The organism is Azospirillum isscasi (assembly GCF_030849505.1).
Taxonomy (GTDB): domain Bacteria; phylum Pseudomonadota; class Alphaproteobacteria; order Azospirillales; family Azospirillaceae; genus Azospirillum; species Azospirillum isscasi.
On record NZ_JAUJFI010000019.1, the window covers coordinates 1 to 51,447 of the forward strand.

Below are 51,447 nucleotides of genomic sequence, written 5' to 3' on the forward strand. Positions count from 1 at the left end.
GGTAAGCGCGCTCCGCATGGCTTTGGATGAGCCTCACGCGGCGGTGTGCACCTTGCGGTTCTGCTCGCGGGTCTTCACCCTCGGCACGACCGGCGACATCCGCGAGACCGCCGCGGACGCGCGGGTCGTCGGCTATGGCGTCAACATGCTGCCGCTGGCCGTCCGCCCCGCCGCCGGAAGCCCCTTCGGGGCGGAGCTGCGCGCCACCCAGGCGGCGCTGGCCGGAGCGTTGGAGCACGCCCGCCTGCCCTTCGCGCGGCTCTACCACAACTTCTGGGCGGAGCATCCGCAGCACCGCGACCCCGCCCGCTACCCGCTGTTCGACATCGCGGTGACGGAGAATCCGCAGGGCGCACCGGCCACCGGCCCGCTGCGCTTCGTCCGCGCGGACCATGAAGGCTTGGCCTACGAGCGGACCGGCCATTCGCCGGGCCAGGACATGGTGCTGATCCATGAAGGGCTGGCGGACGGCGGGCTGCTGCTGCAATGGCACGTCAACGCCGCCCTCTATGCGAAGGACACGGCGGAGCGCTGGTTCGCGGCGCTGACCGGCTGGGCGCGTTGGCTGGGGGAGGATTCCGCCCGCGCCGACGCCCCGCCGCCCGCCCTGCTTCCGGAAGAGGAAGCGACCCTCGCGGCGTGGGAGCACGGCCCGGCGGCGGAGCGTCCGGCGCTGCCCTTCCACGCGCTGTTCGAGCGGCTGATCGACCGGCCCGGCACCGGCCAGGGCGGACGCCCGGCGGTCATCACCGCCGACCGCGTTCTGACCTACCGCGCGGTGGAGGCGGAGGCCAACGCCATCGCCCACGCCCTGCGGGAGCGCGGGGTGCGGCGCGGGACCGTGGTCGGCGTCCTGACGGGCCGCTCCGCCAACCTGCCCGCCGCCCTGCTGGGCCTGTGGAAGGCGGGGGCCGTCCATCTGCCGCTGGCCGCCGACCTGCCCGCCGAACGGCTGGCCTTCATCGCCGGGGACGCCGGGGCGGCCCTGCTGCTGGTCCTGGACGGCACGGCGGTGCCGGAGGCGCTGTCCGCCCTGCCCGCTCTGCGCCCGGAGGAGCTGTCCGCGGATTTCCGCACAGCCCACGCCCACCGTCCGCCGGTGTCGGGCGGGCCGGAGGACACGGCCTACATCCTCTACACCTCCGGCTCGACCGGCCAGCCCAAGGGCACGCCGGTCAGCCACGGCGCCTATGTGAACATGGTGCTGGGCGCCGTCGAGACTTTCGGCCTGACCGCCGGGGACCGGACGCTGATGTTCGCCTCGCCGTCCTTCGACGTGTCGCTGTCGGACATCGGCGTGCCGCTGGCCGCCGGGGCGGCGCTCTGCGCCGTGCCCTACGAGGTGCTGAGCGCCCCGTCCCGCCTGATCGCCTTCCTGACGGAACAGCGGGTGACCGTCGCCGACCTGACCCCGACCTACCTGCGCCTGTTCGCCGGGGCGGAGCTGCCGACCCTGCGCATCCTGGTGACGGGGGGCGAGGCGCCGCTGGCGGCGGACGTGCGGGCCTATGCCGGGCGGCTAAGCTACTACAACGCCTACGGCCCGACCGAGAACACCATCACCAGCGCCATGGGCCTGCTGAGCGCGGAGGACCGCGGCTTCCTGTCCGTCGGGCGCCCGCTGCCCAACACGTCGGTCCACATCCGCGACGCGGCGGGCCAGCCGGTGCCGCCGGGGGCGGTGGGGGAGATCTGGCTGGGCGGCGCCAACCTCGCCCGCGGCTATCTGAACCGTCCGGAGCAGGAGGCGGCGGCCTTCGTCGGCACGGGGGCCGGGCGGCTCTACCGCTCCGGCGACCTCGGGCGCTGGCGCGCCGCGGGTGAGCTGGAGGTGCTGGGCCGCATCGACGATCAGGTGAAACTGAACGGCATCCGCATCGAGCTTGGCGAGATCGAACAGGCGCTGGCTTGCCATCCGGACGTGGCGCAGGCGGTGGCCCTGGTGCAGGGCAAGGCCGGTACGGCGCAGAGCCTGTGGGCCTTCGTCCGCCCCGTGCCCGGCCAGCCGGCCCCGGCGGAGGAGTCCTGGCGCGGCTGGCTGGCCGGACGGTTGCCCGCGGTGACGATCCCGGCGGGGGTGATCGCGGTGGAGACGGTGCCCGTCACCCCATCGGGCAAGGTGGACCGGGCGTCGCTGCAAGCGCTGATCGCCGGCCACGCCCCGCAGGGCGCGCAGGTGCCGCCGCAAGGCCGCCTTGAGGAAGCCGCCGCCCGCGTCTGGGCCGCGCAGTTGGGCCGCGGCCCGGTCTGGCGCGACGACAATTTCTTCGCGCTCGGCGGGCACAGCCTGCTCGCCATCGCCGTCGCCCACGCGCTGGAGAAGGAGCTGGGACGCCCCGTCTCCGCCCGCGACCTGTTCACCGAACCGACCCTGCGCGGCTTCGCCGCCCGCCTCGCCGCCGCGGCACCGGCGGATGTCTCGCCCCAGGGCGAATCCGACCGCGCGACGGAGGGCCAGCGGGAGTTCTGGGTGGCCGAGCAGGCCGGGCTGGACACCCGCGGCTTCAACATTCCCCTGACCGTGGCGGTGGAGGGGGATTGCCCCGCCGACGAGCGCTGGCGGAGCGCCTGGGCCGCCCTGGCCGACCGTCACGAGGCGCTGCGCACCGGCTTCCGGGAGGACGAGGGCGGTACGCTCCGCCGGGTCGTCCACTCCGCGGCCTCCCATTCCACGGCTACCGGGCTGGAGCTGGAAACGGCCCCCCACCGCGCCGCCGCGCTGGAGCACATCCGGGCGCGCCAGACGGAGCCCTTCGCCATGGCCGCCCCGCCGCTGTGGCGGGCCGGGCTGGTCCGGGTGGCGGACGGCAGTGGCGACCTGTTTTGGCTGACCCTGCACCATTCCATCGGCGACGGCCTGTCCCTCGCCTTGCTGGCCGAGGATCTCGCTCTCCTTCTGCACGGCGGGGCACCGGGTGCCCCCGCCCCCGGCTTCGGACGCTCCGCCGCGCGGGAGGGGGCCTATCTGGCCGGCGAGGCCGCCCGGGAGGATGCGGAGCATTGGCAGCGCCTGCTCGCCGGAATCGACCCCGCCGCCTTCGAGGAATGGCCGCTCGACCTTCCCCGTCCGCCCGTGCGCAGCGCGGAAGCGGCCAAGGGGAGCCATTGCCACCGCGTCCGCCTCGCCCCGGACGTGGCGGAGGCGTTGCGCGCCGTCGCGCGGCGCCACGGCGCCAGCCTGCACGCCCTGATGATGACCCTGATGGCGCGGGAGGTGCGCCGCCGCACGGGCCGGGCGGAGTTCCTGATGGGCACCGCCGCCTCCACCCGCGAGACGGCGGAGGAGGCGGGCGTCGTCGGCTATTACGTCAACATGCTGCCGGTGCCCTTCCGCCTGAGTCTGGCCGATCCGCTGGAACAGGCGGTCAAGGCCACCCAGGGCCGTCTGGCCGAGGCGCTGCGCCATGGCCGCCACCCCTTCGCCCGCATCTACCAGGAGTTCCGCCGCGGCCAGCCGCAGGCGCACCATCCGGCCCGCTACCCGCTGTTCGATCTGGCGGTGACGGAGAATCCGGTTTTGTCCGGCCCACAAGCGGACGGCTTGCGCTTCGCGGGGATCGACGCCATCGACGGCGAGGGCATCCGCTACGAACTGCGCCACAGCGCCCCCGCCCAGGACATCGTTCTGGTCCACGAGGGGCAGGCGGACGGCGGGCTGGTCCTCCAGCTCTACGCCAACGCCGCCCTCTACGAGCGGGAGACCGCCCGCGCCTGGGCCGCGGCGCTGGCCGGCTGGGCGCGCCTGCTGGCCGATCCGGCACGGGGGCCGGGCGAACCGCTGCCCGCCCTTCTGCCGGACGAGGAAACACAGCTCGCGGCGTGGGAGCACGGCCCGGCGATGCGGCACCCCGTCCCCTGCATCCACCACCAGTTCGCGAAACTGGCGTGCTCGCAGCCGGACCGCCCGGCCCTCGTCACCGACGAGGGGGAAACCAGCTATGCCGCGATGAACGCCCGCGCCAACGCGCTGGCCCACGCCCTGTTGGCCCACGGCGTCGGGCGCGGTGAGCCGGTTGGCGTCCTGACGGAACGCTCGCCCGCCCTGCCCGAAGCGGTGCTGGCGATCTGGAAGGCCGGCGCCGCCTACCTGCCGCTGACCCGCGACCTGCCGGCGGACCGGCTGGCCTTCATCGCCCGCGACGCCGGTATCCGCGTCGTGGTGGCGCTGGACGGCCACGCCCTGCCCGGCGCGCTGGAACAGGCCGGTCACGCCGTCCTGCGCCCGGAATCCCTGACCGACGATTTCCGCACCGTTCATTCCCATGAACCGGAGGCCGGAGAGCGCAGCGCGCCCGGCGATCTCGCCTACATCATCCACACCTCCGGCTCCACCGGACAGCCGAAGGGGGTGATGCTGCATCATGGCGGCACGCTGAACCTCGCCCTGTCGATGGCGCGGATGATGGGTGTCCAGCCGGACGAGCGGACGCTCCTCAGCTCCTCCCCCTCCTTCGACGCCTGGATTTCCGACACCGTGATGACCTGGGCGACGGGCGGCGCCGTCGTTCCCATCCGCCGCGCGGAGATGGACGACACCGCCGGGCTGCGCGCCAGGATGGAACGGCTGGGCGTCACCTCGGCCACCCTGCCGCCCTCCTACCTGCGGCTGTTCGAGCAGGCGGACTTCCCGACCCTGCGCATTCTGATGACGGTCGGCGAGCCGCCCAACGCCGCCGACGTCCTGCATTACGCGGCCCGGCTGCGCTACATCAACGGCTACGGCCCGACCGAGAACACCGCCGCGGCCAGCATCGGGATTCTGGCGCCGGACTCGCCGCGGATGACCGCCGGGCGCCCCCTGCCCAACACCGCCATCCACATCCTGGACGAGGACGGGGAGCCGGTGCCCCCCGGCAGCGTCGGCCATGTCTGGCTGAGCGGCATGGGGCTGGCCATCGGCTATCTGAACCGGCCCGACCTGACCGCCGCCGCCTTCGTGGAGACGCCGAAGGGCCGCCGCTACCGCACCGGCGACCTGGGGCGCTGGCTGCCGGACGGGGAGCTTCTGGTCCTCGGACGGTCGGACAGCCAGGTGAAGCTGCGCGGCCAGCGCGTGGAGCTGGGCGAGATCGAACACCGGCTGGAAGCCCACCCCGGCGTCCAGCAGGCGGTGGCCCTGGTGGACACCCCGCCGGGCGGCGCGCAGACCCTGTGGGCCTTCGTCAGCCTCGCCCCCGATGCCGCGGAACCGGCGCAAGCCGCCTGGGCCGCCCATGTGGCGGCAGCGCTTCCCGCCTACATGGTGCCGGCGGCGGTGATCCGGGTGCCCGCGATCCCGGTGACGGTGGCCGGCAAGGTGGACCGCAGGGCGCTGCTGCAGGCGCTGGCCGACCACACCGCCGCCGCCCCGTCCGATGGTGGCGGGGCCGCGTCCGGCGCCTGCACCCCGCCGCGCAACGCGGTGGAGCAGCGGGTGGCCGACCTGTGGGCGGAACAGCTCCAGCGGCCCGTTCCGGGGCGCGAAGCCGGCTTCTTCGAGCTGGGCGGCGACAGCCTGCGGGCCATCGCCGTGGTCAACCGGCTGCGGCGGGAGTTCGCCTGCAAGATCAACGACCTCTACGAAGCGCCGGTGCTTGCCGACTTCGCGCTGCGCCTGCGCCCCCAGCCGGACCATCTGCACCGCGTGATCGCCGCCGTCCGCACCCACTGGCAGGATTATCAGGCGGACCTGCCCGCCTTCGACGCCGCCCGCAACCGGGCGCTGGCCGAACAGCAGCGGGCTTACGAGGCGCGCAACGCCCGCTACGCGGCCTTCGACGGGGTGGAGCGGCGGGACTACGGCGACGTGCTGCTGACCGGGGCCACCGGCTATCTCGGCGCCTATCTGCTGCGGGAGCTTCTGTCCGATCCGGAGCGCCGCGTGACCGCGCTGGTCCGCGGGGGCGACGACAATGCGGCCCGCGCCCGGCTGGGCCGCGTGCTCGCCGGTTATTTCGGGGTGGAGAAGGGGGCCGCGCTGACCGCCGACCCGCGCCTGTCCGTCCGGGCGGGCGACCTGCGCCGCGACGGGCTGGGCCTCGCCCCGGCGGTGCACGGCGCACTGGCCGACGGGGTGCGGGCGGTCTTCCACTGCGCCGCCAACGTCAACCACTTCGGCCACTACGCGGAATTCCACGCCGACAATGTGGAGGCGACGCGCCGCCTTCTCGACCTCGCCGCGCGGCGGCGGAGCGACCCGGCGGACTTCCACCTGATCTCCACCCTGTCGGTCACCGGCAAGGCGCCGGAGGAGGGCTTCCAGCTCGTCACCGAATACGACGCGGTGCCGGAACGGCTGGACGAGAACTACTATGTCCGCAGCAAGCAGGAGGCGGAGCGGCTGGTCACGGCGGCGCGCGGCGACCTGCGCAACGCCAGCATCCACCGCGTCGGCAACGTCGTCTTCGCGGCGGAGGGCGGGCCGTTGCAATTGAACCTGCGGGACAACGCCTTCTTCCGGCAGTTGGCGGCCTTCGTCCGGCTGGGGGTGGTGCCCGACGATTCGCACGTCTGGCTGTGCCATGTCGACCTCGTGGCCCGCGCCGTGGCGCTGCTGGCGGGCGCCGCCGGCCTCGCCAACGAGACGCACCATGTGGAGAACCACCGCCGCGACACGCTGGCCGACTTCGTCACCTCCGCGCGGGGCATGGAAGGCGCGGTGCGGGCGGTCGGCTTCCCCACCCTGCTCGACCGGCTGGAACGCGCCATCGGCGAACCGGAGATGGACGGCGCCCTGGCCCAGACCATGGAGGGCTTCGGCCTCTACGGCGGGCGCTCCCCCCAGGCGCGCGGGCGGCGGCAGGAACTGACCTCCGAGCGGACGCAAGCACTGCTGGGCCGCATGGGCTTCGGCTGGCCGCCGGTTCCCCGCGCCGGGCAGGCCGACATGCTGCGCGCCGCCGCGGATCTCTTCACCCGATGAACGCCTTTGGAGCCACCATGCTGAACCACGTCCGAGACCTGGGCTTCCGCGCCGGGGAATTCACCCTGGACCCGCTGTCCGACGCGGAGACGGGGCGCATCCTGGACGTTCTGGCCGCCCGCCACGGGGCGGCGGCGGACGCCGCCTCCCTCGTCCCGGACGGGCGTGAGGCCGACCTGCGCGGGGAACTGGCGGAGGCCGCCCCCGGCCTGTCCGCCCTGGCCGCGGCGATCCGCGAGCGGCTGGAGACCAGCCACAGCGGCGTGCTGATCCGCCGCGCCCATCTCGGCCACCGTGACCTCGACACCCGGCGCCGCCTGCTCTACGCGCTTGCGGTCGGCATGGGCGCGCCGACCGCGACGGACCGGATCGACCGCAAGGTGGTGTGGGATATCAAGGTCCGGCCCGAAATGGTCCGCACCGGCAGCGCCTCCACCTTCTCCGAGCACGCCGACGAGGCCGACTTCCACACCGACACCCAGTATTTCCCGGCCCCCGAACGCTACATGCTGCTCTATTTCGCCAAGGCGGCGGCCTGCGGCGGCGGGCGGTCCAGCCTGCGCGACGCGCGTTGCGTCCGCGAGGCGCTGTCCGCCAGCGAGGAGGGGCGCTGGGCGCTCGACCTGCTGTCGCGGCAAGCCCTGCCCTTCCGCATCCCGGCCACCTTCACCCACACCGGATCGCGCGACGCCGTGGAGGTCACCTTCGCCACCGTCTTCGGCGAACGGCCCAGCATCCGCTTCCGCACCGACACGCTGCGCCGCGGGCTGGCCGCCTGTCCCGGGCACGACACGCCGGAGGTTCGCCGCGCGCTTGCCATTCTTCAGGCGGAGTTGGACAATCCGGCCCGGCGGCTGGAGACCTTCATGGAGTCCGATTCCCTGTTGGCGATCAACAACCACGAGGCGCTTCATGGACGCGGCGCCTTCGCCGACCCGGAACGCCACGCGCTGCGCATCCGCATCGACGACGGCGCCCCGCAGGATTCCGCACGCCCGTTTGTCCATTCGCAACAGGAAGCGACCATCCAATGACGGTTCCGCCGCGCCGGGGCGCGCGATGAATCTCCTCCGCCTGCTGGGACGGCTGGGACCGGCGCCGCTGCGCCGGCTGGTCCTCTACGCCCTGGGGTCGGCGCTCTCCTCCACGCTGGTGCTCGCCCTGGTCAACCGCGGGGCGGAGGAGATCGCCGCGGAGAAGGCCGACTTCGTCAACGTGCCGCTCGCCGCCGCCTTCGTCGCCAGCGTGATCGTCTATATGCTGCTGGAAGGCCGCATGATCGCCCACCTGTCGGCGGACGTGGAGGAGGTGGTGGACACGCTGCGCATGCGGCTGCTCGACCAGATCCGCCGCGCGGACCTGTGGAAGCTGGAACGCTTCGGCCAGACCCCGCTGTTCGAAAGCGTGACGCAGAACAGCCAGCTCATCTCCCAGAACTCGCAGTTCCTGGCGCAGACGGTGCGGGCGATCCTGCTGACCGGGACGATCCTGCTCTACATCGCCACCGTCTCGCCGGTCGCCTTCCTGCTGATCGGCGCGCTTCTGGGCGTCGGGACGTGGTTCTACATCCGGCTGGGCCGCGCGCTGGAGGAACGCCAGCGCGCCATGATGGCGGAGGAGGCCACCCTGTTCGAAGGCGTGTCGGACCTGTTCGACGGCTTCAAGGAACAGCGGCTGAACAGCGCCCGCAGCCACGACCTGAACGCCAGCTTCGGCACCGTGTCCGACCGCACCACCGTGGCCCGCGGCGAGGTGCATCTGCACACCTGGCAGCAGTTCGTGTTCGGCGAATGCGCCTTCAACCTGATGCTGGGCGTGGTCGTCTTCGTCGTTCCGACCTACTCCAGCGCCATTTCGGCGGAGTTGGTGAAGATCACCGCCGCCATCTTCTTCATGTCGGCCCCGGTCTTCGGGCTGATGCAGGCGCTGGCGGTGATGAGCGCCGCCGAGGCCGCCGCCGGGCGCATGATGGCGCTGGAAGGCCGGCTCGCCGAACTGGCCGAGGCGGGAAGCGACGGCCCCGCCCTTCCGGTGCCCGTCAACTTCGCCGAGGTGAGGCTGGAGGGGGTGGAGTTCGCCTTCCCCGCCCCGCCGGGCGAGCCGCCCTTCGCGGTCGGCCCCTTCGACCTGACCATCCGGCGCGGCGAGGTGATCTTCATCACCGGCGGCAACGGGTCCGGCAAATCGACCTTCATCAAGCTGCTGACCGGCCTCTACCACCCGCTGCGCGGGCGGCTGACGGTGGACGGCGTGCCGGTCGGGCCGCAGCGCGTCGCCGCCTACCGCGAACTGATGGCGACCGTCTTCGCCGACTTCCACCTGTTCGCCCGCCTCTACGGCCAGGACCGCATCAACCTTCTGGAAGCCGCCGACCTGATGCGCTGGATGGACATGGAAAAGGTCACCGCGCTGGAGGGCGACCGCTTCGGGCGCCGCGACCTGTCCGCCGGGCAGCGCAAGCGGCTGGGCCTCGTCGCCGCGATCCTGGAGAAGGCGCCGATCCTGATCCTGGACGAATGGGCCGCCGACCAGGACCCGCATTTCCGCTTCAAGTTCTACCGGGAGGTCGTGCCGGAGCTGAAGCGGCGCGGCCTGACCATCGTGGCGGTGACCCACGACGACCATTACTTCGACGTCGCCGACCGCCGCCTGCACATGGAGGAAGGCCGCCTGACCGAACTGGCCGTCGCGGCGGAGGGCGTGGCATGAGGCTGGCCGCCATCGTCCTGCGCGAGATCCCGGAGAATTTGCGCACGCTCGCCCTGATGAACGTCCTGTCGGCGATCGCGACGGCGGCCCTGCTGTGGCTGGTGGACGCCGCCGCCAAGGACGCCACCAAGGGCATCGTCAGCCCGCGGCTGCTGGTGATGTACGCGGTCACGGTGACGCTGTTCGGGGTGACCCACAATTACGCGCTGATCACCGCGTCCCAGGACGCCGAGCGGCTGATCCACAAGATCCGGCTGCGCCTGTTCGAGCTGGTGCGCCGCGCCGACCTCGTGACCGTGGACCGCATCGGGCGGGCGTCGCTTCATGGCGTGCTGACCCAGGACACCCAGACGCTGGCCCAGACCCTGCCCCTGCTGGCGATCGGCGGGCAGCAGGCGGTGATGCTGGTTTTCCTCGCCATCTATCTGGCCTGGCTGTCGCCGCTGGCCTGCGCGATGGCCTTCACCTTCGCCGGGATCGCGGTGGCGGTGAAGGTCGCGCGGGTGCAGCGCCTGCGCCTCAGCATGAGGGAGGCCGCGGCGGCGGAGGCGCGCGTCTTCGACGGGCTGACCGACCTGCTGCGCGGCTTCAAGGAGGTGCGGATGAACCGCCCGCGCGGCGACGGGCTGATCCGCAACCTCGCCGACGCCTCGTCGCAGGCGCGGGCGGTGAACGTGGACATGAAGGCGCAGTGGGGCCGCAACTTCGCGCTGGTCGAGGCGATGTTCTACACGCTGATCGGCATGATGGTCTTCGTCGTGCCGCTCTTCACCACCGGCTATCACGAGGTGGTGGTGGCGGCGACCACGGCGGCGCTGTTCATCGTCGGGCCGGTCAGCACCGTCTCCTTCGTCACCCCTCTGGTCGCCCAGACCGAAATGGCCCTGTCCAACATCGAGGCGATGGAGGCGCGCCTGCGCGCCGCCGCCGGCAGCGCCCCGGACGAGGCAGCCGACCGCCTGCCCGGCCCGCCCGCCAGCATCGCGCTGACGGACGCCACCTTCGCCTATCACGACGGAGGGGGCACGCCGGTCTTCGCGGTGGGGCCACTGTCGGCGGAGTTCCGGGCGGGGGAGATCACCTTCGTCACCGGGGGCAACGGGTCCGGCAAATCGACCATGCTGCGGCTGCTGACCGGTCTGATGCCGCTGACCGGCGGCCGGCTCCTCGCCGATGGCGAGCCGGTGCCGGCGGAGCGGATGCAGAGCTACCGCGATATGATCTCAGCCATCTTCTCCGATTACCATCTGTCGCGCCGCCTCTACGGCGTGGCCGACCCGGACCCGGCGCGCGTCCGCGCCCTGCTGGAACGGCTGGAGATGCAGGACAAGGTGACGGTCGCGGACGGCTGCTTCAGCACCGTCGCCCTGTCCACCGGCCAGCGCAAGCGCCTCGCCCTGGTGGTCGCGCAGTTGGAGGACAAGCCGGTCATCGTCCTGGACGAATGGGCCGCCGACCAGGACCCGCATTTCCGCCGCGTCTTCTATGAGGAGCTGCTGCCGGAACTGAAGGCGAAGGGCAAGATCGTGATCTGCGTGACCCACGACGAGCGCTGGTTCGGCCTCGCCGACCGCGTCTATCACATGAACGAGGGCCGCATCGAGGAAGGGCACGGCCACCATCACCTCTTCGCGCTGGAGCCGGCGTGATGGCCCCGCCCTCATCCCCCTGGCTGCAAGGCTTCCGCCCGGTGGCCGCCCCGCGCCGGACCCTGGTCTGCTTCCCCTACGCCGGAGCCGGGGCCGCCGTCTTCCGCGACTGGGCGCCGGAGACCGGGCCGGACACGGAGTTGCTGGCCGTGCGCCTGCCGGGACGCGAGAACCGCATCGGCGAGCCGCCGCTGCACCGGGTGGAGGACGCCGTTCCCGCCGTCCTGGCCGCGCTGGAGCCGCTCGGGGAGCGGCCCCTGACCCTGTTCGGCCATTCGCTGGGATCGGCGCTGGCCTACGCCACCGCCCGTGCGCTGGTGGCGGGGGGGGGCCCGCCCGCCCTGCTGGCCGTGTCGGGGCGCCGGGCGCCGCATCTCCCGTCGCGGCGGCCTCCGTCCCGCGGGCTGGACGACGCGGCCTTCCACGCCCGCCTCGCCGCGCTGGGGGGCACCCCGCCGGAGGTTCTGGCCTGCGACGACCTGATGGAGCTGATGCTGCCCATGCTGCGGGCCGACTTCGCCATGTCGGACGCCTTCCTGGAAAGCGATCCCCCGCCGCTGCCCGTGCCGATGCTGGCCTTCGCCGGGGACGGGGACGCAGAGGCCACGGAGGAGGAGGTCGCCGGGTGGGAGCGGTTGGCCGGGGCCGGATTCACGCTGCGCACGCTTCCCGGCGGTCACTTTTTCCTGCACGAGCACCGCGCGGCGATTGTCCGACAATTGATGAAAGGCGTTCTTGCGAATGAATAGGCTGAGACTCGTTCTTTTCGATGGCAATTGCTTTGACGGAAACAACCGGATTCGTTAGCCCATATGACGGTGCCGCCGGCAACCACCGGCGGCGTTTTCGGAGCGGGCCGTCCCTTCGGGGCCGACAGTCGCCGCGGACCATTCCGGTGCGTGGCGTTCATTGCTGATTTTCTCTCGACAACGTCCATTTTTGGAGCACCACAGCATGGTCAGTGAGAAGGAAACCCCGGGCGGCAAGGGCAAGCCGGAAACGGCCTCCGCCCCGGCCCCGGAGGCCGTGAAGGCCGCCCCCGAAACCACCGCCACCGAAACCACCGCCACCGCTTCGGAAACCGCTCCGGAGACCACCGCTTCGGAAACCGCTCCGGAGACCACCGCGTCCGACGCCGCCCCGGCTCCGGTCGCTCCGGTCTCCACGGAGGCCCGCGCGGCGGAGATCATCCGCAAGCATGTGCTGCTGTCCGCCGCGGCGGGCGTCATCCCGCTGAACTTCGTGGACACCGCAGCGCTCGCCGTCGTCCAGCTCCGCCTGCTGAAGGAGCTGTCGGAGCTGCACGGCGTCGATTTCCGCGGTGACATCGGCCGTTCCGCGGTCGGCACTCTGTTCGCCACGGTCGCCCCGACCGCGCTGGCCGGCAGCCTGCTCAGCTCCGCAGCGCTCCACATCGCGCTGCGGTCGGTGCCGGTGATCGGCACGGTCACGCGGCTGGCCACCCAGCCGGCCTTCAACAGCGCCTTCACCTACGCGCTGGGCAAGGTCTTCCAGCAGCACTTCGCGTCGGGCGGCACCTTCCTGACCTTCCAGCCGGAAAAGGTGAAGACCTATTTCCGCGAGAAGTTCGATGAGGCCCGCCGCCGCAAGGGTGCGGCGCCGGAGGCGGCCGCGGCCTGACCGCCGCAGCCACGGGCGGGGGCGCCACCACGCATCCCCGCCCCCGTCCCCCAGCCGCCGCACCCTCCCGCCGTGCTCCCATTCCAAGGCCGGAAGCGCATGCCCCTTATTCTCGTCACGCTCTATCTCCTTGCCTGTCTGGTGTGCGGCATCATGGGCCGCAACACCACGATCGGCTTCATCGGCCATTTCCTGCTGGCCTTCTTCCTGACTCCGCCCGTGAACTTCCTGGTCCAGGCGGTGGGCCGCCCCAGCGCGCGGGAACGTGAGAAGACGCTGACGACGGGACCGCGATGACCACGCTGGACCAGTCCGCCGGGGACGGTGTCGCCCGCGCGCCCTTGCGGCAGCGCGCCCGCCTCTGGCTGAAGCGGCGCAGCGTGTCGATCTACGCGCTGACGCTGACCGTGATTCTGGGCTTCCTCGCCATCGCCCCCGCCGTCTTCGTGGAGGTGCCCTCCGGCCATGTCGGCGTGCTGTGGCTGCGCTTCTTCGGCGGCACGGTCACCGACCGGGTCTACAGCGAAGGCACCCACCTGATCTTCCCGTGGGACCGGGTGACGATGTACGACGTGCGCCTGCGCACCGACACCCGCACCTACGAGGCGGTGGCCGCCAACGGCATGTCGATGACGGTGAACGTGGCGCTGCGCTACCGCGTCAACCCGCCCGCCGCCGGCCTGGTCCACAAGCTGGCCGGGGACGATTACGCCGAAAAGCTGGTGCATCCGGAAATCGCCAGCCTCGTTTATGAATTCGTGTCCAAGCACAACCCGGAGAATTTCTATTCGGTCAACCGCGCGGACATCCAGGGCTTCCTGCTGCGGGAGGCGCGCCAGCAGTTTCCGGCACCGCCGACCGAAATGGGGGTTCTGAAGCTGCCTCCGGGCACGACGGCGGACGATTACGCCTCCGTGATGATCCGGGTGGAGGACGTGCTGGTCGCCGGGGTCAGCTTCCCGCCGCTGGTCCGGCAGGCGATCGACCGCAAGATCGAGCAGCAGCAGATCATGGAGGAATACGACTTCCGCATCGCCCGCGAGATCAAGGAGCGCGACCGCAAGCGGATCGAGGCGGAAGGCGTGCGCGACTTCCAGGACATCGTCGCCCGCAACATCACGCCGGAATATCTGCGCCTGCGCGGCATCGAGGCGACGCGGGCCTTCGCCACCTCGCAGAACGCCAAGACCATCATCATCGGCGGGCGGGACGGGCTGCCGGTCATCCTGAACACCGGCGACGACGCCAAGTCCGGCACGGCGGCCGGCGCCGCCGCCACGCCCCCCCATGAAACCGCCGCCAAGGAGCCGGAGGGGCTGGCCGCGCGGCTGTCCACCCTGGACGCGCCGCCGCCGGAAAACACCGCGCCGGAAGCCCCACCGGACACCGCCGGGCGCTGATGCCCGGCGGTGCTCGATGGAACCATTCAAGCGCCGCCGGGATCAGAAGGCCGGTTCGGCCTCGGCGAGGGTCCGGGCGAAATCGCGCTCCAGTTCGTCCAGCAGCCGGACCACATCCGCCGACGCCCGCTTCATCTCGGCGGCGTGGCGTTCGGCTTCCATGCGGTTGCCGGCCTGGAGGGCGACCAGAGCCTCCCGGCCCGATTCATGGACGGTGCGATGGGGGCTCGCCATGCCCTTGTAGGTGGGCAGGCGCATGGTCTTGGGATCGTTCACGCTGTCGTACCAACGGCCCAGGCGGCAGGAATGGTGGGTGGACAGGTCCGCCGGCAGCAGTGTGCGTTGGCCGTTCACCGCCTCCATGATCTTTTCCACAAAGGCCAGATGGTCCTGCTTCGCCAGACGGACCAGTTCGCCCACCCCGTCGCGGCTCATGCGGTCCACCTCCTCGCGGCTGATCTTCCGCTCGTCGAAGCGGATGTGCAGCCGGTTGTCGTGGCGGGCCACCACCGACCCGCGCAGGGACAGCTTGTAGCTGGGAAGCGACACGGTGACCTGCCCGCCGCTGGGCGGAGTGGCCTTCGCCTCGGCGTAGCAGCCGCATTCGGAGATGTCGCGGATGAGGGCCGGCGTGTGGTCCACGCTGCCTTCCAGCAGAACCGGGCGGCGGCGCGTGTGGCGCCGGTTCGCCAGATCGGAGGAGGTGCGGATGGCCCGCGCCAGCAGGGACGGCAGGGTTTCCAGCGCCTCCTGCATGCGGTTGGCGCTCTCGCCGACCGTGTAGGCGACGGTGGTGGCGCGCTGCGTCTCGCCGCTGACCTCGCTCATGCGGGTGGCGATGCCGCGGAAGATGCCGGCCACCCCGCCGATGCTGCGGGCGATCTCGCGCGAGGCGGAGGACTGCTCCTCCACCGCCGCGGCGATGGACGAGTTGATCTCCTGCATGGTGGTGATGGTGTTGGCCACCCCGTCCATGCCGGTGATGGCCTGCTCCGCCACCGCCTGGATCGCGCCGATCTTGGCGGAGATCTCGTCCGCCGCCTTGGCCGACTGCCCGGCGAGGTTCTTCACCTCCGTGGCGACGACGGCGAAGCCCTTGCCAGCCTCCCCCGCCCGCGCCGCCTCGATCGTGGCGTTCAGCGCCAGCAGGTTGGTCTGCCCGGCGATGGCGCGGATGATGTTCAGGATGCCGCCGATCTCCTGCGCCGCGGTGCTGAGCTGCGCCATGATCTGGCGGGCCTCGCCGCTCTTCTCCACCGCCTCGCCCGCGATGCGCGCCGCGCCGGTGACCTGGACCGAAATCTCTCCCACCGCGGCCTGGAGCTGCTCCGCCCCCGCGGCGACGGTCTGCGCGGCGTCCAGCGCGGATTCCGTGTCGGAGGAGGTGCCGGTGATGCTGTCCTTCACCACCGCGCAGACGCCGTCCAGCTCGCCCACGGTGCGGCGCAGGTCCGCGGTGTAGCTGGCGACGCTGTCCACCACGTCGTTCGCCTCGTGGTCGATGGAATCGACCATGGCGTCCACGGCCTGGAGCCGCTCGTCGATCAGCCGGTCCCAATAGACCGACAGGGCGGAGTCCAGATCCATCAGAACCGCCGACACCACGGCGCGCTGCATGGTCACGATGGAGCTCAGCCGGCTGCCGGTCAGGAGCGTCCCGCCCATGCTCTGCGCCAGGGCGGCCATGATCTCGCCCAGGATGAAGGCGTAGCCGCCGACGTACCAGCTCGGGCTCAGCCCGATGCGGTGATGGGCGATGCCGACGGCGCGCACCGACTCCTTATAGGCGTCGTCGAAACGGCCTTCGAACAGCCGGGTCCAGTGGGCGACCTGGGCCCGCTTGGCCCCTTCGACGTGCGCCGGGCTGGTGAACAGGGCGGCCAGTTCCGGCTGCGCCAGGGTGCGGGCGTAAAAGCGGTCCAGAATCCCCGGCAAGGCTCTGGAAATGATCGGCAGCGCCTGTTGCAGGCTGCCGACCGCCTCCTGTCCCAGGTCAAAATAGGCGGTCTTGGTGACGTCCAGGGCGCGAAGGGATTCCGACATGGCCGATGTTTGTATTCTGTAATGATGGGGCGTCCACCGATAACATTTCCGATACACCAAAGGTATCGCTAAAAGGAAATGGCATGCGGCATCCTGTCCCACATCATGATTAACGGAAGGTTTACTTTGTGCGACGCACAATATGTGGGCAATGAATAAGCCTGAAAATACAGACACTTTCCTAAAAACGGGCAGCTTGCGTTGCCAGAGCGCCTTGACGTTGCATCGCGCCGCCGCCTCCCGAGGTTGATAAAACCATTTGTTACAAATGCACGCCAAAGGCTAACAATGCGTCGCCCCGGGCTTCCGGGGCGGGACGACGGTTATCAGGGAGCCTACGCCGATGAACCCCCTCAGGACGCTGAGTCTTGCTTCAAAGCTGACCATCCTGTGCACGCTCGGACTTGTTGTCCTGTCCGGCGCGCTGACCTACGCGACGGTCGCGAAGGTCACCTCCAGCATCAGCAAGGAAGCGGCGGAGCGGCGGGAGCAGGCGATCACCAACTTCCGGATGCTGCTCGACCAGAAAGGGTCGGAGTTCCGCATCAAGGACGGTGCCCTCTACATCGACGATTTCAAGCTGGACAACGCCAACGACATCGTGGATTCCGTCCGCAGCGTCACCGGCGGCGTCGCCACCATCTTCCGCGGCGACACCCGCGTGGCGACCAACGTCCACAACCCGGACGGCAGCCGGGCGATCGGGACGAAGCTGGCCCGCGGCCCCGTCTACGCCGCGATCTTCGACGCGAAGCAGCCCTTCCGCGGCGAGGCCAACATCCTGGGCGAGGACTATTTCACCGCCTACGACCCGCTGACCGACCAGAACGGCGACGTCATCGGCATCCTGTTCGTCGGCCTGAAGAAGAGCGTCGCCCTGCGCGTCCTGGACGAGGTGGTCGCGAACATCATCCAGGTCGCCGTGGTCATCACCATCGGGGTGGCCGTGGTGATGCTGCTGGTGGTCCGGCGCCAGTTCCGCACCCTGGACCGCATCCGCGCCACCATGTTCCAGCTCGCTGACGAGCGGTACGAGGTGACGGTGCCCGGGCTCGACCGGCAGGACGAGATCGGCGCCATGGCCAAGACCGTCGAGACCTTCCGCCAGAAGGGCATCGACAACCAGCGCCTGCGCGAGGCCCAGGAGCGCGAGCGCCGGGAGGCCGAGGCCGCCAAGATCGCCGCCCTGGAATCGATGGCCCGCACCGTGGAGGAGGAGACCCGCTCCGCCGTGGACCGGGTCGCCGAGCGGTCCGTCTCGATGGACAGCACCGCCCAGGCCATGGCCAGCTCGGCGGAGACCGTCTCCACCAACTCGCAGAGCGTGGCGGTCGCGGCGGAACAGGCCCTGGGCAACGCCCAGGCGGTTGCGGCGGCCACCGACCAGCTTTCGGCCTCCATCGCGGAGATCACCAGCCAGGTCGCCTTCTCCAGCCAGATCTCCCGCCGCGCCGTCGAAAGCGGTCGGAAGACCGAAGAGGTGGTGCTGTCCCTGTCCGAAGCCATCGGCCACATCGGCGAGGTCGCCACCTTCATCCAGGACATCGCCAGCCAGACCAACCTGCTGGCGCTCAACGCCACCATCGAGGCCGCCCGCGCGGGCGAGGCCGGCAAGGGCTTCGCGGTGGTGGCGCAGGAGGTGAAGAACCTCGCCAACCAGACCTCCAAGTCCGCGGAGGAGATCTCCCGCCAGATCACCGACCTGCAGAGCATGACCGCCGGCGCCGTCGAGGCGGTGCAGGACATCGGACGGACCATCACCGAGATCGACGGCGTCGCCAGCAGCATCGCCAGCGCCATGGACGAGCAGGGAGCGGCCACCAGCGAAATTTCCCGCAACGTCGGCCAGACCGCCGCCGCCGCGCAGGAGGTGTCGGCCCGCATCGCCAACGTGTCGGAGGAGGCCGCGGTGACCGGCAACCGCGCCGACGAGGTGCGCCGGGTCGCCTCCGACGTGGCGGGAAGCATCGACCATCTGCGCCAGATGCTGGTCCGCGCCGTCCGCACCGCCACCCCCGAGGTGGACCGCCGCCGCGCCCCGCGTTTCGAGGTCAACCTGCCTTGCACCATCGCCGGAGCGGCAGGGCCGCTGAAGGGCCAACTCACCAACCTGTCGGAAGGCGGCGCCACCATCCGGGGGCTGGAGCGCACCGAGGTGGGCAGCCGCGGCGTGCTGACCATCCCCGGCTGCTCCCTCTCCATCCCCTTCGCCGTGCTGGGGGGCAAGGAACAGGACCTGCACATCCGGTTCGAACCGGCGCCGGACGTGGCCGACCGCTTCGCGGCGGATTTCAAGCGCATCACCGCCGGCCTGCACCCGCTTCCGGCGGTCGCCTGAGGCACCCGCACCGTCGAGGCCCGCACCGTCAAGGCCCATACCGTTAAGGGAAGAAGCGCCACGAAAGAGGCCCGCCGGCATCCACCGGCGGGCCTCTTTCCTTGTCGGCGAACCGGAGCGGCGCCGGCTCAGCTGTTCTTCTTCAGGAACGCGATCAGGTCCTTGCGGGCCTGCTCGTTCTTCACGCCCACGAAAGCCATCTTGTTGGCGGGGACAGCGCCCTTCGGGTCGGTCAGGTACTTGTCCAGGTTCGCCTCGTCCCAGGTGAGCCCGGCGCCCTTCATCGCGTCGGAGTACTTGAAGCTCTCGACGGAGCCCGACGGACGGCCGACGACGCCGTGCAGATTCGGGCCGACGCGGTTCGGACCGCCGGCTTCGATGGTGTGGCAGGCTTTGCACTGGACGAACACCTTCTCGCCCGCGTCGGCGTCCTGCGCCGAAGCGATGCCGGGAACGGCGACGAGCAGGCCAAAGGCCAGCATGGCAACATTACGCTTCATTGCACAATCCTTGATTTGACATGCAGCAGGAAAGGCATATTCACCCGAACCCAAAGACGCCCTGTGTCCGCCGCTTCCCTTCAAGCAATATTCATCGCTTCGGAAACCGGAGGACTCCGGTCCGTTGTTTCAGCCAGATCAGGACAAGCGGGTTGGGGGAACCAGCCGTCACTTCGGCTGGCGTTTTAATCCTCCAGACTTGGCACGCACAACAACGGGCAGGGCCGGGAGGTGCTGCCTGCGACAAAATGACCGCCCTTTTGTGAAAATTCTTCGGGATTAAAAGCCGCGATCACTTCAAGCGGCAATGGACCAGCGTCGTTCCGGTCGTGTTGGCCTTGTCGATGTCGGCATCACGCAGGTCGGCGCCCGACAGGTTGCAGTTGGTCAGGTCGGCCCCGCTCAGCCGCGCGCCCCGCAGGTCGGCGCCGCGGATGTCGCTGTCGGCGAGCTGGGCGTTGCGCAGATTGGTCGGCCACATGCGCCCGGTGGACTGGCCGCTCGCCGACAGAAGCTCGATGGAGCGCATCACCGCGTTGCGCATCATGGCACGGGACAGGTCACAGCCTTCGAAACTGGCTCCGGACAGCTCGGCGTTCTCGAAGCAGGTTTCCCGCATGCGGCAGCCGGGGAACTGGACGATTTGCAGCTTGCTGTCCCGGAAGGTCGCCCGCGTGAAGTCGCAATTGCGGAAGATCGCCCCGCTCAGGTCGCAGCCGTCGAAATCGGTCCCGACGAAGGCGCCGTCCGACACGTCGAACCGCTTGCCCTGCTTGCCGCCGCTGTTGATCCACAGGACGTGGCCGTCCAGCCCTTCCCGGATTTCCGGCGGAAAGGCCGACTGGTCGCGGTGATAGATGGCCCCCGCCATCCGCGCCTCCGCCCAGTCGGCGGTGCCCATGGCGACGTTGCGCAGCTCCGCATCGCGCAGGTCGGCCCCCTGGAAGGTGGCCCCGGCAACGGCGGCGTTGTTCAGGATCGCCCCCTTCAGCTTCGCCATGCTGAAATCCGCGCCGCGCAGATCGGCCCCGCTGAGATTCGCGCCGAACAGGGCGGCGTTGCTGAAATCCGCTCCTTCCAGGCTGGCGCGGGTCAGGTTGGCCCCGGTCAGGTCGGCCTCGGTGAAGTTGGCGCCGACCAGGGCCGCTTCCCGCAGCGCCGCCTCCCGACGGGCCTTGCGCCGGTCCGTCCACAGGACGAGCTGGCCGGGGCGCAGGTCGGCCCGTTCGAACAGGGTGTTGCGCAGGCACGCCTTGGTGAAGTTGGCTCCGCGCATGTCGGCCCCGACCAGCGAGGCTTCCTGCAGATCGGCGGACACGAAGCTGGAACCGAACAGGTCGGCGCCGTCGAAGTTGCAGCGCCGCAGCACGCTGCGCCGGAAGTTCGCCCCGGTCAGGATGGCGTCCGACAGCACCAGACCCGACAGGTCGAAGCCGGTCAGGTCCGCCGCCTTCATCTGAAGGCGCAGGCCATTCGGGCGTGCCGCCAGATAGAGCCGGTGAGCCCTGATGGCCTGCGCCAGATCCTCCAGGCTCGACTCCGCTCCATCGCCCGGCCCGTTTGTCGGGGCAACGCTCATCCAGGTCCCCAGCGCCCATATGGTCGGCTCCACGTCCACTCCCGTGGCGCCTCGGTGGAGGATAGCAAGCATACGCGGGAAACTGTTTACAAAATTATTAAAGAATCGGCACTTTGTTACAGCTTCGTCACGAGGCCTCGTTGCACAACCCAATCCGCGCAGTACAAAAACGAGCATCTATCGTGAATACAACACTATTCCACATCAAAACTAAGGAATAGGCGCGCCGTCTTTCGGAGAGTGCGCGCTCTGTTGGGTATAACCTGTTGGAGGTATTTGACCTTTTCTCCCTTAATTGCCTCATCCCTCCGTGCTACTCGTGCCGGTCAGCCTCGCCGGAATCCGACGCCTCCGCTCGGGTTCCGGCGGCGGGCCGGGCACGGCGCCTCACCGCCGCCGTCCGGGCGCCGCAGCCGGCAAAACGACATGAGGAAAAAGGGATGACCAACCCGATCAACAGGTCACCGCAGGCCGCGACGGAGGGGAATCCGCCCATCGCCGCTCCCGTCCGGGTCCTGGTCGTCGAGGACGAGACGATCGTCGCCATGTACCTGACCGACGTGCTGGAGGAGTTGGCCTATGAAGTCTGCGGCGTCGCGGCCAACGCCGCCGACGCGCTGACGATCGCGGAGCGGGAACGGCCGGCCCTGGCCCTCGTGGACATCGGTCTTGCCGGGCCGCAGGACGGAATCGAGACGGCGCGGGCGCTGCGCGAGCGCTTTGCCGTGGGAAGCATCTTCATGTCCGGGGCCAGCGACCCCGTCCTTCTGGAACGCGCCCGCGCCGCCGCCCCCCACGGATTCATCCAGAAGCCGTATGACGAGCGCCAGTTGAAGAGTCTGCTGGACAGCGCCGCCCCGCGGCTTTAGCCGCCGCCCCGCCCGGGCCACCGTTTTGTGGCTGCGCCGCTCCGGTGCGCGGCCATGCCGGCGTTCCCCCCATCGGGCGCATGGGACGCCGGAACCGCAGAGTTGGGATTCTCTCAGGGACCATCGCGTCATGACGATGACGGACGCTCACGACCGGCTTTCCCCGCAGCTTCTCCTGCGCGCGCTCCGCCAGCTCCGGAAGGGCGACTTCTCCGTGCGCCTGCCGCTGGACCTGGACGGGCTGGACGGCGAGATCGCCGCCGCCTTCAACGACGTGGTGGAGATGAACGAGACCCTGGCCGACGAGATCGGGCGGACCAGCGTCGCCATCGGGAAGGAGGGCCGGATCGCCCAGCGCGTCCGCCTGCCCACGGCGTCGGGCCGCTGGGGCGACTGCGTGGACAGCGTCAACGCCATGGCCGCCGACCTGACCCGGCCGACCCTGGAAATGGCCCGCGTCATCGGCGCGGTCGCCAAGGGCGACCTGTCCCAATCCATCCCGCTGGAAATCGACGGGCACCCGCTCCAGGGCGAATTCCTGCGCACCGCCCGGACGGTCAACCGGATGGTCGAGCAGCTCGTCACCGTGACGGCGGAGCTGACCCGCGTGGCCCGCGAGGTCGGCATCGAAGGCAAGCTGGGCGAGCAAGCCCAGGTGAAGGACGTGGCCGGGACCTGGAAGGATCTCACCGACAACGTCAATTTGATGGCCGCCAACCTGACGGCCCAGGTCCGCAACATCGCCGACGTGACCACCGCCGTGGCGAAGGGCGACCTGTCGCGCAAGATCACCGTGGACGTGAAGGGCGAGATCCGCGAGCTGAAGGACACCATCAACACCATGGTGGACCAGCTCAACAGCTTCGCCAGCGAGGTCACCCGCGTGGCGCGCGAGGTCGGCAGCGAGGGCAAGCTGGGCGGGCAGGCCCAGGTGAAGGGCGTCGCCGGCACCTGGAAGGACCTCACCGACAACGTCAACCTGCTGACCGGAAACCTGACCAATCAGGTGCGCAACATTGCCGACGTGACCACCGCCGTGGCGAACGGCGACCTGTCGCGCAAGATCACCGTGGACGTGAAGGGCGAGATCCGCGAGCTGAAGGACACCATCAACACCATGGTGGACCAGCTCAACAGCTTCGCCTCGGAAGTCACCCGCGTGGCACGCGAGGTCGGCACCGAAGGCAAGCTGGGCGGGCAGGCCCAGGTGAAGGGCGTCGCCGGCACCTGGAAGGATCTCACCGACAACGTCAACGCGATGGCGACCAACCTGACCAGCCAGGTGCGCAACATCGCGGAGGTCACCACCGCCGTGGCGAAGGGCGACCTGTCGCGCAAGATCACCGTGGACGTGCGGGGCGAGATTTTGGAGCTGAAGGACACCATCAACACCATGGTGGACCAGCTCAACAGCTTCGCGTCGGAAGTCACCCGCGTGGCGCGCGAGGTCGGCAGCGAGGGCAAGCTGGGCGGGCAGGCCCAGGTGAAGGGCGTCGCCGGCACTTGGAAGGACCTCACCGACAACGTCAACCTGCTGACCGGCAACCTGACCAATCAGGTGCGCAACATCGCCGACGTGACCACCGCCGTCGCCAACGGCGACCTGTCGCGCAAGATCACCGTGGACGTGAAGGGCGAGATCCTGGAGTTGAAGGACACCATCAACACCATGGTGGACCAGCTCAACAGCTTCGCCAGCGAGGTCACCCGCGTGGCCCGCGAGGTCGGCACCGAAGGCAAGCTCGGCGGGCAGGCCCAGGTGAAGGGCGTCGCCGGCACCTGGAAGGATCTCACCGACAACGTGAACATGATGGCCGCCAACCTGACCGGTCAGGTGCGCGGCATCGCGGAGGTCGTCACGGCGGTCGCCGAGGGCAACCTGAAGCGCAAGCTGACCGTGGCCGCGCGGGGCGAGATCGCGGCGCTGGCCGACACCATCAACGGCGTCATCGAGACGCTGGCCATCTTCGCCGATCAGGTCACCAACGTGGCGCGCGAGGTCGGCATCGAAGGCAAGCTGGGCGGACAGGCCAAGGTGCCCGGCGCCACCGGCGTCTGGGGCGACCTGACCGACAACGTGAACCAGCTCGCCGCCAACCTGACCACCCAGGTCCGCGCCATCGCCGAGGTGGCGACCGCCGTGACCAAGGGCGACCTCACCCGCTCCATCGCGGTGGAGGCGTCGGGCGAGGTGGCCGCCCTGAAGGACAACATCAACGAGATGATCCGCAACCTGCGCGACACGACGCAGAAGAACGCGGAGCAGGACTGGCTGAAGACCAACATCGCCAAATTCACCCGCATGCTTCAGGGCGAACGCGATCTGGTCACCGTCTCCAACATGATCCTGTCGGAAATAGCCCCCCTGGTGAACGCCCAGCACGGCGTCTTCTACGTCACCACCCGCGACGGCGACGAGCCGGTCCTCGATCTGGCCGCCAGCTACGCCCTGAGGGAGCGCAACGGGCTGGGCACCCGCTTCGCGCTGAAGCAGGGGCTGGTCGGCCAGTGCGCCCACGAGAAGAAGCCGATCCTGCTGACCAACGTGCCCAGGGATTACGTGCGCATCAGCTCCGGCCTGGGCGAGGCGCCGCCGCTGAACATCATCGTCCTGCCGGTCCTGTTCGAGAACGAGGTGAACGCCGTGCTGGAACTGGCCTCCTTCGGCCATTTCAGCGAGACGCACCGCTCCTTCCTGGAGCAGTTGACCGAAAGCATCGGCATCGTCCTGAACACCATCGCCACCAACATGCGGACCGAAGGGCTGCTGAAGCAGTCGCAGCGCCTGACCGCCGAGTTGCAGAGCCAGCAGCAGGAGCTGACGACCACCAACGAGCGGCTGGAGCAGCAGGCCGCCTCCCTCCGCCAGTCGGAAGAGCTTCTGATGGCCCAACAGGAGAAGCTGCGCCAGACCAACGAGGCGCTGGAGGAAAAGGCGGAACAGCTTTCCCTCACCTCCAAATACAAGTCGCAGTTCCTGGCGAACATGAGCCACGAGCTGCGCACCCCGCTGAACAGCCTGCTGATCCTGTCGAAACTGCTGTCCGACAACGGCGACCGCAACCTGACCGCCCGGCAGGTGGAGTTCGCCCGCACCATCCACGCCGCCGGGTCCGACCTGCTGAACCTGATCAACGACATCCTGGACCTGTCGAAGATCGAATCCGGCACGGTCACCCTGGAGATCGGCGCGGTGGTTCTGGACGACCTGCGCGGCCATGTGGAGCGCACCTTCGCCCAACTGGCCGAGGAGAAGGGGCTGCGCTTCGACATCGACATGGCCCCCACCCTGCCCGCGGCCATCCAGACCGACCAGAAGCGGCTGGAGCAGGTGCTGAACAACCTGCTGTCCAACGCCTTCAAATTCACCGAAACCGGCGGCGTCACCTTCCGGATGGAGCCGGTCCGCGAGGGCTGGAGCGCCGCCCACCCCGTGCTGAACGCGGCGGACGGGGTGCTGGCCTTCACCGTCACCGACACCGGCATCGGCATCCCCGAGAACAAGCAGCGCATCATCTTCGAGGCGTTCCAGCAGGCCGATGGCACCACCAGCCGCAAATACGGCGGCACCGGGCTCGGCCTGTCGATCAGCCGGGAGATCGCCCGCCTGCTGGGCGGCGAGATCCGCGTGCAGAGCGAATCCGGGGCCGGCAGCACCTTCACGCTCTACGTGCCGATGGACTTCGACATCGCCCGCCCCGGCGACCCGGCGCCCAAGGCCACCCCCGCCGCGGCCACGCCGACGCGCCCCATCGTGGTGCCGGGGCCGGAGGAAGGGCTGGCGCTGCCGCAGAATCAATCCGTCGCCGACGACCGCGAGCGCATCCGGCCCGGCGACCCGGTGGTGCTGATCGTGGAGGACGACGTGAAGTTCGCCTCCATCCTGGTCGATCTGGCGCGGGAGAAGGGCTTCAAGGCCATTCTGTCCCACGCCGGCAGCCCGGCCATGCCGATGGCGCGCAAATACCGTCCCGACGCGGTGATGCTGGACATCGGCCTGCCCGATCTCGACGGCTGGGCGCTGCTCGACCTGCTGAAGCGCGACCCGCACACCCGCCACATCCCGGTCCACGTCATTTCCGCCAAGGAGGAGCGGCGCCGCGGCCTCGCCATGGGCGCCTTCGACTACACGGAGAAGCCGGCGGACCGCGAGGCGATCTTCGCCGCCCTCGCCAAGGTCAAGGGCTTCGTGGAGCGGCACCAGCGCCGGCTGCTGATCGTGGAAAAGGTTCCCGATCCGGGAACCGGCGGCATCGCCGGCCTGATCGACACCGACAAGGGGGGGGACGACATCGAAACACGCACCGTCACCTCCGCCGAAGCCGCCCGCGCCGTCCTGGCACGGGAGCGGTTCGACTGCATGGTGCTGGACCTGACCATTCCCCAGCCCGCCGATTTCGAGCTGATCGACAGCCTGCGCACCCGCGACGCCACCGCCTGGATGCCGGTCGTCGCCTATGTCAGCGAGGGCATCGCGCCGGAGGACGAGGCGCGGCTGCGCCGGCTGGCCGAGACGGTGGTGCTGCGCAGCGTGCGCTCCCCGGACTCGCTGCTGGACGAGACGGCACTGTTCCTGCACCGGGCGGTGGACCGGCTCCCCGACGACAAGCGCAGCGCGCTCGACCAGATCCGCCAGCGCGACCCGGTGCTGGCGGGGCGCAAGGTGCTGATCGTGGACGACGACTTCCGCAACATCTTCTCGCTCGCCAGCGTTCTGGAGGCGCACGACATGACGGTGCTGCACGCCGAAAGCGGACCGGAGGGCCTCGACCTGCTGAAGGCGCACCCCGACCTGGACGTGGCGCTGGTGGACATCATGATGCCGCTGATGGACGGTTACCAGACCATCCGGGAGATCCGCGCGACCGGGGCCGGGCGCGGCCTGCCGGTGATCGCCGTCACGGCCAAGGCGATGAAGGGCGACCGCGAGAAATGCATCGAGGCGGGGGCCACCGACTATCTCGCCAAGCCGGTGGACATCGACCATCTGCTGTCCCTGCTGCGGGTCTGGGCGGGCCGCCGGCAGGACGCCGGCCCTGGACGGGCGTGAGGAGAGGCCGATGCCCCACACCCAACCCCCGAGCTTCGCCGACATCGAGGGCGCCGCCCTGCCCCTGCCGGAGGTCCGCGTGCTGGTCGTCGACGACGATCCGCGGAACCTGCTGGCGATGCGGGAGACACTGGCCGACCTCGACGCCACGGTGATCCTGGCCCGCTCCGGCGAGGAGGCGCTGAAGCGCGTGCTCGACCAGGACTTCGCGGCGATCCTGATGGACGTCCACATGCCGGGGATGGACGGCTACGAGACGGCGGAGCTGATCCGCAACCGCCGCAAGTCGCGGCACATCCCCATCCTGTTCCTGACCGCCATCAACAAGGACGAGATGCACATCTTCCGCGGCTATTCCGCGGGGGCGGTGGACTACATGTTCAAGCCGGTGGACCCGGTGATCCTGCGCAGCAAGGTCACCGTCTTCGTCGAGCTGTACCGCAAGACGGAGGAGGTGAAGCGCCAGGCCGTCCTGCGCGAGCGGCTGCTGGCGGAGAATTTCCGGGTGCGGACGGAGAAGATGGAGGCCGAACAGGCGCTCCGCCGGTCGGAGGAGCGGCAGGCGCTGATCGCCCGCTCGCTGCCGATCCTGCTCTACACCGCCGGGCCGGAGCGCGGCGCTCCCTTCCGCTACGTCACGGAGAATGTGGAGGCGCTGTTCGGCTTCCCCGCCGAGCGCTTCCTGACCGACGGCGGTTTTTGGGAATCGCGCCTGCATCCGGAGGACCGCGACCGCGCCGCCGCCCAGTTCGCGGCGATGCGGCAGGGCGGCGTGTCCACCGTCGAATACCGCTGGCGCGCCGCCGACGGGCAGTACCGCACGCTTCTGGAGCAGGCCATGCTGTTGCGGGGAGAGGACGGCGCCCCGCCGGAACTCTGCGGCACCATCCTGGACGTCACCGACACGCGGGAGCTTCAGCAGCAGCTCGCCCATGTGCAGAAGATGGAGACCATCGGCCAGTTGACCGGCGGCATCGCCCACGACTTCAACAACATGCTGACTGTGGTCATCGGCAGCCTGGAACGGCTGGGCCGCATGGCCATCGACGACCCCAAGGCGGCCCGGCGGGTGGAGATGGCCCTTCAGGCGTCGCTGCGCTGCTCCGACCTGACGCGGCGGCTGCTCGCCTTCGCGCGGCGCCAGCAGCTCCACCCCGAAAGCGTGGACATGGACGCGCTGGTCCGCAACATGGGCGAGCTGATGGAGCGCACGCTCGGCTCCGCGATCGCCGTCGAGATCGACAGCGCGCCGTCCCTGTGCCCGGCGCTGGTGGACCGGACGCAGGCGGAATCGGCTCTTCTGAACCTCGTCATCAACGCACGCGACGCCATGCCGGCGGGCGGGCGGCTGACCATCGCCACGGCGATGGCGGAGGCCGAAGAGGCCGGCACGGAACTGCGCCCCGGACAGTATGTGCGGATGACCGTGGCCGACACCGGCTGCGGCATGCCGCCGGAGATCCTCGCCCGCGCCTTCGAACCCTTCTTCACCACCAAGGAGATCGGCAAGGGCACCGGCCTGGGGCTCAGCATGATCCATGGGTTCGTGAAGCAGTCGGGCGGCCTGATCCGGGTGGAGAGCGAACCGGGACGCGGCACCTCCTTCCATCTCTACCTCCCCTGCGCGCCGGAGGCGCTGCGCAAGGCGACGCCCCCGGAGGACACCGCGGAGGCCGGTCCGCCGCCCGGCCAGGGCGAGGTGGTTCTGGTGGTGGACGACGACCGCGACGTGCGCCATGTCGCCGTGCTGATCCTTCAGGACCTCGGCTACACCGTAGTCCAGGCGGAGAACGGGCCGGAGGCGCTGGCCGTGCTGGCCGGAGAGCCGCGGGTGGACCTGCTGTTCACCGACGTGGTGATGCCTGGCGGCATGAACGGGCTGGAGCTGGCGCGGGAGGCGCAGCGGCGCCATCCCGCCCTGAAGACGCTCTACGCCTCCGGTTACGCCCATGGGGTGGCGGGCGGCCTGACCGACGAAGGTCCGGGCGCGGAGTTCCTCATCAAGCCCTACCGCGACCGCGACCTCGCCCGTGCGGTCCGCAAGGCGCTGGGCGGTGCCGTGGCGGAGGCCCCTCCGGAGGTGAGGAGCCCGGAGGTGAAGAGCGCCTGACCGCCCCCATGGCCCGCCTTCACGAGCCGGCCTTCACGAGCCGGCCTTGACCCCCACCGTGTGAACCAGCACCGACATCGCGTCGGTCGGCACCTCCACCGTCACGGGAACGACGCGCCCGCTCTCCGGCGCGCGGGCGAACCAGACGGTCGCCTTGCGCTCCACCCCTTCGGCGAAGAAGCGATCGGGATCGCGGTCGCCCTGGAAGCCCGCCACCGGGCGGATGGTGACCGCGCAGACCTCCGCCGTGCCCGTGGCGATGCGGTAGCGCGACGACGGCAGCTCCCCCTTGCCCTGCGGCGTCATGACGATGTCGTAGCGGCGGCGCCCGTCATAGACGGGATAGCGTCCGCCGCAGCCGCCCGCCCGGCTGGCGGTCAGGATCACCGCCGCCCCGGCGCTCAGGGGGTCGATGCTGCCGCGGCGGCTGTCCGGCGGGACCCGCGCCGCCTTGTCGGGGCTGATCGGCGGGTCGGCCGTGACCTCCACCCCATCGGGGCCGTAGGACAGGGCCATGACGTCCAGCTTGCGGCGCAGCCGGCGCTCGCCGCGGAAACGGTCCGGCTGGGCGGCGCCCGCCTCCAACCGTCCGGCGGCCTCGGCCCGGTAGCGGAAGTTGGTGAAGAGGCCGAGCCAGGGCACCGCCTCCGCCTCCAGCTCCGCACGGTAGCGGCTGGCCGTGCCCTCCGCCTCCTCCGTCAGCACGACGCTGCCGCGCGCCAGCGAGACGCCGCCGCCGTAGGCGGCGAAATCCAGCTCCAGCGTCGCGCCGCGGCCCGCCGCCGGCAGCAGGCACAGCAGGCCGGCGGCCAGCGGAGTCAGCTTCACGGTGATCGCCTCATGCCGATGTTCCGCCCTCCTCCGCGACGAGATCCTGGTACTCCGGGTGGCGCTGGATGTATTTGGCCACGAAGGGGCAGAGCGGCACAACCTTCCGCCCGCTGGAACGCGCGTCCTCCAGCGCGCCGCGCGCCAAGGCGGAGCCGATGCCCTGCCCGGCCATGCTTTCCGGAACCTCCGTGTGGGTGAAGACGATCGTTCCGTCGCGCTTTTCGTACTCCACCACCGCGGTGGCGTCGCCCACGGTCAGTTCGTAGCGGTTTCTGGCCGCGTTGTTCTTCACATCGCCGCTCATTGCCCAACCCTTGCCAAATCGTCGATCCGGACAGCCGCATATGGGACCGCCCCGGCCCCGCGTCCACCCGGCCGTTCAGCAGGGTGCCGTCCCGGTGCTCCCGTCCTCAAGCCGCCGCGGCGGGTGCGCGCCGGTTGACCAGCCAGATTCCGGCGCAGACCAGCAGCATCGCCGCGGCGAGGCTTGCGCTGACCCGCTCCCCCAGCAGCAGGGCGCCGGACAGCACGCCGAACAGCGGCGTCAGGAAGGTGAAGGCCGACAGCCGGGCCGCCGGATAGCGGGCGACCAGCCAGAACCAGGCGAGGTAGGAGGCGAAGGCCACCACCACGATCTGGAAGGCGAGGCAGGCCAGAGCCAGCGGGCCGGGCGCGGTCACCCCCGCCTCCCCCATCAGCAGCGAGGCCGCCGGCAGCGCCGCCCCGGACACGGCAAGCTGATAGAACAGCACCTTGGTCGAGCTGGCCCGGACCAGCCGGCTGCCCTTGATGACCAGGGTGGTGGCCGCCCACAGGACCGCAGCGGCCAGCACCATCAGGTCGCCGACCATCTCCCGGTTCGTCGGCAGGCGCAGCCCGTCGGCAAAGGCGACCGCCACCCCGACGAAGGCACAGGCCAGCCCGGCGGCCTGGACGCCGCGCATCCGCTCCCCCGGAAGCAGCAGATGCGCCCCGACCGACACCAGGAAGGGGGCCGTGTAGAGGAACAGGATGCTGCGCGACACCGTGGTGTAGGACAGTCCGGCATAGACCAGCAGGAACTCCCCGGCGAACAGCAGCCCGGCCAGCAGCCCCAGCCCGAGCGTTCCGTCCCGCTCGAACAGGCGCACGCCGCGCAGCGCCGCCCAGCCCCACAGCAGCGCCAGCGCCCCCAGCGAGCGCAGCCCGCCCTGGAGCACCGGGGAAAATCCGGTCATGGCGACCTTGATGGCGACCTGCTGCAAGCCCCAGAGCAGGCAGAGCAGCAGGAGCGTGGCGGTGGCGGCGCCGTCCAGCTCCGCGCGGCGTTCGGTGATGGCGATGGCGGTCATGACGATGGCTGGGGCGGCGTCGCGGCCTGCCGCCGCTCTCGCCGCCGATCCTCCCCTGGTGCTTCTTTTTTCCGCCTGCACAATGGGGCGGCACCGGGAGGCCGGTCAACGAACGCCTGCGAAGGGCAGACCCGCGCGGGGGCTCGACGGCCCGAACGCTGTTTTGTGCAATGCAGTATGCAGGCATGTCGACAATGCGCAGCTCACCGCCGTCCCGTCGTCCATATTGAACGGGAAATCGACGGTGCCGCCGATGCGGCGCTCATCTCCTCAACGACACACCAAAACGGGAAAAGGAACGGACGTGATCCACAAGATCATGGACAAGATCGACCGCGTTATCGCCCGGAAACGCGAAAGCGGCGAGCTTGATGCTTGGCTTTCCAACGGCACAGCCCACCGTTACTGCCGGGAACTGACGGCTTCACAGAAACACTACTACCCAGCCCTGCTGCTGTACGTGGAACGGCACGCCGGGATGAGATGAGGGTCCGGGCGGCGCGGCGTGGCTCTCGTCACCACGCCGCCCGTCCTGCGTCTCTCACGCCGCCTGCTGGTCCTCCACGGTGACGGCCCGGTCATGCTGCAGGCGGGCCGACACGTCCTCGGCCAGGCGGAAGGCCAGGGCCACGAGGTTGATGGTCGGGTGGTCGCAGCCCATGCTGGGGAAGACGGAGCTGCCGCCGATGTAGAGGTTGTGGACCCCGTGCACCTTGCAGCGCGCGTCCACCACGCCCTGCCTGGGGTCCTCGTGCATGCGGGTGGTGCCCATATGGTGCCAGCACCAGGAGATGCGCTCCGCCCAGGCGCGCTCGGCGGCCTCCTGCGGGTCGGGTTCCGTCACGGTGACGAGACCGTGGCGGGTCAGCTCCGTCCGCACCAGTTCGTGGGTGCGCAGGAAATTGTCGCGGTCCTGCGCGGTCAGCCGCCAGATGGTGTCCGCCCGGTTGAGGCCCAGCGCGTCGCGCTCCGCGGCCAGGGTCACGCGGCTGTCCGGGTTGGGCACCGGCTCCACGATGGTCTCCAGAAGGAAACTGCGCGTCACCCAGGCCGGGTTCACCACATTGTCGAACAGGGCGTAGGCGAGGTTCGGCAGGTTCAGCGCGATCTGCGGCACCGCCTCGCGCAGCAGGGCGCGCAGGTCGCCCTCGGCGTGGCCGAACTTCCGCCGGTCGGACATCATCATGCGCAGGTCGTGCAGAGCCCGCACCCCGGCGGTCGCCTCGCCATGGTACTGCGCCACCAGATAGCTGCGGGAGTTCAGCAGCCCCAGCCGGCGCTGCACCTCCTCCGTCGGCGACAGGGAAGCGGCGATGGGCAGATGCTTGGCGTTCAGCCGGCGCCGCGACAAGGTGAGCGTCATGTCGTACAGGCGGCGGTGGCGCGCCTGATCGGTCAGGCGGACGCTGCTCGCCTTGATGCGCGGGTGGTCGGTGAAATAGCGCCCGACCAGATCGTGGCCGTTGCCCAGCCCAGCGCTCTGCACCCGGTTGGACAGCAGCAGCAGGCGGGCGTTCTCGATGCCGCCGCAGCACAGCACGAACTGCCGCGCGCTGACCGTGAAGCGGGCGCCGTTCAGGGCGGCGCAGCGCACCCGCTCCACCACCGTGGCGGTGTCGTTGGTCTGGAACTCGGTGACGTTGGCGTTCAGATAGCAGGCGACGTTGGCGGCCTGGACGATCTCGTCCACGGAGGTGACGCCGACGCGCGGCTGGTCGCTGATCTGGGCGACGCGGTTTTCCAGGGCACCCCCCTCAACCGGCAGGAATCCAATGCCCTCCGGGGCCAGCGTCTTTTCCCAATGGGCGTTGTCGTAGATGCGCGACGGCAGGTTCAGGTGGGTGTGGGCGCGGGCGTGATAGGGGGCCAGCACCTCCGGCCCGAAGGGCCAGCCGCTGTTCGGCACCCAGGGCCGCGCCTCCATGTCGATCGGTTCGAAGGGCCGGCAGAAACCGCCCCAGCAGTTGGTGCTGCCGCCGAAATAGCGGCTGCGCGCGGTGGCGAGGCGCTCGTAGGGAAGGCCGAGATTCTCCCCGGCGTAGAGCGACTGGGTGTGGCCGTCGGGATCGAGCCCGCCGCTTTCCAGAAGGACGATCTTCCAGGGGGAACCGGCCAGCGCACGGGCTATGGCAAGCCCGGCGGCGCCGGCGCCCACGATGCAGAGGTCGGCGTCGAGGTTGGTGCCCGTGGACACCGAGCGAGCATCGAGGATCATGCTGCGCCTGCTCTTCTTGGGGGTTGAACGCACGGGACTCAGATAAATCGCAAGTTCCCGACGCCGTTACTGAAATTGCGGGCTAGCCCGTCCAGCGGGATGGCCCCGGCGGCGCCCCCGCCTTCGGCAAACGTATGGATTTTATCCATTTTTTCAAAGGACTGGCCGGACCACCCCCTTACCCCGTCCGATGCGGAGTCCAAAGGGGTAGTCCGGTCTTTCCCCGGATTAAAATTTCGGCGAGCCGCCCAACGCCTGGAGAAGCGCCACGGCGGCCAGCAGACGGCTCTGCCGGACCGACAGGGCGCTTTCCTCGTCCGACAGGGCGGCGGTCTGGGAGGTCAGGACGCTGCTGTAGGGCAGCGTGCCGGCCCGGTACTGGTTCAGGGTCAGCCGTTCCGCCTCCCGCGCCAGCCGCACGGCGTCGTCCTGGACGGCGGCCTGCCGTGCCAGGATGCGCTGGGCGGCAAGCTGGTCCTCGACCTCCTGGAAGGCGGTCAGCACGGTCTGGCGGTACTGCGCCACGCTCTGGTCGAAGGCGGCGCGGCGCAGCTCCACCTCGGCCGTCCGCGTGCCGCCGTCGAACAAGGTCTGGGCGACCTGCGCCCCCACCGCCCAGATCGCCGTGGGCGCCTGGAACAGACGCGGCAGGATCGTCGCGCTGTTGGTGAGGGAGCCGGACAGCACCACGTCCGGGTACCAGGCCGATTCCGCGATGCCGATCTGGGCGTTGGCCTGGGCCATCTGCCGCTCCGCCGCCGCGATGTCCGGCCGCCGCTCCAGCAGGGCGGAGGGAACGCCGGGCGGGATCTCCGGGACCGTGGCGGTCAGCGGCGCCGGGGCCAGCGCGAAGGCGGCGGGCGTCTGCCCGACCAGCACCGCCATGGCGTGCTCGAACTGGGCGCGCTGCACCCCCAGCGCCACGAGTTGCGATTCGGTGGAGCGGACCTGCGTCTCCGCCGTGAAAACGTCGGCCAGCGTCGCCGTGCCCACGGCGTGGCGGTTGCGGGCGATCTCCAGCGACTGGCGGTAGGCGGCGATGGCCCGCTCCAGCAGCGCCTTGCGCTCGTCCGCCACGCGGAGCTGGACATAGGCGGTGGCCAACTGCGCCTGCGCCGACAGGCGGGCGGCGGCGAGGTCGGCGGCGCTGGCCTGGAGGTTGGCGTCGTTGCTTTCCACCGAGCGGCGGATGCGGCCCCACAGGTCCGGCGCCCAGCTCGCCCCCAGCCCGGCGTCGTAGGTGGTCACCGGGGTTCCGCTCCGGCTGCCGGCGGTGCCGGAGGCGCCGCGGTTGCCCGACCCCACGGTCCCCGCCCGGTCGGCCCCGCCGCTGACCGACAGGATGGGGAAGAAGGCGGAGCGGGCCTGATCCGACAGCGCCTTGGCCTGCCGGTAGGCGGCCTCCGCCACCTTCAGGCTTTGATTGTCCACCTCCACCCGCTGCATCAGCCCGTCCAGCACCGGGTCGCGGAAGACGGTCCACCAGGGTCCGGCCGCCGCCTGCCCCGGTGCCGCGGGGCGCCAACCGTCCTCCCGCGGAACGGCGGGAGCGAAGGCCACCGGGGTGACTCCGCCCTGCTTGTAGGCCGGGGGCACGGGGGCGGCGGGCCGCTCGTAATCCGGCCCCACCGCGCAGGCCGACAGCAGGGTGAGGGTGCCGAGCGCCGTGCCCAGAAGACGGGCGCGCCGCCCGAACGTCGTCGTCATGTCAGGTCCATTCGTGCGTCGAGCCAGAACCATTGCCTCAGAAAATCCCTTTCCCCAAAGGGGAGAGGGCTACGATGGGTGAACTTATCCATCATGCCGCAACTCCCGCGCGGGGCCGCCGCCACAGCCGCCGGCACCACAGCCGGAAGCGGTCGAGGTACAGGTAGGTGACCGGGGTCGTGTAAAGCGTCAACATCTGGCTGACGACCAAGCCGCCGACGATGGTGATGCCCAGCGGCTGGCGCAATTCCGCCCCGTCGCCGGAGCCCAGCGCCAGCGGCAGCGCGCCCAGCAGGGCGGCGACGGTGGTCATCATGATCGGACGGAAGCGCAGCAGGCAGGCGCGGTGGATCGCCGTGCGCGGGTCAAGCCCCTCGGTCCGCTCCAGCTCCAGGGCCACGTCGATCATCATGATCGCGTTCTTCTTGACGATGCCGATCAGCAGGATCACCCCGATCAGCGCGATGACGCTCAGCTCCTTGTTCAGCGCCATCAGCGCGACCAGCGCCCCCACCCCGGCGGACGGCAGGGTGGACAGGATCGTCAGCGGGTGGATGTAGCTTTCGTACAGCACGCCCAGGACGATGTAGACGGCCAGCAGCGCCGCCAGGATCAGCACCGGCTGGTCGCCGATCGACTGCTGGAACACGCGGGCGGTGCCCTGGAAGCTGCCCTGGATGGTGGTCGGCACGCCGATCTTGTCCATGGTGTGGCGGATGACGGCCAGCCCCTCCCCCAGCGACACGCCGGGGGCGAGGTTGAAGGAGATGGTCGTGGCGACGAACGGCCCCTGGTGGTTCACCGACAGCGGCGTGTTCTCCAGCGAGACGCGGGCGAAGGCCGACAGCGGGATCATGGTCTCGACCCCCGTGCTGAGCGCCGATCCGGTGGAGGCGGCGGTCCGCCCGGTGGCGGCGATCTGGTTGATGCGCTGGTTGCGCGCGGCTTCCGTGTCGGCGGTGCCCCCCCCGGTGATAGAGGCCCCGGCGATGGCGCTGGTCGCCTGCGTCCCGCTGACCGCGCCGCCCGACGTGCTGATGAGGATGTCCTTCATCATCTCCGGGTCCTCGCGGTACTGGGGGGCGACCTCCATGATGACGCGGTACTGGTTCAGCGGGTTGAAGATGGTCGAGACGGAGCGCTGGCCGAAGGCGTCGTACAGCGTGTTGTTGATCTGGCTGAAGGACAGGCCGAGACGCGCCGCGGCGTCACGGTCCACCGTCACCTCCAGCGCCAACCCGCGCTGCTGCTGATCGGAGTTCACCTCCGTCAGTTCCGGCACCTGCTGAAGCGCCTGGGTCAGGCGGGGCGCCCAGGTTTGCAACTCGTCCAGCGTGTCGCCCTGAAGGGTGAACTGGTAATTGGCGTTTGCCTGCCGGGCGCCCGCCCGCAAATCCTGCATGACCGACAGGTACAGGTTGGCGCCGGGCACCTGGGTGAGCTGGCCTCGCAGGCGGGCGACCACCTCGTCCGCGGTCACGTCGCGCCCGGCCAGCGGCTTCAGCGAGACGGACATGAAGCCGCTGTTGGTCCGCCCCCCGCCGGTGTAGCCCACCACCGTGTCCACCGCCGGGTCGGCCTGGACCAGCGCCACGAAGCGCTCCAGCTTCTCCTTCATCAGGGCGAAGGAGGTGCTCTGGTCCGCCACGACGAAGCCGATCAGCCGGCCCGTGTCCTGCTGCGGGAAGAAGCCCTTGGGGATGATCGTGAAGAGATGGACGCTGAGCGCCACGGTCGCGGCGAAGACCACCATGGTCAGCAGGCTGTTGTCGAGCGCCGCCGTCAGCGTCCGGTCGTAGAGGCGCAGCGTCCCCCCGCCGATCCAGGCGCCGAAACGGCGCAGCGCGCCGACGACGCGGCCCGGCTCCCTGGCCTTGCGCGGCTCGCGCAGCAGGATGGCGCACATCATCGGCGTGGTCGTCAGGCTGACGATCATCGAGACCAGGATGGCGATGGACAGCGTCAGGGCGAATTCCCGGAACAGCCGCCCCATGATGCCGCCCATCAGCAGGATCGGGATGAAGACGGCGACCAGCGACACGCTCATCGACAGGACGGTGAAGCCGACCTCCCGCGCACCGCGCAGGGCGGCCTGGGTGCGGGACATGCCGTTCTCGATGTGGCGGGCGATGTTCTCCAGCACCACGATGGCGTCGTCCACCACGAAGCCGGTGGCGATGGTCAGCGCCATCAGCGACAGGTTGTTCAGGCTGTAGCCCAGCAGATACATGGCGCCGAAAGTGCCGACCAGCGACACCGGCACCACCACGCTGGGGATCAGCGCCGCCCGCGCGTTGCGCAGGAACAGGAACACCACCATCACCACCAGCCCTACGGCGATGACCAGCGTGTGCTCCACCTCCGCCAGCGAGGCGCGGATGGTCGTGGTGCGGTCGCTGGAGACGGACAGGTCGATGTCGGCGGGGATCGAGGCCCGAAGCTCCGGCAGCATGGCCTTCACCCGGTCCACCGTCTCGATGATGTTGGCCCCCGGCTGGCGGTTCAGCATCAGCAGGACGGAGGGCTTGCCGTTGGTGATCCCGGCGTTGCGCAGATCCTCCACGCTGTCCGACACCTCGGCCACATCGGACAGGCGGACCGCCGCCCCGTTGCGGTAGGCGATGACGAGGGACCGGTATTCCTCCGCCTTGCGGGCCTGATCGTTGGTGTATATCTGGAAGCGCAGCTCCCCATCCTCGACGGCGCCCTTGGGCGCGTTGGCGTTGGCCGACGCGATGGCCGCCCGCACGTCCTCCAGCCCGACGCCGTACTGGAACAGGGCGCGCGGGTTCAGCTCGATGCGCACGGCGGGCAGCGAGCTGCCGCCGATGCTGACCTGCCCGATCCCCTCCACCTGCGAGAGCTTCTGCTGGAGCACCGTCGCCGCGGAATCGTAAAGCTGGCCCTGGCTGAGCGTGGCCGAGGTCATGGTCAGGATCAGGACCGGCGCGTCGGCGGGGTTGACCTTGCGGTAGGTCGGGTTGCTCCTCAGGCTGGACGGCAGATCGGCGCGGGCGGCGTTGATGGCCGCCTGCACCTCCCGCCCGGCGGCGTCGATGTCGCGGCCCAGCCCGAACTGGAGCGTGATGCGCGTCGATCCGGCGGAACTGGAGGAGGTCATCTCCGTCACGTCGGCGATCTGCGCCAGATGCCGCTCCAGCGGCGTGGCGACGCTGGCCGCCATGGTTTCCGGGCTGGCGCCGGGCATGGAGGCGCTGACCGAGATGGTCGGGAAATCCACCTGCGGCAGCGGCGACACCGGCAGCCCGAGGAAGCCCAGCGCCCCGGCCAGCGCCAGCCCCAGGGTCAGCAGGGTGGTGGCGACGGGCCGCCGGATGAAGGGCGCCGACAGGTTCGCCGCCCAGCTCATGGCGCGGTTCCTTCCGTCAGCCGATCAGGGCGCCCGCGCAGGCGCGCGGCCAGCCGGTCGAAGGCCAGATAGATCACCGGCGTGGTGTAGAGGGTGAGAAGCTGGCTGAGGATCAGCCCGCCGACGATGGACACGCCCATCGGCTGGCGCAGCTCCGACCCCGTGCCGGTGCCGAGCATCAGCGGCAGTGCGCCCAGCAGCGCCGCCATGGTGGTCATCAGGATCGGGCGGAAGCGCAGCAGGCAGGCCTGATAGATGGCCTCGCGCGGGGATTTGCCCTCCTCCCGCTCGGCGTCCAGCGCGAAGTCGATCATCATGATCGCGTTCTTCTTCACGATGCCGATCAGCAGGATGATGCCGATGATGGCGATGATGTCCAGGTCGTGCCCGGCCATCATCAGCGCGATCAGCGCCCCCACGCCCGCCGACGGCAGCGTGGACAGGATCGTGATGGGGTGGATGTAGCTCTCGTAGAGGACACCCAGCACGATGTACATCGTGACGATGGCCGCCAGGATCAGCAGGAGCTGGTTGCCCAGCGACGCCTGGAAGGCCAGAGCGGCGCCCTGGAAGCGGGTCAGCACGCTGGCCGGCAGGCCGAGTTCATGCTCAGCCGCCTGGATGGCCTCGACCGCGGCGCCCAGCGACACCCCCGGCGCCAGGTTGAAGGAGACGGTGACCGCCGGGAACTGCCCGAAATGGTTGATCTGGAGCGGCGCGTTGCGCACCTCCATCCGCGCGAAGGCGGCCAGCGGCACCTGCCCGCCGCCCGCCGAGGGCAGGTGGATGGAGGTGAGGAGCTGGTCCACCGTCATCCGGTCCGGGTCGGCCTCCAGGATCACGCGGAACTGGTTGGCCTGGGTGAAGATGGTGGAGACGATGCGCTGGCCGAAGGCGTCGTACAGCGCGTTGTCGATGGCCGCCGTGGTGACGCCGTAGCGCGCCGCGGTGTCGCGGTCGATGGTGATGGAGGCCGAAAGGCCCTTTTCCTGAAGGTTGCTGGTGACGTCGCTGATCTCCGGCAGCGCGGCCAGCCGGTCCAGCAGCTTCGGCGCCCAGAGGCGCAGCTCGTCGGGGTTCGCGTCCTCAAGGACGAACTGGTACTGGGTGCGGCTGACCGTGGCGTCGATGGTCAGATCCTGCACCGGCTGCATGAACAGCTCGATTCCGGGGACCTGGGCGGTGTTGTGGCGGATGCGGCGGATGATGTCGGCCACATGGTCCGTCCGCTCCTCCTTCGGCTTCAGGTTGATGAGGAAGCGCCCGCTGTTCATGGTGGTGTTGGTGCCGTCCACCCCGATGAAGGAGGACAGGCTGACCACGTCGGGGTCCTTCAGCACCTCCACCGCCAGCGCCCGTTGCCGCTCCGCCATGGCGGCGTAGGAAACGGACTGGGTGGCCTCCGTCACGCCTTGGATCAGGCCGGTGTCCTGCGCCGGGAAGAAGCCCTTGGGGATGGCGGCGTAGAGAACGCCGGTCAGGAGCAGCGTCGCCACCGCCACCGCAAGCGTCGCCCCCTGGCGGTCCAGCACCCAGCGCAGCGTGCGGCCATAGCCGGCGATCACCGCGTCGAACCACGCCTCGCTGCGGCGGGCGACGGCGGACATCTCCTTCGGCTCGCGGTGGCGCAGCAGCTTGGCGCAGAGCATCGGCACCAGCGTCAGCGAGACGACGGCGGAAATCAGGATGGTGACGGCCAGCGTGATGGCGAACTCGCGGAACAGCCGCCCCACCACGTCGCCCATGAACAGCAGCGGGATCAGCACCGCGATCAGCGAGACGGTCAGCGACACGATGGTGAAGCCGATCTGCTTCGACCCCTTCAGCGCGGCCTGGAGCGGAGATTCGCCGCGCTCGACATGGCGGGCGATGTTCTCGATCATCACGATGGCGTCGTCCACGACGAAGCCGGTCGCGACGGTCAGCGCCATCAGCGACAGATTGTTCAGGCTGAAGCCCGCCAGATACATCACCGCGAAGGTGCCGACCAGCGACAGCGGAACCGACAAACTGGGGATGATCGTCGCCGGGATGTTGCGCAGGAACAGGAAGATCACCAGCACCACCAGCCCCATGGCGACCATCATCTCCATCTGCACGTCCTCGACGGAGGCACGGATGGTGACGGTGCGGTCGGTCAGCACGGCGACGTCCACGGAGCCCGGCAGGGCGGCGGTCAGGTTGGGCAGCATCGCCTTCACCCGGTCCACCACCTCGATCACGTTGGCGCCGGGCTGGCGCTGGATGTTCAGGAGGATGGCGGGCGTGTCGTTCATCCAGGCGCCCAGCCGGGTGTTCTCCGCGCTGTCCACCACCTCCGCCACGTCGGACAGGCGGACCGGGGCGCCGCTGCGGTAGGCCACCACCAGATTCCTGTACTCCTCCGCCCGGCGGAGCTGGTCGTTGGCGTTGATGGTGTAGTTGCGGGTCGGCCCGTCGATGGTGCCCTTGGGCGAATTGACGTTGGCGGTGTTGATGGTGCTGCGCAGGTCGTCGATGTTCAGCCCGTAGGCGGCCAGCGCCTGGACGTTGGCGCGGATGCGCACCGCGGGCCGGTGCCCGCCGCTGAGGCTGACCAGACCGACGCCGGGAAGCTGCGACAGCTTCTGGGCGAAGCGGCTGTCCGCCAAATCCTGCACCTGGGTCAGCGGCAGCGTTTTCGAGGTCAGGGCCAGCGTCAGGATGGGCGCGTCCGCCGGGTTGACCTTGGCGTAGATCGGCGGGGCCGGCAGGTCGGAGGGCAGCAGGTTCCCGGCGGCGTTGATGGCCGCCTGCACCTCCTGCTCCGCGATGTCGATGCTGAGGTCCAGCCCGAACTGGAGCGTGATGACCGACGCCCCGGCGGCGCTGACCGAGGACATCTGCACCAGCCCCGGCATCTGGCCGAGCTGGCGCTCCAGCGGGGCGGTGACGGAGGAGGTCATCACCTCCGGGCTGGCGCCGGGGAAGAAGGTCTGGACCTGGATCGTCGGGTATTCCACCGCGGGCAGCGCCGACAGCGGCAGGAAGCGGTAGGACACCGCCCCCACCAGCAGGATCGCCAGCATCAGCAGCGAGGTGGCGACCGGGCGGACGACGAAGGGGTGGGAGATGTTCATGGCGGCGGGCGTGCGCTACGACGCGTTGCGCTGGGGGCGGCGCTGCGGGCGCGGTCCCTCGCTGGACGGGGCGGGGGACGGGGCGGCCCCGTCCGTCGCCGCGACCTTGGCGCCCTCGCGCAGCCGGTCGGCACCCTGGGTCACCACCGTCTCGCCGGGGCGCAGGCCATGGGTGATGACGGTCTTCGCCCCGTCGCTGGCGCCCAGCGTCACCGGGCGGACGGTGGCCGTGCTGTCCTCGCGGTTCACCACATAGACGTAGGTGCCGGGCGCCCCGCGCTGCACCGCGGCCACTGGGACCATCGGCACGCCGGACAGTGTGTCCACCAGAAGCTGGACGTTGACGAACTGGTTGGGGAACAGCGACTGGTCGGCGTTGTCGAATTGGGCGCGGAGCTTGACCGTGCCGGTGGTCACGTCGATCTGGTTGTCCACCGTCGTCAGGGTGCCGGTCGCCAGCACGCGGTCGCGCGTCCGGTCATAGGCGGTCACCGGCAGGTTCGCCCCCTCGCGAAGCCGTTTCATGATGGCGGGGATGTTGTCCTCCGGCAGGGTGAACAGGACGGAGATGGGCTGCACCTGCGCGATGACGACGATGCCGCCGGCCTCCCCCGCCGTGACGTAGTTGCCGGGATCGACCAGCCGCAGGCCGGTGCGGCCCGACACGGGCGCGGTGATGCGGGTGTAGGACAGGTTCAGCTTGGCGTTCTCCACCGCCACCTGATCGGCCTTCACCGTGCCCTCATACTGGAGGACCAGCGATTCCTGGGTGTCGCGCTGCTGTTTGGCGATGGAATCCTGCTTCACCAGCAGGCGGTAGCGCTCCAGGTCCAGCCGGGCGTTCTTCAGGAGCGCCTGATCGCGCAGAAGCTGGGCCTCGGCCTGTTCGACGGCGAGCTTGAAGGGCCGCGGGTCCACCTCGGCCAGGAAGTCGCCCTTCTGCACGGTCTGCCCCTCGGCGAAGGCGACCTGGGTGAGCTGCCCGCCGACCTGCGGGCGCACCGTGACGGTGGCAAGCGACGACACGGTGCCCAGCCCGTTCAGCCGGATCGGCATGTCGCCCTTTTCCACCGTGGCGGTGACCACCGGCATGGCGGTCTGCATGCCGGGCCGGAACCCGCCGGGCGGGCCGCCGCGCATGGCCGTTTCCGGCGCCGGGCGGAAGGCGAACCACCACACCCCGCCGCCGATCAGCGACAGCACCACCAGCCATCCCACCAGCCGGCCCAGGATCGACCGGCGCCGGGGGGCGTCGGTCCTCTGCTGGGCACCACGCGCTTCCGGAGCGGTCGAGGCAAGGCTGTCCGGCCCGGGCGCGGGCGGCGGTTTGAGGGGCGTATCCAAATCCATCGGGTCCTTCATCGCCTGCGGGCGTCGTCCGGAGAGTCGCGTCGGGACCGGTGCCGGCGGCCCAGCCCCGATCCCGGCGGGACGCTATCACGACGCCGCGCGCAGATTATGTCCAGAAGGGGTTAGATTTGTAACGCTCGGTAACAACGTCGAGGGGTGCCGAGAATCCCCTCTCCCGCCCCGGGAGAGGGAAGGGGCCCGCGCCGGAGGCGTGGGAAGGATGAGGGTAAATCCGAAAATCAGCGCCTTGATTCTTGCGCTCCCCTGACCCGGCGCCTTCGGCGCCACCCTCGCCCGGGGCGGGAGAAGGTTTCGACGCCGATGCTATGTCAGGCCAGCCCCGTGACGAAGGCGGCGATGCGGCGGCAGGCTTCGGCAAGCTCCGCCTCCCCGACCGCGAAGGACAGGCGGACGCAGCCCGCCGCCGCGGGACCGAAGGCCCCGGCGTCCAGCACCGACACGCCGGTTTCGCGGAACAGACGCCACGCGAAGTCCATGGTCGGCAGGCCGGTGCCGCGCACGTCCACCAGCATGAACATGCCCGCCTCCGGCTTCAGGCAGCGCAGGCCGGGAACGGAGCCGAGCGCCTCCAGCGCGATGTCGCGGCGGCGGCGGTAGCCCTCGCGCATCGCCGCCACCGCCTCGTCCCCCTGCTCGACGGCGACCAGCGCCGCCTGCTGCACGAAGCCCGGCAGGCCGTAGAGCATGCACAGCGCCAGCGTGCCCATATGGGCGACCAGCGGCGCCGGGGCGACCACCCAGCCGGCGCGCCAGCCGGTCATGGCGTGCGACTTGGACAGGCTGTTGATCGTCACCGTGCGCTCCGCCATGCCGGGAAGCGTGGCGATGCTGACGTGGGGACGGTCGAAGGTCAGGCTGGCGTAGACCTCGTCGGCGACCACCCACAGGTCGTGGCGGCGGGCAAGCTCGGCCACCGCCTCCAGTTCCTCCATGGACATCACGATGCCGGTGGGGTTGGCCGGGGTCGCCAGGAAGATGGCGCGGGTGCGCGGGGTGACCGCGGCGGCCAGCGCCGCCGGGTCCAGCCGCAGCGTGGCGGAGGGGGGCGCCACCGCGGCCAGCGCGGCGCCCGACGCGCGGACGCAGGCCTCGTAGGTCAGGTACATCGGCTCCGGCACCAGCACCTCGTCCCCCGCCTCGACGAGGCAGAGGGTGGCGTTGAACAGGCCGTTCTGCGCCCCGGCGCAGACGAGGACGTTCTCGGGCTCCGCCGTCAGACCGGTGCGCCGGGTGAAGTCGCGGGCCAGCGCGGCGCGCAGCTCCGGACGGCCCGGAATGGGGGTGTAGTGGGTGTCCCCGGCGTGCAGGGCGGCGATGGCGGCGTCGCGCACCGGGGCGGGCGTGTCGAAATCCGGGTCGCCGACGCTCAGCACGATCACGTCCTCGCCGCGCCCCTTGGCGGCCCAGGCGGCGAAATGGATGTCCCAGGCCGCAACGCGGTCGCCGCGGATGCGGTCGGTGAGGGACGAGAAGCGCATCGGCGGAAGCTCCCTGAAGGCATCTTGTTGGCCGCAAACGGTTCCCGCGGCAAGACCCATCCATATGCCCCAGGGCGGTGCCGCGGCACAACCCGGCGTTCGGGGGGCGGCGGCGCAGGGCGGCCATTCATGTCCATCAGGACGGCCTGATATGCCGGACCGGCAATTGCAGCGCTGTGAAACGGGGGCCTATGACGGACCCCAACGACAAAAAGAAAGAATCGTCCACCTCGAACGCCCGAGACTGTGCAAAGGGAACCCATGTACCGCGACCGTATTCGCCTGAAGTCCCTGTGGGGGAAGGTGGTGACGCCGGAAGAGGCGGCCCTGCTGATCCGCGACGGCATGACCATCGGCATGAGCGGCTTCACCCGCGCCGGGGACGCCAAGGCCGTTCCGCTGGCGCTGGCCGAGCGCGCCGCGACGGAGCAGCTGAAGGTCACGCTGATGACCGGCGCCTCATTGGGCAACGACGTGGACCGCATATTGACGGAGGCCGGGGTTCTGGCCCGCCGCCTGCCGTTCCAGGCCGACCCGGTGCTGCGCAAGGCGATCAACCGCGGCGAGGTGATGTTCGTCGACCAGCACCTGTCGGAGACGGTGGAGCTTCTGCGCTCCCGCCAGATGGGTCCGGTGGACGTGGCGGTGATCGAAGCCTGCGCCATCACGGAGACGGGCGGGATCGTCCCCACCACCTCGATCGGCAACTCCGCGACCTTCGCCATCCTGGCGGAGAAGATCATCGTCGAGCTGAACCTGACCCAGCCGCTCGACCTGGAGGGGATGCACGACGTCTACATCCCGACGCGCCGCCCCTTCCGCGAGCCGATCCCGGTGGTGACCGCGGAGAGCCGCGCCGGCCTGCCCTATATCCCCATCGACCCGTCGAGGATCGCCGCCATCGTGGTGACGCGCAAGCAGGACAGCAGCGCCACCATCCTGCCCCCGGACGGCGAGACCAGACAGATCGCCGGCCATCTGACCGAGTTCCTCGACCGCGAGGTGCGGCAGGGCCGGCTGGGCCGCTCGCTGAACCCGCTCCAGGCCGGCATCGGGACCATCGCCAACGCCGTCCTGCACGGCCTGATCGACGGCCCGTTCCACGACCTGACCATGTACAGCGAGGTTCTGCAGGACAGCACCTTCGATCTGTTCGACGCGGGCAAGCTGAACTTCGCGTCGGGCTCCTCCATCACGCTGAGCGCCGGGAAGTACGCGGAGGTCCTGCCGAAGATCGGGAGCTACAAGGGTCGGCTGCTGCTGCGTCCGCAGGAGATCTCCAACCACCCGGAGGTCATCCGCCGGCTGGGCGTGATCGGCATCAACACGGCGCTGGAATGCGACATCTACGGCAACGTGAACTCCACCCACGTCAACGGCACGCAGATGATGAACGGCATCGGCGGTTCCGGCGACTTCGCGCGCAACGCCCACCTCGCCATCTTCGTCACGAAGTCCTTGGCGAAGGATGGAAAAATCTCCAGCGTCGTGCCGATGGTCACCCACACCGACCACAACGAGCATGACGTGGACGTGCTGGTGACCGAAACCGGCCTTGCCGACCTGCGCGGCCTCGCCCCGCGGGAGCGGGCGGAGACGATCATCCGCAACTGCGTCCACCCCGGCTACCGCGAGCTGGCGATGGACTATCACCGGCGCGCGCTCCAGCGCGGGGGGCACACGCCGCACCTGCTGGAGGAGGCGTTCTCCTGGCATCTGCGCTACCAGCAGACCGGCAGCATGCAGCCGTCCTGACGGCGCTCCCCGTCCGGAGCCCCGGGGGAGAGGGATTTAATCGGAGTTCGCAGCCTTGCCCTCAACCCCAAACCCCATTGACCGAGAAATCAGCTCAACTACTCTTGAACCTGAACGGGTCCGAAGGACAGGGGAAGTTGGGGACGGGGATGGCGGACGATATCGGGACGGGAAGCCCGGACCTCTTGCTGCGCTTCCAGGCCATGCTGGACACGGTGCCGGACGGGATCGTCATCATCGATTCCGCAGGGCTCGTGCAGACCTTCAACCCGGCCTGCGAGCGGCTGTTCGGCTGGACGGCGGCGGAAGTGATCGGGCGGAACGTCAAGATGCTGATGCCGCCGCCCTACCGGGAGGAGCATGACGGCTATCTGGAGCGCTACCACAGGACCGGGGAGCGCCGGATCATCGGCATCGGGCGGGAGGTGACCGGCCTGCGCCGCGACGGCACCACCTTCCCCATGGAGCTGTCGGTGGGCGAAGCCTGCCGGGAGGCCGGAGGCGGCGGCGTCTACATCGGCATCATCCGCGACATCAGCGAGCGCAGGCAGGCCGAGACCGCCCTGCGCGAGCGGGAGGCCCGGCTGACCTCCATCCTGGAAACCGTGCCCGAGGCGATCATCGTCATCAGCGAAGGGGGGCTGATCGAGTCCTTCAGCCCGGCGGCGGAACGGCTGTTCGGCTACGCCGCCGCGGAGGTGAAGGGGCGCAACGTCAGCATGCTGATGCCCTCCCCCTACCGGGAGCAGCACGACCGCTACATCGGCCATTACCTGACCACGGGGGAACGGAAGATCATCGGAATCGGGCGGGTGGTCTCCGGCCTGCGCCGCGACGGCTCCGTCTTCCCCATGGAGCTGGCGGTGGGCGAGGTGCAGTTGGCCGGGCACCGCTGCTTCACCGGCTTCATCCGCGACCTGACCGAGCGGCAGGCGACCGAGAAGCGCCTTCAGGAACTTCAGGCGGAGCTTCTGCACGTCAGCCGGGTCAGCGCCATGGGCCAGATGGCTTCGACCCTGGCGCACGAGCTGAACCAGCCGCTGACCGCCGTCATCAACTACGCCAAGGCGGTGAAGCGCCTGCTCGACCGTCCGGACGGCGCGGACAAGGCGCGGGAGACGATGGACAAGGCCACGGCCCAGGCGGCCCGCGCCGGCCAGATCATCCGCCGCCTGCGCAACTTCATCGAGAAGGGCCAGACCGAGCACACGGTGGAGAGCATCGGCAAGGTGGTGGAGGAAGCCAGCGCCCTCGCCCTGGTCGGCGCCAAGGAACGCGGCGTCCATGTCCGGCTGGAGATGAGCGGCGACGAGCGGCCCGTGCTGATCGACAAGATCCAGATCCAGCAGGTCGTCCTGAACCTCGTCCGCAACGCCATCGAGGCCATGGCCGACTCGGACCTGCGGGAACTGACCGTCGTCACCGGCCCCGACCCGGACTCCGCGGCGCTGATGCGCGTGACCGTCCGGGACAGCGGTCCCGGGCTGGACGCGAGCGTGTTGGCCCAGCTTTTCCAGCCCTTCGTCACCACCAAGGAGAAGGGGATGGGGCTCGGCCTGTCCATCTGCCGGTCGATCATCGAGGCGCATGGGGGCCGCCTGTGGTTGGAACCGGGGGATGGAGGGGCCACCTTTGCCTTCACCGTGCCGGTTGCCGGAGAGGATGATGCGCCCTGACCTTCCAACGCCCGACCTGCCCCCGTCGGACATGACCGTCTTCGTCCTGGACGACGACGAGGCGGTGCGCGATTCCGTCGTGATCCTGCTGGAGTGCGAGGGGTTCCGGGTGGAAAGCTTCGCCTCGCCCCTGTCCTTCCTGGAATCGGACGCGCCGTCGCGCCGCGGCTGCCTGCTGGTCGATGTGCGGATGCCGCAGATGAGCGGGCTGGACGTCCAGGAGCGGCTGGTGCAGGACGGGCGCGGCCTGCCGGTGATCGTCATGACCGGCCACGCCGACGTGCCGCTGGCGGTGCGCGCCATGAAGGCCGGCGCCGTCGATTTCGTGGAAAAGCCCTTCGACGAGCAGGCGCTGATCGGCAGCGTGAAAGCCGCCCTGGCCCGTGCCGTCCCGCCGCCGGCTTCCCAGGCCGTCCCGGCTCCGCCCTCCGCCCCCGTCCCGCCCGCCCCCGCCGCCTCCCCGGAGGTGCTGGAACGGCTGTCCAGCCTGACGCCGCGGGAACGCGACGTGCTGCAATGGCTGGTCGAAGGCAAGTCGAACAAGGTCATCGCCTTCGAACTGTCCATCAGCCCGCGCACCGTGGAGATCCACCGCGCCCGCGTGATGGAAAAGATGCGGGCCGACAGCCTGCCCTCGCTGGTCCGCATGGCCCTGTCCGCCGGCATCGCCCCCAAGGGGGAGTGATCCACATCAAAACCACACCCGATAAGGGGAACTCCGTATTCCGGCATCGCCGGGGGGCTTCTATCTTCCCTGAGACGCCCCCGAACGGGCGTCGTTCCGTGTGATTTCCGATGCTGGAGGCAGTCTTGGCCGAACCGGGTGATGGCATCGTCTACATCGTCGACGACGATGAGCCGGTGCGGGACTCGATGAAGGCGCTGCTGGAAGCCTGTGCCTTCGAAGTGCGCGACTATGCGTCGTGCCAGAGTTTCATGGATCAGTATGACGGGACGCCGGCGGGCTGCCTCGTCCTCGACTTGCACCTGCCGGTGATGAGCGGGCTGGAGTTCGTCGAGCGTTTCGGGAAGAACCTGCGCGGCCTCCCCGTCATCATGGTGTCCGGGCGCGGCGATCCCGCCACCTTCGCCCGCGCAAGGGAAGCCGGCGTCTCCGCCTTCCTGGAGAAGCCGTTCGAGGAGGACCAGCTCCTCGACGCCGTGCAGCGCCTGCTGCCTTCGGCGGCGTAGCCTCCCCTACGCAAACTCCCCTAGGTAATCCTACGTACGCAAAGCCCCTTAGGTACAAGACCGAACTGCACAGGGTACCCCGCAACGCATAACTTCGGGTCATCGAGCGGTTGCCCCATGGCGGGCGGGCCGCTTCCACGAAAGCCGAGGGGCCCGACATGCACGCTCACACCGCCATCGCCGCCCAGCCGACGCGCGTTCTGCCCGGCCCCCAGGCCACTGCGATGCCGATGCCGCGCATGACCCCGTCCCGGCCCTTCGCCGCCAACGACGCCGATCCGCTGGCCGCCATCGCCCAGCTCCGCGTGTTCGACCGCGAGCAGGCGATCTTCGCCGAGGGCGAGACCGCCGACGCCGTCTTCCGCGTGGTGGACGGCATGATCCGCCTCTACAAGCTGCTGCCGGACGGGCGCCGCCAGATCATCGGCTTCCTCCAGGCGGGCGACATGGTCGGGCTGGCCTTCGCCGACCGCTACCTCTATTCCGCCGAGGCGATCACCGCCTCCACCGTCCAGCGCGTCCCGCGCTCCCAGCTCGACGCGCTGCTGGACTCCCAGCCCTCCCTGGCGCGCCGCCTGCTGTCGGTCACCACCTCCGAACTGGTGGCGGCGCAGGACCAGATGCTGCTGCTGGGCCGCAAGTCGGCGCTGGAGAAGCTGGCCAGCTTCCTGCTGGCGCTCAGCCGCCGGGCCGGCGCGGGCCGGGCCATCGCCCTGCCGATGAGCCGCTGCGACATCGCCGACCATCTGGGCCTGACCACGGAAACCGTGTCCCGCGGCTTCACCAAGCTGAAGACCTCGCGCCTGATCCGCATCCTGGACGGCGGCCGGGTCGAACTGCTGGACGCCGGCGCCCTGGCCGAGCTGGCCGACTGCACCTGAACCCTGCTCCCGGGGAAGCCGGGGATGGATGCGCACCGATTCGCCGGACGCGGGGGGCGGCGTCCCACCCGCGGTGACCGTCATGACCGCCAGCGGCGGCGCCCGGGGGCATCCGGACAGGGGCCGGGGTCAGCCCTCGTCCCTGGGGGCGGCGTTGCGGGGCGGCGGCTCGATCACCGGGCCGACCTTCACGCTGCGGGCGGACAGCGGCACGATGTCGCCGATCGGCATGAAGGAACCGTCGGCCAGTTGCTGTGCCGGTTCCCACCGTCCATCGACCTTGATCCAGCGGTAAACGCTGTTGCTGTTCATCACATCACCAAGAGAAGCGTGCAGAAGAAAGGGGCGGCGTTGCCGCCGCCCCTTCATCCATCACAGGACCGGTCCTTGCGGCAGACTTACTCGGCCTTGCCGTTGATGGCGTCCTTGAGGGCCTTGCCGGCGGAGAACTTCGGCGCCTTGGAGGCGGCGATCTTGATCTCCGCGCCGGTCTGCGGGTTGCGGCCCGTGCGCTCGCCGCGCTCGGCGATCTCGAACTGGCCGAAGCCCGGCAGCTTGACCGTCTCCCCCTTGACCAGCGCGTCCTGCAGGCTTTCCAGAACCGCGTCCAGCGCCTTGCCGGCGTCGGCCTTGGTGCCGCCCAGCTTGCCGGCGATCGCGTCGATGAGATCGGCCTTCGTCATTCCCAATTCCCCTTGTTCGTGGCGGAACCCCAGCATCTTCCAGGGCTCCAGGCGCTTCTGACCTACTCCGCCCTGCGTCCGCGCGCAAGCCAATCCCGTCCCGATTTTTTTCCCCGGCGCGGATTAAGCCGGGGCATGATCCGTATGCCGAATGCAAAGGATCAATCAGGGACGGTGATGAAAGACGAGCTGGGACAGCATCTGGATGTTCTGCGGCGCTACGCCCTGGTCCTGATGCGCGACCCCGACCAGGCCGAGGATCTTGTCCAGGAGGCGCTCGTCAAGGCCATCGAGGGCTCGGCTTCCTTCACGGACGGGCGGGACCTGCGCAAATGGCTGCTTGCCATCGTCCACAACACCTTCGTGGACCGCTGGCGGCGCCAGCAGGCCGAACGCCAGGCGACCGGCGAACTCATCTCGATGGCGGAGGAAGGTTCCCCGCCCGCGCAGTTGAGCCACGTCCATCTGGGCCAGACCATCGCGGCCCTGATGACCCTGCCGGTCGAACAGCGGGAGGCGCTGGTGCTCGTGGCGCTCGACGGCATGTCCTACCGGGACGCCGCCGAATGCCTGGGAATCCCCGTGGGCACGCTGATGTCACGCCTGGGCCGTGCGCGCGACGCGCTGCGGGCCAAGACGGGCGGCGGACGCCAGCCGTCATCGGAACAATCGGACCGCCCCCAAACCGACCGGGTTCAGCGCCCTTCGTTGCGCGTGGTGAAATAGCGATGAACGAACCGATCAGCGACATCGACCTGAACGCCTATGTTGACGGCGAACTCGACGCGCAGCGCCGCATCGAGGTGGAAGCCTGGCTGGAGGCGAACCCCGAGGATGCCGCCCGCGTCATGCACGACATGCGCGTGCGCGACGAGATCCGGCTGTTCATGGACGGCCCGGCCCTGGAACGGGCGGCCCCGGAAATGGCAGCGCCCGAACCGGCGGCTTCCGCCCCGGCCCAGCCGGCGGTCGCTTCCGGCGCGCCGCTGCCGCGGCGCAGGCAGTGGGGCGCCCTGTGGCGCCGTCCGGCGGCGGAACTGCTGAACCGGGCACGGGCCCCCGCCGCCTCGG

34 protein-coding genes are annotated in these 51,447 nt (G+C 69.9%); 20 read left to right on the forward strand and 14 right to left on the reverse strand.

What is annotated here, in order from left to right:
• The first annotated feature begins 16 nt into the window (after positions 1-16).
• From QSG27_RS06240 to QSG27_RS06275, 8 genes are all read left to right on the forward strand, one after another.
• Positions 17-6,901 carry a non-ribosomal peptide synthetase gene (locus QSG27_RS06240; protein ID WP_306704290.1) on the forward strand — a complete coding sequence of 2,295 codons (6,885 nt, stop codon included), beginning with the start codon at positions 17-19 and terminating at the stop codon, positions 6,899-6,901.
• Complete coding sequence (locus tag QSG27_RS06245) at positions 6,898-7,935, forward strand: TauD/TfdA family dioxygenase (protein WP_306704292.1); 1,038 nt, start codon at positions 6,898-6,900, stop codon at positions 7,933-7,935. The genes QSG27_RS06240 and QSG27_RS06245 overlap by 4 nt, the downstream gene beginning before the upstream one ends.
• A 25-nt stretch (positions 7,936-7,960) precedes the next feature.
• The gene (locus QSG27_RS06250) at positions 7,961-9,610 is read left to right on the forward strand and encodes an ATP-binding cassette domain-containing protein (RefSeq protein ID WP_306704294.1); all 1,650 of its coding nucleotides are present in this window, start codon (positions 7,961-7,963) and stop codon (positions 9,608-9,610) included.
• Positions 9,607-11,259 carry a cyclic peptide export ABC transporter gene (locus QSG27_RS06255; RefSeq protein WP_306704296.1) on the forward strand — a complete coding sequence of 551 codons (1,653 nt, stop codon included), beginning with the start codon at positions 9,607-9,609 and terminating at the stop codon, positions 11,257-11,259. The genes QSG27_RS06250 and QSG27_RS06255 overlap by 4 nt, the downstream gene beginning before the upstream one ends.
• Positions 11,259-12,008, forward strand: a complete 750-nt coding sequence (locus QSG27_RS06260; RefSeq protein WP_306704298.1) for a thioesterase II family protein — start codon at positions 11,259-11,261, stop codon at positions 12,006-12,008. Before QSG27_RS06255 ends, QSG27_RS06260 begins: the two co-directional genes overlap by 1 nt.
• Before the next feature lie 205 nt (positions 12,009-12,213).
• A complete protein-coding gene (locus tag QSG27_RS06265) occupies positions 12,214-12,900 on the forward strand; it encodes a YcjF family protein (RefSeq protein WP_306704300.1) in 687 nt (228 codons plus the stop codon).
• A 99-nt stretch (positions 12,901-12,999) separates the two neighbouring features.
• On the forward strand, positions 13,000-13,197 hold the full coding sequence (locus QSG27_RS06270) for a hypothetical protein (RefSeq protein ID WP_306704302.1): 198 nt from the start codon (positions 13,000-13,002) through the stop codon (positions 13,195-13,197).
• Entirely contained in the window at positions 13,194-14,300 is a 1,107-nt protein-coding gene (locus QSG27_RS06275; RefSeq protein ID WP_306704303.1) for a prohibitin family protein, read from the forward strand. The genes QSG27_RS06270 and QSG27_RS06275 overlap by 4 nt, the downstream gene beginning before the upstream one ends.
• A 42-nt stretch (positions 14,301-14,342) precedes the next feature.
• On the opposite strand, the gene QSG27_RS06280 is transcribed toward QSG27_RS06275, so the two are convergent.
• Complete coding sequence (locus QSG27_RS06280; RefSeq protein WP_306704305.1) at positions 14,343-16,343, reverse strand: methyl-accepting chemotaxis protein; 2,001 nt, start codon at positions 16,341-16,343, stop codon at positions 14,343-14,345.
• 343 nt (positions 16,344-16,686) lie between these two features.
• Here QSG27_RS06280 and QSG27_RS06285 point away from each other — a divergent pair, with 343 nt between their 5' ends.
• On the forward strand, positions 16,687-18,681 hold the full coding sequence (locus tag QSG27_RS06285; RefSeq protein ID WP_306704307.1) for a methyl-accepting chemotaxis protein: 1,995 nt from the start codon (positions 16,687-16,689) through the stop codon (positions 18,679-18,681).
• A gap of 128 nt (positions 18,682-18,809) precedes the next feature.
• Here QSG27_RS06285 and QSG27_RS06290 read toward each other — a convergent pair whose 3' ends face one another.
• Together QSG27_RS06290 and QSG27_RS06295 are read right to left on the reverse strand one after the other, a co-directional pair.
• Positions 18,810-19,181, reverse strand: a complete 372-nt coding sequence (locus QSG27_RS06290) for a c-type cytochrome (protein WP_306704308.1) — start codon at positions 19,179-19,181, stop codon at positions 18,810-18,812.
• A gap of 292 nt (positions 19,182-19,473) precedes the next feature.
• Positions 19,474-20,793 carry a pentapeptide repeat-containing protein gene (locus QSG27_RS06295; RefSeq protein WP_306704309.1) on the reverse strand — a complete coding sequence of 440 codons (1,320 nt, stop codon included), beginning with the start codon at positions 20,791-20,793 and terminating at the stop codon, positions 19,474-19,476.
• 407 nt (positions 20,794-21,200) lie between these two features.
• Here QSG27_RS06295 and QSG27_RS06300 point away from each other — a divergent pair, with 407 nt between their 5' ends.
• The 3 genes from QSG27_RS06300 (at position 21,201) to QSG27_RS06310 (ending at position 28,789) form a co-directional block, all read left to right on the forward strand.
• Positions 21,201-21,629 (forward strand): response regulator, encoded by a 429-nt coding sequence (locus QSG27_RS06300; protein ID WP_306704311.1) that lies wholly within the window; start codon positions 21,201-21,203, stop codon positions 21,627-21,629.
• A 130-nt stretch (positions 21,630-21,759) separates the two neighbouring features.
• Positions 21,760-26,679, forward strand: a complete 4,920-nt coding sequence (locus QSG27_RS06305) for a HAMP domain-containing protein (protein ID WP_306704313.1) — start codon at positions 21,760-21,762, stop codon at positions 26,677-26,679.
• A gap of 10 nt (positions 26,680-26,689) precedes the next feature.
• On the forward strand, positions 26,690-28,789 hold the full coding sequence (locus QSG27_RS06310) for a response regulator (RefSeq protein ID WP_306704315.1): 2,100 nt from the start codon (positions 26,690-26,692) through the stop codon (positions 28,787-28,789).
• 33 nt (positions 28,790-28,822) lie between these two features.
• On the opposite strand, the gene QSG27_RS06315 is transcribed toward QSG27_RS06310, so the two are convergent.
• The 3 genes from QSG27_RS06315 to QSG27_RS06325 form a co-directional block, all read right to left on the reverse strand.
• The gene (locus QSG27_RS06315; RefSeq protein WP_306704317.1) at positions 28,823-29,617 is read right to left on the reverse strand and encodes a DUF3108 domain-containing protein; all 795 of its coding nucleotides are present in this window, start codon (positions 29,615-29,617) and stop codon (positions 28,823-28,825) included.
• Positions 29,618-29,627: 10 nt separating this feature from the next.
• Positions 29,628-29,924 carry a GNAT family N-acetyltransferase gene (locus tag QSG27_RS06320; RefSeq protein ID WP_306704318.1) on the reverse strand — a complete coding sequence of 99 codons (297 nt, stop codon included), beginning with the start codon at positions 29,922-29,924 and terminating at the stop codon, positions 29,628-29,630.
• A 106-nt stretch (positions 29,925-30,030) separates the two neighbouring features.
• Complete coding sequence (locus QSG27_RS06325) at positions 30,031-30,951, reverse strand: DMT family transporter (RefSeq protein ID WP_306704320.1); 921 nt, start codon at positions 30,949-30,951, stop codon at positions 30,031-30,033.
• Between QSG27_RS06325 and QSG27_RS06330 the strand changes: the two genes are divergently transcribed.
• On the forward strand, positions 30,941-31,438 hold the full coding sequence (locus QSG27_RS06330) for a hypothetical protein (protein ID WP_306704322.1): 498 nt from the start codon (positions 30,941-30,943) through the stop codon (positions 31,436-31,438). The genes QSG27_RS06325 and QSG27_RS06330 overlap by 11 nt on opposite strands.
• A 54-nt stretch (positions 31,439-31,492) precedes the next feature.
• On the opposite strand, the gene QSG27_RS06335 is transcribed toward QSG27_RS06330, so the two are convergent.
• The 6 genes from QSG27_RS06335 to QSG27_RS06360 form a co-directional block, all read right to left on the reverse strand.
• Positions 31,493-33,166, reverse strand: a complete 1,674-nt coding sequence (locus QSG27_RS06335) for an FAD-dependent oxidoreductase (protein WP_306704324.1) — start codon at positions 33,164-33,166, stop codon at positions 31,493-31,495.
• A gap of 228 nt (positions 33,167-33,394) precedes the next feature.
• A complete protein-coding gene (locus QSG27_RS06340; protein WP_306704326.1) occupies positions 33,395-34,873 on the reverse strand; it encodes an efflux transporter outer membrane subunit in 1,479 nt (492 codons plus the stop codon).
• A gap of 91 nt (positions 34,874-34,964) precedes the next feature.
• On the reverse strand, positions 34,965-38,243 hold the full coding sequence (locus QSG27_RS06345) for an efflux RND transporter permease subunit (protein ID WP_306704328.1): 3,279 nt from the start codon (positions 38,241-38,243) through the stop codon (positions 34,965-34,967).
• The gene (locus tag QSG27_RS06350; protein WP_306704330.1) at positions 38,240-41,341 is read right to left on the reverse strand and encodes an MdtB/MuxB family multidrug efflux RND transporter permease subunit; all 3,102 of its coding nucleotides are present in this window, start codon (positions 41,339-41,341) and stop codon (positions 38,240-38,242) included. The genes QSG27_RS06345 and QSG27_RS06350 overlap by 4 nt, the downstream gene beginning before the upstream one ends.
• Positions 41,342-41,356: 15 nt before the next feature.
• Positions 41,357-42,691 carry an MdtA/MuxA family multidrug efflux RND transporter periplasmic adaptor subunit gene (locus tag QSG27_RS06355; RefSeq protein ID WP_306704331.1) on the reverse strand — a complete coding sequence of 445 codons (1,335 nt, stop codon included), beginning with the start codon at positions 42,689-42,691 and terminating at the stop codon, positions 41,357-41,359.
• Between the two features lie 329 nt (positions 42,692-43,020).
• A complete protein-coding gene (locus tag QSG27_RS06360) occupies positions 43,021-44,190 on the reverse strand; it encodes a pyridoxal phosphate-dependent aminotransferase (protein ID WP_306704332.1) in 1,170 nt (389 codons plus the stop codon).
• A gap of 261 nt (positions 44,191-44,451) precedes the next feature.
• Here QSG27_RS06360 and QSG27_RS06365 point away from each other — a divergent pair, with 261 nt between their 5' ends.
• The 5 genes from QSG27_RS06365 (at position 44,452) to QSG27_RS06385 (ending at position 49,693) form a co-directional block, all read left to right on the forward strand.
• On the forward strand, positions 44,452-45,945 hold the full coding sequence (locus QSG27_RS06365) for an acetyl-CoA hydrolase/transferase family protein (RefSeq protein WP_306704333.1): 1,494 nt from the start codon (positions 44,452-44,454) through the stop codon (positions 45,943-45,945).
• Between the two features lie 149 nt (positions 45,946-46,094).
• Positions 46,095-47,621 carry a PAS domain-containing sensor histidine kinase gene (locus tag QSG27_RS06370; protein ID WP_306704335.1) on the forward strand — a complete coding sequence of 509 codons (1,527 nt, stop codon included), beginning with the start codon at positions 46,095-46,097 and terminating at the stop codon, positions 47,619-47,621.
• Positions 47,611-48,306, forward strand: coding sequence for a response regulator transcription factor (locus QSG27_RS06375; RefSeq protein ID WP_306704337.1), 696 nt, complete (start codon positions 47,611-47,613; stop codon positions 48,304-48,306). The genes QSG27_RS06370 and QSG27_RS06375 overlap by 11 nt, the downstream gene beginning before the upstream one ends.
• A gap of 125 nt (positions 48,307-48,431) precedes the next feature.
• On the forward strand, positions 48,432-48,812 hold the full coding sequence (locus tag QSG27_RS06380) for a response regulator transcription factor (protein ID WP_306704339.1): 381 nt from the start codon (positions 48,432-48,434) through the stop codon (positions 48,810-48,812).
• 158 nt (positions 48,813-48,970) lie between these two features.
• A complete protein-coding gene (locus QSG27_RS06385; protein ID WP_306704341.1) occupies positions 48,971-49,693 on the forward strand; it encodes a cyclic nucleotide-binding domain-containing protein in 723 nt (240 codons plus the stop codon).
• 129 nt (positions 49,694-49,822) lie between these two features.
• On the opposite strand, the gene QSG27_RS06390 is transcribed toward QSG27_RS06385, so the two are convergent.
• On the reverse strand, positions 49,823-50,005 hold the full coding sequence (locus tag QSG27_RS06390) for a hypothetical protein (protein WP_306704343.1): 183 nt from the start codon (positions 50,003-50,005) through the stop codon (positions 49,823-49,825).
• Positions 50,006-50,091: 86 nt separating this feature from the next.
• Positions 50,092-50,376 (reverse strand): HU family DNA-binding protein, encoded by a 285-nt coding sequence (locus QSG27_RS06395; protein WP_306704344.1) that lies wholly within the window; start codon positions 50,374-50,376, stop codon positions 50,092-50,094.
• Positions 50,377-50,553: 177 nt separating this feature from the next.
• Between QSG27_RS06395 and QSG27_RS06400 the strand changes: the two genes are divergently transcribed.
• A complete protein-coding gene (locus QSG27_RS06400; RefSeq protein ID WP_306704346.1) occupies positions 50,554-51,102 on the forward strand; it encodes a sigma-70 family RNA polymerase sigma factor in 549 nt (182 codons plus the stop codon).
• Between the two features lie 2 nt (positions 51,103-51,104).
• Positions 51,105-51,447 (forward strand): anti-sigma factor family protein (locus tag QSG27_RS06405; protein ID WP_407653181.1); only part of this gene is annotated, 343 nt, incomplete at its 3' end.

Coding starts and splice junctions, on each gene's coding strand:
- QSG27_RS06240 (WP_306704290.1), top strand. CDS start 17: ATGGCTTTGGATGAGCCTCACGCGGCGGTGTGCACCTTGCGGTTCTGC.
- QSG27_RS06245 (WP_306704292.1), top strand. CDS start 6,898: ATGAACGCCTTTGGAGCCACCATGCTGAACCACGTCCGAGACCTGGGC.
- QSG27_RS06250 (WP_306704294.1), top strand. CDS start 7,961: ATGAATCTCCTCCGCCTGCTGGGACGGCTGGGACCGGCGCCGCTGCGC.
- QSG27_RS06255 (WP_306704296.1), top strand. CDS start 9,607: ATGAGGCTGGCCGCCATCGTCCTGCGCGAGATCCCGGAGAATTTGCGC.
- QSG27_RS06260 (WP_306704298.1), top strand. CDS start 11,259: ATGGCCCCGCCCTCATCCCCCTGGCTGCAAGGCTTCCGCCCGGTGGCC.
- QSG27_RS06265 (WP_306704300.1), top strand. CDS start 12,214: ATGGTCAGTGAGAAGGAAACCCCGGGCGGCAAGGGCAAGCCGGAAACG.
- QSG27_RS06270 (WP_306704302.1), top strand. CDS start 13,000: ATGCCCCTTATTCTCGTCACGCTCTATCTCCTTGCCTGTCTGGTGTGC.
- QSG27_RS06275 (WP_306704303.1), top strand. CDS start 13,194: ATGACCACGCTGGACCAGTCCGCCGGGGACGGTGTCGCCCGCGCGCCC.
- QSG27_RS06280 (WP_306704305.1), bottom strand. CDS start 16,343: ATGTCGGAATCCCTTCGCGCCCTGGACGTCACCAAGACCGCCTATTTT.
- QSG27_RS06285 (WP_306704307.1), top strand. CDS start 16,687: ATGAACCCCCTCAGGACGCTGAGTCTTGCTTCAAAGCTGACCATCCTG.
- QSG27_RS06290 (WP_306704308.1), bottom strand. CDS start 19,181: ATGAAGCGTAATGTTGCCATGCTGGCCTTTGGCCTGCTCGTCGCCGTT.
- QSG27_RS06300 (WP_306704311.1), top strand. CDS start 21,201: ATGACCAACCCGATCAACAGGTCACCGCAGGCCGCGACGGAGGGGAAT.
- QSG27_RS06305 (WP_306704313.1), top strand. CDS start 21,760: ATGACGATGACGGACGCTCACGACCGGCTTTCCCCGCAGCTTCTCCTG.
- QSG27_RS06310 (WP_306704315.1), top strand. CDS start 26,690: ATGCCCCACACCCAACCCCCGAGCTTCGCCGACATCGAGGGCGCCGCC.
- QSG27_RS06320 (WP_306704318.1), bottom strand. CDS start 29,924: ATGAGCGGCGATGTGAAGAACAACGCGGCCAGAAACCGCTACGAACTG.
- QSG27_RS06330 (WP_306704322.1), top strand. CDS start 30,941: ATGGCGGTCATGACGATGGCTGGGGCGGCGTCGCGGCCTGCCGCCGCT.
- QSG27_RS06325 (WP_306704320.1), bottom strand. CDS start 30,951: ATGACCGCCATCGCCATCACCGAACGCCGCGCGGAGCTGGACGGCGCC.
- QSG27_RS06335 (WP_306704324.1), bottom strand. CDS start 33,166: ATGATCCTCGATGCTCGCTCGGTGTCCACGGGCACCAACCTCGACGCC.
- QSG27_RS06340 (WP_306704326.1), bottom strand. CDS start 34,873: ATGACGACGACGTTCGGGCGGCGCGCCCGTCTTCTGGGCACGGCGCTC.
- QSG27_RS06345 (WP_306704328.1), bottom strand. CDS start 38,243: ATGAGCTGGGCGGCGAACCTGTCGGCGCCCTTCATCCGGCGGCCCGTC.
- QSG27_RS06350 (WP_306704330.1), bottom strand. CDS start 41,341: ATGAACATCTCCCACCCCTTCGTCGTCCGCCCGGTCGCCACCTCGCTG.
- QSG27_RS06355 (WP_306704331.1), bottom strand. CDS start 42,691: ATGGATTTGGATACGCCCCTCAAACCGCCGCCCGCGCCCGGGCCGGAC.
- QSG27_RS06360 (WP_306704332.1), bottom strand. CDS start 44,190: ATGCGCTTCTCGTCCCTCACCGACCGCATCCGCGGCGACCGCGTTGCG.
- QSG27_RS06365 (WP_306704333.1), top strand. CDS start 44,452: ATGTACCGCGACCGTATTCGCCTGAAGTCCCTGTGGGGGAAGGTGGTG.
- QSG27_RS06370 (WP_306704335.1), top strand. CDS start 46,095: ATGGCGGACGATATCGGGACGGGAAGCCCGGACCTCTTGCTGCGCTTC.
- QSG27_RS06375 (WP_306704337.1), top strand. CDS start 47,611: ATGCGCCCTGACCTTCCAACGCCCGACCTGCCCCCGTCGGACATGACC.
- QSG27_RS06385 (WP_306704341.1), top strand. CDS start 48,971: ATGCACGCTCACACCGCCATCGCCGCCCAGCCGACGCGCGTTCTGCCC.
- QSG27_RS06390 (WP_306704343.1), bottom strand. CDS start 50,005: ATGAACAGCAACAGCGTTTACCGCTGGATCAAGGTCGATGGACGGTGG.
- QSG27_RS06395 (WP_306704344.1), bottom strand. CDS start 50,376: ATGACGAAGGCCGATCTCATCGACGCGATCGCCGGCAAGCTGGGCGGC.
- QSG27_RS06400 (WP_306704346.1), top strand. CDS start 50,554: ATGAAAGACGAGCTGGGACAGCATCTGGATGTTCTGCGGCGCTACGCC.